Annotated in this window: 52 protein-coding genes, 1 pseudogene and 1 other annotated feature (1 of these 54 running past the window's edge); of the genes and pseudogenes, 16 read left to right on the top strand and 37 right to left on the bottom strand. The window is 38.7% G+C overall.

The genetic code is table 11. The features are described from left to right. A protein-coding gene (locus tag N3I35_11045) for an ABC transporter substrate-binding protein (GenBank protein ID MCX8130621.1) crosses the window boundary here: on the top strand, window positions 1–194 show its 3' portion. Its footprint begins 358 nt before the window's first position; 194 of the gene's 552 nt are visible here — the last part of the coding sequence; its start codon lies off the left edge, out of view; its stop codon occupies window positions 192–194. Here the strand turns inward: N3I35_11045 and xylB are convergent. The 7 genes from xylB to N3I35_11010 all read right to left on the bottom strand — a co-directional run bounded on the left by xylB (window position 144) and on the right by N3I35_11010 (window position 10012). Then, complete coding sequence (gene xylB / locus N3I35_11040) at window positions 144–1673, bottom strand: xylulokinase (protein MCX8130620.1); 1530 nt, start codon at window positions 1671–1673, stop codon at window positions 144–146. The genes N3I35_11045 and xylB overlap by 51 nt on opposite strands. A gap of 120 nt (window positions 1674–1793) precedes the next feature. Continuing rightward, window positions 1794–2762 (bottom strand): ABC transporter permease, encoded by a 969-nt coding sequence (locus tag N3I35_11035; protein ID MCX8130619.1) that lies wholly within the window; start codon window positions 2760–2762, stop codon window positions 1794–1796. 15 nt (window positions 2763–2777) lie between these two features. Continuing rightward, the gene (locus N3I35_11030; protein MCX8130618.1) at window positions 2778–3752 is read right to left on the bottom strand and encodes an ABC transporter permease; all 975 of its coding nucleotides are present in this window, start codon (window positions 3750–3752) and stop codon (window positions 2778–2780) included. Further along, on the bottom strand, window positions 3752–5302 hold the full coding sequence (locus N3I35_11025; GenBank protein ID MCX8130617.1) for a sugar ABC transporter ATP-binding protein: 1551 nt from the start codon (window positions 5300–5302) through the stop codon (window positions 3752–3754). Before N3I35_11025 ends, N3I35_11030 begins: the two co-directional genes overlap by 1 nt. A 97-nt stretch (window positions 5303–5399) precedes the next feature. Beyond that, window positions 5400–6413 carry a substrate-binding domain-containing protein gene (locus N3I35_11020; protein ID MCX8130616.1) on the bottom strand — a complete coding sequence of 338 codons (1014 nt, stop codon included), beginning with the start codon at window positions 6411–6413 and terminating at the stop codon, window positions 5400–5402. Window positions 6414–6597: 184 nt separating this feature from the next. Beyond that, complete coding sequence (locus tag N3I35_11015; GenBank protein ID MCX8130615.1) at window positions 6598–8220, bottom strand: response regulator; 1623 nt, start codon at window positions 8218–8220, stop codon at window positions 6598–6600. Further along, window positions 8198–10012 carry a sensor histidine kinase gene (locus tag N3I35_11010; protein MCX8130614.1) on the bottom strand — a complete coding sequence of 605 codons (1815 nt, stop codon included), beginning with the start codon at window positions 10010–10012 and terminating at the stop codon, window positions 8198–8200. Before N3I35_11010 ends, N3I35_11015 begins: the two co-directional genes overlap by 23 nt. A gap of 339 nt (window positions 10013–10351) precedes the next feature. Here N3I35_11010 and N3I35_11005 point away from each other — a divergent pair, with 339 nt between their 5' ends. From N3I35_11005 to N3I35_10980, 6 genes are all read left to right on the top strand, one after another. Next, window positions 10352–11113, top strand: coding sequence for a GntR family transcriptional regulator (locus N3I35_11005; protein MCX8130613.1), 762 nt, complete (start codon window positions 10352–10354; stop codon window positions 11111–11113). Between the two features lie 268 nt (window positions 11114–11381). Beyond that, on the top strand, window positions 11382–12320 hold the full coding sequence (locus N3I35_11000) for a phosphoglycerate dehydrogenase (GenBank protein ID MCX8130612.1): 939 nt from the start codon (window positions 11382–11384) through the stop codon (window positions 12318–12320). A gap of 11 nt (window positions 12321–12331) precedes the next feature. Then, entirely contained in the window at window positions 12332–13306 is a 975-nt protein-coding gene (locus N3I35_10995) for a hypothetical protein (GenBank protein MCX8130611.1), read from the top strand. Window positions 13307–13394: 88 nt separating this feature from the next. Beyond that, window positions 13395–14345: a shikimate dehydrogenase gene (locus tag N3I35_10990; GenBank protein ID MCX8130610.1), complete on the top strand. Its 951-nt coding sequence runs from the start codon at window positions 13395–13397 to the stop codon at window positions 14343–14345. A gap of 41 nt (window positions 14346–14386) precedes the next feature. Next, entirely contained in the window at window positions 14387–14950 is a 564-nt protein-coding gene (locus tag N3I35_10985) for a glucose-6-phosphate isomerase (protein ID MCX8130609.1), read from the top strand. A gap of 70 nt (window positions 14951–15020) precedes the next feature. Further along, window positions 15021–15662, top strand: a complete 642-nt coding sequence (locus N3I35_10980) for a bifunctional 2-keto-4-hydroxyglutarate aldolase/2-keto-3-deoxy-6-phosphogluconate aldolase (protein ID MCX8130608.1) — start codon at window positions 15021–15023, stop codon at window positions 15660–15662. Window positions 15663–15747: 85 nt separating this feature from the next. On the opposite strand, the gene N3I35_10975 is transcribed toward N3I35_10980, so the two are convergent. The 9 genes from N3I35_10975 to N3I35_10935 form a co-directional block, all read right to left on the bottom strand. Next, window positions 15748–17034 (bottom strand): AGE family epimerase/isomerase, encoded by a 1287-nt coding sequence (locus N3I35_10975; protein ID MCX8130607.1) that lies wholly within the window; start codon window positions 17032–17034, stop codon window positions 15748–15750. Between the two features lie 116 nt (window positions 17035–17150). Beyond that, a complete protein-coding gene (locus N3I35_10970; protein ID MCX8130606.1) occupies window positions 17151–19490 on the bottom strand; it encodes a hypothetical protein in 2340 nt (779 codons plus the stop codon). Between the two features lie 10 nt (window positions 19491–19500). Beyond that, complete coding sequence (locus tag N3I35_10965) at window positions 19501–20403, bottom strand: glycyl-radical enzyme activating protein (GenBank protein MCX8130605.1); 903 nt, start codon at window positions 20401–20403, stop codon at window positions 19501–19503. Window positions 20404–20413: 10 nt separating this feature from the next. Next, on the bottom strand, window positions 20414–20887 hold the full coding sequence (locus N3I35_10960; protein ID MCX8130604.1) for an ureidoglycolate lyase: 474 nt from the start codon (window positions 20885–20887) through the stop codon (window positions 20414–20416). Window positions 20888–20905: 18 nt separating this feature from the next. Next, on the bottom strand, window positions 20906–21964 hold the full coding sequence (locus tag N3I35_10955; protein ID MCX8130603.1) for a galactitol-1-phosphate 5-dehydrogenase: 1059 nt from the start codon (window positions 21962–21964) through the stop codon (window positions 20906–20908). 15 nt (window positions 21965–21979) lie between these two features. Further along, complete coding sequence (locus N3I35_10950; protein MCX8130602.1) at window positions 21980–23521, bottom strand: FGGY family carbohydrate kinase; 1542 nt, start codon at window positions 23519–23521, stop codon at window positions 21980–21982. 44 nt (window positions 23522–23565) lie between these two features. Beyond that, window positions 23566–24615, bottom strand: coding sequence for a zinc-dependent dehydrogenase (locus N3I35_10945; GenBank protein ID MCX8130601.1), 1050 nt, complete (start codon window positions 24613–24615; stop codon window positions 23566–23568). A 394-nt stretch (window positions 24616–25009) separates the two neighbouring features. Beyond that, entirely contained in the window at window positions 25010–26137 is a 1128-nt protein-coding gene (locus N3I35_10940) for a glycerol dehydrogenase (GenBank protein MCX8130600.1), read from the bottom strand. Window positions 26138–26203: 66 nt separating this feature from the next. After that, window positions 26204–27094 (bottom strand): MurR/RpiR family transcriptional regulator, encoded by an 891-nt coding sequence (locus N3I35_10935; GenBank protein MCX8130599.1) that lies wholly within the window; start codon window positions 27092–27094, stop codon window positions 26204–26206. Window positions 27095–27457: 363 nt separating this feature from the next. Here N3I35_10935 and N3I35_10930 point away from each other — a divergent pair, with 363 nt between their 5' ends. Beyond that, on the top strand, window positions 27458–32503 hold the full coding sequence (locus tag N3I35_10930) for an Ig-like domain-containing protein (GenBank protein MCX8130598.1): 5046 nt from the start codon (window positions 27458–27460) through the stop codon (window positions 32501–32503). Here N3I35_10930 and N3I35_10925 read toward each other — a convergent pair. Continuing rightward, entirely contained in the window at window positions 32440–32637 is a 198-nt protein-coding gene (locus N3I35_10925) for a hypothetical protein (protein MCX8130597.1), read from the bottom strand. The genes N3I35_10930 and N3I35_10925 overlap by 64 nt on opposite strands. A 219-nt stretch (window positions 32638–32856) precedes the next feature. On the opposite strand from N3I35_10925, the gene N3I35_10920 reads away from it, so the two are divergent. Further along, window positions 32857–34296, top strand: a complete 1440-nt coding sequence (locus tag N3I35_10920; GenBank protein ID MCX8130596.1) for an S-layer homology domain-containing protein — start codon at window positions 32857–32859, stop codon at window positions 34294–34296. Window positions 34297–34391: 95 nt separating this feature from the next. On the opposite strand, the gene N3I35_10915 is transcribed toward N3I35_10920, so the two are convergent. The 3 genes from N3I35_10915 to N3I35_10905 are packed head-to-tail and all read right to left on the bottom strand — an operon-like array spanning window position 34392 to window position 35884. Beyond that, window positions 34392–34805 (bottom strand): universal stress protein, encoded by a 414-nt coding sequence (locus N3I35_10915; GenBank protein MCX8130595.1) that lies wholly within the window; start codon window positions 34803–34805, stop codon window positions 34392–34394. Between the two features lie 3 nt (window positions 34806–34808). Continuing rightward, the gene (locus N3I35_10910; GenBank protein ID MCX8130594.1) at window positions 34809–35477 is read right to left on the bottom strand and encodes a TrkA family potassium uptake protein; all 669 of its coding nucleotides are present in this window, start codon (window positions 35475–35477) and stop codon (window positions 34809–34811) included. A 2-nt stretch (window positions 35478–35479) separates the two neighbouring features. Continuing rightward, window positions 35480–35884, bottom strand: coding sequence for an NAD-binding protein (locus N3I35_10905; GenBank protein ID MCX8130593.1), 405 nt, complete (start codon window positions 35882–35884; stop codon window positions 35480–35482). 133 nt (window positions 35885–36017) lie between these two features. Between N3I35_10905 and N3I35_10900 the strand changes: the two genes are divergently transcribed. Together N3I35_10900 and N3I35_10895 are read left to right on the top strand one after the other, a co-directional pair. Continuing rightward, window positions 36018–36494: a cation:proton antiporter regulatory subunit gene (locus N3I35_10900; GenBank protein MCX8130592.1), complete on the top strand. Its 477-nt coding sequence runs from the start codon at window positions 36018–36020 to the stop codon at window positions 36492–36494. Between the two features lie 36 nt (window positions 36495–36530). After that, window positions 36531–37781 carry a cation:proton antiporter gene (locus N3I35_10895; GenBank protein ID MCX8130591.1) on the top strand — a complete coding sequence of 417 codons (1251 nt, stop codon included), beginning with the start codon at window positions 36531–36533 and terminating at the stop codon, window positions 37779–37781. Between the two features lie 44 nt (window positions 37782–37825). Here the strand turns inward: N3I35_10895 and N3I35_10890 are convergent, their stop codons facing one another. The 5 genes from N3I35_10890 to N3I35_10870 all read right to left on the bottom strand — a co-directional run bounded on the left by N3I35_10890 (window position 37826) and on the right by N3I35_10870 (window position 42507). Then, complete coding sequence (locus N3I35_10890) at window positions 37826–39049, bottom strand: putative glycoside hydrolase (GenBank protein MCX8130590.1); 1224 nt, start codon at window positions 39047–39049, stop codon at window positions 37826–37828. A gap of 72 nt (window positions 39050–39121) precedes the next feature. After that, window positions 39122–39179, bottom strand: a sequence feature (sodium ion sensor (DUF1646 type); this cis-regulatory element may regulate processes involved in with the transportation of sodium ions). Window positions 39180–39304: 125 nt separating this feature from the next. Further along, the gene (locus tag N3I35_10885) at window positions 39305–39616 is read right to left on the bottom strand and encodes a hypothetical protein (protein ID MCX8130589.1); all 312 of its coding nucleotides are present in this window, start codon (window positions 39614–39616) and stop codon (window positions 39305–39307) included. Window positions 39617–39938: 322 nt separating this feature from the next. Further along, window positions 39939–40835, bottom strand: a complete 897-nt coding sequence (locus N3I35_10880; GenBank protein ID MCX8130588.1) for a tetratricopeptide repeat protein — start codon at window positions 40833–40835, stop codon at window positions 39939–39941. A gap of 31 nt (window positions 40836–40866) precedes the next feature. Then, on the bottom strand, window positions 40867–41856 hold the full coding sequence (locus N3I35_10875) for a ketopantoate reductase family protein (protein ID MCX8130587.1): 990 nt from the start codon (window positions 41854–41856) through the stop codon (window positions 40867–40869). A 15-nt stretch (window positions 41857–41871) separates the two neighbouring features. Then, the gene (locus N3I35_10870; GenBank protein ID MCX8130586.1) at window positions 41872–42507 is read right to left on the bottom strand and encodes a TetR/AcrR family transcriptional regulator; all 636 of its coding nucleotides are present in this window, start codon (window positions 42505–42507) and stop codon (window positions 41872–41874) included. A 260-nt stretch (window positions 42508–42767) separates the two neighbouring features. Between N3I35_10870 and N3I35_10865 the strand changes: the two genes are divergently transcribed. Continuing rightward, window positions 42768–43013: a hypothetical protein gene (locus tag N3I35_10865; protein MCX8130585.1), complete on the top strand. Its 246-nt coding sequence runs from the start codon at window positions 42768–42770 to the stop codon at window positions 43011–43013. A 459-nt stretch (window positions 43014–43472) separates the two neighbouring features. On the opposite strand, the gene N3I35_10860 is transcribed toward N3I35_10865, so the two are convergent. Next, a complete protein-coding gene (locus N3I35_10860) occupies window positions 43473–44462 on the bottom strand; it encodes a hypothetical protein (GenBank protein ID MCX8130584.1) in 990 nt (329 codons plus the stop codon). A gap of 351 nt (window positions 44463–44813) precedes the next feature. Here N3I35_10860 and N3I35_10855 point away from each other — a divergent pair, with 351 nt between their 5' ends. After that, a complete protein-coding gene (locus N3I35_10855; protein ID MCX8130583.1) occupies window positions 44814–45845 on the top strand; it encodes a hypothetical protein in 1032 nt (343 codons plus the stop codon). Between the two features lie 621 nt (window positions 45846–46466). Here N3I35_10855 and N3I35_10850 read toward each other — a convergent pair. Together N3I35_10850 and N3I35_10845 are read right to left on the bottom strand one after the other, a co-directional pair. Next, the gene (locus N3I35_10850; GenBank protein MCX8130582.1) at window positions 46467–46667 is read right to left on the bottom strand and encodes a hypothetical protein; all 201 of its coding nucleotides are present in this window, start codon (window positions 46665–46667) and stop codon (window positions 46467–46469) included. 135 nt (window positions 46668–46802) lie between these two features. After that, entirely contained in the window at window positions 46803–48125 is a 1323-nt protein-coding gene (locus N3I35_10845) for a D-alanyl-D-alanine carboxypeptidase family protein (protein ID MCX8130581.1), read from the bottom strand. A gap of 220 nt (window positions 48126–48345) precedes the next feature. Between N3I35_10845 and N3I35_10840 the strand changes: the two genes are divergently transcribed. Both N3I35_10840 and N3I35_10835 read left to right on the top strand, forming a co-directional pair. Next, a complete protein-coding gene (locus N3I35_10840) occupies window positions 48346–49263 on the top strand; it encodes a DUF4180 domain-containing protein (protein ID MCX8130580.1) in 918 nt (305 codons plus the stop codon). A gap of 21 nt (window positions 49264–49284) precedes the next feature. Continuing rightward, the gene (locus N3I35_10835) at window positions 49285–50154 is read left to right on the top strand and encodes an alpha/beta hydrolase (protein MCX8130579.1); all 870 of its coding nucleotides are present in this window, start codon (window positions 49285–49287) and stop codon (window positions 50152–50154) included. Between the two features lie 73 nt (window positions 50155–50227). On the opposite strand, the gene N3I35_10830 is transcribed toward N3I35_10835, so the two are convergent. From N3I35_10830 to rsgA, 9 genes and pseudogenes are all read right to left on the bottom strand, one after another. Beyond that, window positions 50228–50566: an ArsC family transcriptional regulator gene (locus tag N3I35_10830; GenBank protein MCX8130578.1), complete on the bottom strand. Its 339-nt coding sequence runs from the start codon at window positions 50564–50566 to the stop codon at window positions 50228–50230. A 4-nt stretch (window positions 50567–50570) separates the two neighbouring features. Next, window positions 50571–50840, bottom strand: a complete 270-nt coding sequence (locus N3I35_10825; GenBank protein ID MCX8130577.1) for a zf-TFIIB domain-containing protein — start codon at window positions 50838–50840, stop codon at window positions 50571–50573. A 132-nt stretch (window positions 50841–50972) separates the two neighbouring features. After that, window positions 50973–51803, bottom strand: coding sequence for an NAD(P)-binding domain-containing protein (locus tag N3I35_10820; protein ID MCX8130576.1), 831 nt, complete (start codon window positions 51801–51803; stop codon window positions 50973–50975). Beyond that, entirely contained in the window at window positions 51782–51934 is a 153-nt protein-coding gene (locus N3I35_10815) for a hypothetical protein (GenBank protein MCX8130575.1), read from the bottom strand. Before N3I35_10815 ends, N3I35_10820 begins: the two co-directional genes overlap by 22 nt. A 99-nt stretch (window positions 51935–52033) precedes the next feature. Next, window positions 52034–52269 (bottom strand): annotated as a pseudogene (locus N3I35_10810) (Nif3-like dinuclear metal center hexameric protein). 325 nt (window positions 52270–52594) lie between these two features. Then, window positions 52595–53449: an AraC family transcriptional regulator gene (locus tag N3I35_10805; protein MCX8130574.1), complete on the bottom strand. Its 855-nt coding sequence runs from the start codon at window positions 53447–53449 to the stop codon at window positions 52595–52597. A gap of 106 nt (window positions 53450–53555) precedes the next feature. After that, window positions 53556–54035 (bottom strand): GNAT family N-acetyltransferase, encoded by a 480-nt coding sequence (locus N3I35_10800; protein MCX8130573.1) that lies wholly within the window; start codon window positions 54033–54035, stop codon window positions 53556–53558. A 51-nt stretch (window positions 54036–54086) separates the two neighbouring features. Then, a complete protein-coding gene (locus N3I35_10795) occupies window positions 54087–54746 on the bottom strand; it encodes an HAD family hydrolase (protein MCX8130572.1) in 660 nt (219 codons plus the stop codon). A gap of 281 nt (window positions 54747–55027) precedes the next feature. Then, complete coding sequence (gene rsgA, locus N3I35_10790) at window positions 55028–56083, bottom strand: ribosome small subunit-dependent GTPase A (GenBank protein ID MCX8130571.1); 1056 nt, start codon at window positions 56081–56083, stop codon at window positions 55028–55030. Between the two features lie 688 nt (window positions 56084–56771). Here rsgA and N3I35_10785 point away from each other — a divergent pair. Then, window positions 56772–57119 carry a 4'-phosphopantetheinyl transferase superfamily protein gene (locus tag N3I35_10785; GenBank protein ID MCX8130570.1) on the top strand — a complete coding sequence of 116 codons (348 nt, stop codon included), beginning with the start codon at window positions 56772–56774 and terminating at the stop codon, window positions 57117–57119. Window positions 57120–57671: the final 552 nt, after the last annotated feature.

The following is a 57671-nucleotide window of genomic DNA, read 5'->3' as shown; positions in this document are numbered from 1 at the left end:
ACGGATACGCCGAGCATTGGGTTCTCGGGCAGCATTTGTTCAATGTCCTCCTGGCTAAAACTCCGGATAGTTCAGTTTTCGTGAGTGAGCTTAAGGCTGGAAGCAAAAGCTTGAAAGACAGTCCTGTATATCACGGCTCCCGCTTATTTCAGCGTTGCCATTCTGTTGTATACATCTTCGAGCTGACTGTATGAATACTTAAATATATCATATAGTGATTCATACCTTTCTCTGTAGTTATGCCTTGGCTTGTCCACACTTTCTATCTGCACAAGTTTTTCTGCAATATTAAAATCTTTGAATAACCCGACACCCACACCACCTATTATTGCAGCTCCCAGTGATGTTGCCTCATCCAGCAAAACTGGCTTTGCTATCCTTATTCCGAAAATATCTGCAAAAATCTGCCTCCAGACATGACTTTTAGCTCCTCCGCCAATCAGCTTAATTTCATCTATATTTACTTTTTCTGCAAATGCATCCAGGATTATTCTCAGATTAAACGTAATTCCCTCCAGTACAGCCCTGCATATATCCTCTTTTGTATGAGTCATAGATAATCCTACAAAAGCACCTCTTGCATTAGTATTCCAGTGGGGACTGCGTTCCCCTATTAGATACGGCAGATACAAAAGCCTGTCAGCACCAGGCTCGGATTTTTCCACCTTTTTATCTATTAATGCATAGGGGTTTTCACCAACCTCCTCTGCTATTAATGATTCCAGCTGGCATAATGTGTTCTTGAACCATTGAACAGACCCACCGGCACTTTGCATAGTTCCTGTAGGCGAATATAACCCGGGCACCGCATGCACCCAGTTAAATGTCCGCATTTTCTCATCATAGACGGGGCCTTTTGCAGCAATACCTATCCATGAAGATGATCCCAGATAGTTATATGCACTTCCTTCATTTACCACAGCTGCCCCCACCGCTGCACACATGCCGTCACCAGCACCTATAACAACAGGGATTCCGGGTTTCAGACCCGTATCTTCGGCTGCCTGCTTTGTTACTTCACCTACAACATCTGTAGAAAAATGCAGTTCAGGCAACTTTTCTTCAGCTATCCCCGATACGCCCATTATGTACTGCGACCATTTCATTTCTTTTATATCCAGCAAATTCATGCCTGAAGCATCGGAATAATCACTTACAAATCTGCCGGTTAGCTTTAGCACCATATAGTCTTTGGCATGTAAGAACTTGTGTGTTCTTTCATATATATCAGGTTCATTATCTTTTATCCATAATATTTTTTCCAATGAGTAGGAGGCACTGGCCCTGTGTCCGGTTATATGATACATCCTCTTCATTCCAATATTGTCTTTCAGAAACTGCTCCTCTTTTACTGCCCTTTGGTCTGCCCATATAATTGCTTTCCTCAGGGGCATCCTATTTTTGTCAACAGCCACACATCCCATCATTTGCCCGCTGAAGCTTATGCAGGCGATGCTTTCTGCCGCCAACCCGGACTTATGCATTAATTCCCTGGTAGCGCTACATACTGCTTTCCACCAATCCCCCGGGTTCTGCTCGGCCCAATTGCCGTTTGAATAACTTGTATCGTACGGGAAAAATGTGCTACCCGTCAGGCAGCCTTCAGCATCGTACAATGTGGCTTTATTCCCGGTAGTACCAAGATCATGCGCAAGTATGTACCTTAACGGCATAAAAACCCTCCAATCAGAACAATAGTTATTTTTCCTTATAATTAAGTTAAAGGAGACCATATTTTCATAATCATTCAGATGATGAAACATGTGTCTCCTTCAAGCAAGCAGCTTACAAAATCAAACTTTTTTTGTTTTTGAAACCTGAGACTGTATAACAACAACCACTAACAGTAATGCACCCATAAGAACATTTTGCCACCAGGTATTTATGTTTCCCTGCATGTTGAATACGTTTGTTATCATCCCGATTATCAATACTCCTAATAATGTTCCGCTAAACCTTCCAACACCACCGGTCAGTAAAGTACCACCTATTACCGTGGAAGCTATGGCAGTCATCTCCCAGCCTTCACCTGCTACAGGCTGTCCCGCCCCAAGCCTTGATGTAAGGATTACGCCAGCCAGGCCGGCCATTAAGCCACTTATAGTATATACAAGTATCTTAATTTTATTCGTACTGAGGCCCATCATTTTTGAAGCTTCCTCATTGCCTCCAACTGCATAGACATGTCGGCCGAATGATGTATATCTTGATATAAAAGCTGCCGCAATTACCACAACCAAAAATATTACAGCAGGTATGGGAATCCCAAACAAAAAGCCCCTCGCAAGCTGCGTAAAACCGGAAGACAGCTTTCCTACCCTTACTGATACCTCACCAGTTGAAATATAGGCAATACCCCTTGCACCCATCATCATAGCCAGAGTCGCAATAAAAGGTACAATTCTCATCTTCGTAATAACGAGTCCATTTATCATTCCCATCATTCCTGCTACAATAACCGGAACTAAGATAGCAAGAAACATGTTATGGTTACTCAGGTTTGCAGCCAGCACTCCTGCAAGTGCCACTATAGCTCCCACTGACAGGTCAATGCCTCCGGTAAGTATTACAAAAGTCATACCCACGGCAACCAGACCAACCATACTTACCTGTCTGAGTATGTTGCTGATATTAATAAATGTCAAAAACTGATCATATTGAAAAGAAGCAATAACAAATATTACTATAAAAGCAACCAATGCCCCCTGTGACTTAACAAAACCAGCCGTTAACTTAAGATTATTGGAAATTTTTTCGCCCATTTTGCCACCTTCCTCCTATGCAGTACGTTCTCTTTGAACATAAACCGCAACTATAATAATAATGGCTTTCAAAACAAGTGAATAGGAGTAAGGTATGTTATTCATATTAACACTGACAGTAATTATCTGCATTATTAACGCACCGATTACCGTACCTATTACATTTGCTCTGCCACCGCTTAAAGGTGTACCACCCACAGCAACTGCCGCAATAGCATCCAGTTCTATCAGCTTGCCTATTGCATTAGCATCAGCAGCCGAGAGTCTTGCTGTTTCCATAAGCCCAGCCACTCCCGCCATCATCGAACAAATGGAATAAATGACGGCAGTAGTCATAAATGTATTGATACCAGAGAGCCTGGAGGCCTTATAATTATCACCCATCGCCTGTACATAACGCCCAAAAGTCATTTTCTGCATAACAAAATATACGCTTCCTATAGCTATCGCCATTATTACTACCTGAACAGGGATTACTCCCCCTATACGGTGTAATCCGAAAAAAGTAAATTTCGGCTCAGTAAAATTCAACAGCATTGCGTCATTAATTACCTGCCCTATACCTCTTCCCGCGATCATTAACGTAAGAGTAATAATAATAGGCTGTATTTTAAAATGTGCTACCATAAACCCTGTAAACACTCCAAAGCAGGCTGCAACCAGCAATCCAAGCAAAATTGCCGGAAATACGCCTATTCCCAGAGATTTTGCAGTAACAATTGATGCTACTGCCATGACAGAACCTACAGATATATCTATCCCGCCGGAGGATATTACTATGGTCATCCCCAGCGCTACCAGCATTACTGTAGACACCTGTATCAATATGTTCCACATTGTGTTTATACTGGTAAAGTTGGGAGTTATAAATGAATTTACCAGTACCAGAAGTATGAGCACCGCCAGGGCTCCATACTTTCTGGATAATTCCTTTATATCCTGTTTTGAAACACTCTTCACTGGTTTAGAAGTTTCCACACTGTGCTGCACTATATGGCCCTCCCTTCACGACATGGATTGCTGTCGGCAAGTGTATCGCGTCCTTTTGCAATCGCTTCCATAATACTCTCTTCAGAAATTTCCTCTGCTACCAGTTCTTTTACCTTCCTGCCATCCCTGATTACAGCTATTCTGTCACAACCCCTTACAAGTTCTTCCAATTCCGAAGATATCATAAGTACACTGATTCCCTCTGCAGACATTTCCTGTATCAATCTTTCAATTTCAGACTTCGCGCCTACATCTATGCCCCTTGTAGGTTCATCAAGAATTACAAGTTTGGGATGCATGCAAAGCCATCTTGCCAATAAAACCTTCTGCTGGTTTCCTCCACTCAGATTTCTAATTTTCTGGTCTGCATGAGGCGTTTTTATTCCCAGTCTCTTAATATATTTTTCAACAATCTCATCCTGCTTCCTGCGGGATACCACACCAAACCTGCTGAGTCTTGGCAGAGTTGCAAGCGTCATATTTTCCCTTACCGACATATGTGGAATAATACCTTCTATCTTCCTGTCCTCAGAGCAGAATGCAAAATTCATGGAAATAGCATCTTTAGGCAGTCTGAACTTAACCTTTTTACCACAAACTTCAATCTCACCCTGATCATGCATGTCCGAACCAAAAATTATTTTTGCCAGTTCTGTCCTTCCTGACCCAAGGAGTCCAGCAAGCCCGACAACTTCACCCTCTTTAATCTCAAGATCTATCCCGCTTAATCTTACACCTTTATAAATATTTTTAGCCTTGCATACTACTTTGTCAGTAATCCTGCTGGCAGAGTAATCCTTTTTATATTTGACGATAGCCGAAGCATCCCGGCCTATCATTTTAGAAATCAAATCTATCTTTGTCAGTTCTTTTATGGAGTATTCTCCTACAAAATCCCCATCTTTTAAAATTGTAATATTATCACATATTTCAAATATTTCATCCAATCTGTGGCTTATAAATACTACAGAGATATTATGCTGCTTAAGTCTTCTTATAACATTAAAAAGTACCTTTACTTCCTTTTCATCAAGTGATGAAGTAGGTTCATCCATAACTACCAGTTTTGAGTTTATAGAAATTGCCCTTGCAATGGAAACCATCTGCTGAATAGCTGTGCTGTACTTATTTAGCGGTTGTTTTACATCTATTTTTACACCCATGTCCTCAAGGATTTTTTCTGCCTGCTTCTCTGCCGCCTTCCAATCAATAACCCCAAACTTTTTAGGTTCCCTTCCAAGGAATATGTTTTCACAGACACTCAGGTATGGTACAAGGTTAAGCTCCTGATATATCGTACTTATTCCACACTGCTGCGCCTGAAGAGATGTAGAGGGATTTATGGCTTTTCCGTCAAAATATATCTCACCGGAATCCTTTGTATATATACCCGTCAGTATTTTTATAAGAGTTGATTTTCCTGCGCCGTTTTCACCCATCAGGGCATGAACCTCTCCTGTCCTTACCCTGAAACCGACTCCCTTTAGCGCTCTTACACCCGGGAATGATTTACATATGCCCCTCATTTCCAGCAAAACTTCCTGTTTCATGTACTTACTACCTCCGTCCTTACAGTTTAAGAGAGAGGCATTTGTACCTCTCTCCTAAGTTAACCTGTTGTGCTGTTCGATAAACTTTATGGGTATATTAATATGCTTCTTCTATGAACTGAGCTGAATTGTCCTTATCAAAGAATCTGTCAGGGTTTACTATTTTTGTCTCTACTTTTTCACCCTTCTGCAGCTTTTCAATAACATCAAAAGCACTTGGTCCAAACCTTGGGTTACACTCAACCGACGCACCCAATTCTCCTGCTACTATAGCTTTAAGGGCATCTTTTTCACCGTCTATTGATACTACTATAACATCAACTCCCGGCTTCATGCCTGCTGCTTTCAATGCCTGTATAGCACCTATTGCCATTTCATCGTTATGTGCATAAACTGCAGTGATTTCCTTACCTTTTGCCTGGATTATGTTTTCCATAACTTTCTGTCCGTTTGCTCTTGCAAAATCACCTGTCTGGGAAGCAATGATTTTCATGTCAGCATACTTGCTGATAGCCTCTTTAAACCCGTCTGAACGGTCTTTTGCAACTGAAGAACCTGCAGTACCTGTAAGTTCAACTATGTTTGCTTTTCCGTTTGTTGTTTTAGCAAGCCACTCTCCGGCCTGTTTTCCTTCGAGTATGAAGTCTGAAGCTATAAGCGTCACATAGTCTTCTCCTGCAGTACCTGCAGCAGCTCTATCTATTAATATTACAGGTATGCCAGCAGCCTTTGCAGACTGAAGTGCTGGAGCCAAACCTTCAAATTCTCTAGGAGCAAGTAAGATATAGTCAACCTTTTGAGCAATCATATCTTCTACGTCACTTACCTGTTTTGCAGTCTGTCCTTGAGCATCGGTATATACTAGTTCAATGCCTCTCTTTTTAGCTTCTTCTTTAATACTGTTAGTTTCAGCTATACGCCATGGACCATTGTTTTCCATCTGAGAGAAACCAACTTTAATTTTCTTTGTTTCTGCGGTTTTTGCCGGCTCAGCAGCTTTTGTTTCTTCTTTTTTATTGTCTTCTGTTTTTGCTGCCTGACCGCATCCGACCAATGCAAACACCATTACTACCGCTACCAGTAAAGCTAATAGTTTTGAAATCTTTTTCATTAAAAAGACCTCCTTAAGATTTGTTAGTTTGTTTAACTTCACTTCTATAGTATCTTTTAAGGTCGAAATAGTTAATAAAGTTTTTTTCTAAAACATTTAAATTATTTTAAATACTAAAACAAATTTAAAGGATTTGCTTATATACTCAATCCAAATTGTGTTATATAAGCAAACCCTTTTATTATTATACGTTGCTAAATCTGTCACGATAGTCCGACGGAGAGCATCCGGTAATTTTTTTAAATGTCGTGCTGAAGTAAGTGGGGTTATTATAACCTATCATATAGGATATTTCATAGGTTTTGTAACCCGGCAGCAGTAGCAGCTCTTTAGCCTTTTCTATTCTTAAGCCTGTAAGGTAGTCAATGAAGGTCTCGCCTACCTCCTGTTTGAATATAACACTGAAATAGCAGGTACTCATATTAACAAAGTTAGCAACATCATCAAGAGAGAAGTTATCCCTGCTGTAGTTTTTCTTTATATACTCCTTCGCCCTCTCTATCACCAGATTGAATCTCCCGCTTTTTCTGGCAGATACATAGTCGGCTATACTAAACAACACAGTAGTCAACTCACTCATAAGACTTTCAACTGTTTGATGCGCCATTATCCTGTTATAGGCCTCTATCGGGTTTGTAAACACTTCTTCAACAGAACCACCTATATCCTTTAATACTTTGATGGCCTGCATATATATACTGCTGATAACTATCTGCATGTATAAATAGGAGTTACTTCCTTTTGCCTTGATATCGTCCATCAGTGCATGAAGTTTGTCCTCTATAAGCTTTTTGTCACCCGTTCTGATCAGTGAAATCAATTCCATATCATTATAGTCTATTGAGTAATACTCGTTCTTTTCATATGATCGTACATTATCAAAGAAGATAATTCTGTCTTTTCCAATAATAAACTTATAATTGATTGTATCAATAGCTTCTTTATATGAAACAGGCAGCATTTCCATAGAATTATAGCTACTGCCGGTACCGGCCGTACAAGTGTAAGTTTTATTTCTTGATCGTATTTCCTCGCGTATACGGTTGTAAATGTCGACAGTTTTTCTTTTCAGAATTTCAGTATGCCTTTCAGCCGCGATTATTACACATTCTCCCCTTCGGTTGGAAAATGACAGAAAACTTCGTTCATTTGCCAGTGCATCCCTAACGGTGTTGCAGAACTCGGCCTCCAGCTCAAACGCCTCGTTTTCTCCAAGGTTTTGGGTAATATTGTAATAATCATCTATCTGAACAGAAATAACCCCGAAACATTGTCCGGCAAAGTCAATATTAAGATCTTCAAATTTCTGCTTAATATAGTCTGTTTCCATCCTTTTATTGACTATTTCCTTGAGGAAATTCTCTCTTACCAGACCAGCATTCTCTTCTACCTGTTCTCTCAGTACACAGATTTCCTTTTCGTCCTGTTCCTTTTTTGCAAACTCGGTTTTGATTTTTATTAGAATTTCATTAAGATAATCAAGCTCAATAGGCTTTAAGATATAGTCATAGGCCCCAAGCTGCAGAGCTCTTTTAGCATAGATAAATTCGTCATGTCCGCTTATAATTATAATAAATACATCAGGAAAGTCCGGTTTTATCTTTTCAATAAATTCCAAACCATCGATGAAGGGCATCTTAATATCAGTGATTATGATATCAGGTTTTAGCAGATGTACTGCTTCAACAGCCTGTTCACCGTCCTCAGCTGTCCCTGCAACTTCAATACCATGGCTTTCCCAATCAATACCGTTCTTTATCCCATCTCTTATTATCTCTTCATCATCAACCAATAGTACCCTTAACAACGTCCTCCACCTCCGATAACTTAGGTATAGTTACTTCTACCCTGGTACCTACCCCGGGCTTGCTTTCAAAAACCAGCCCATACTCAGAACCAAAGAATATCTTGATTCTTTCATCAACATTTCTGACCCCATAGCTATCCATAGTTTCTCCACCGGAATTGCTGAGTGTATTTTTTAGCTTCCCGATTTTTTCTTCAGTCATACCTATTCCGTCATCCTCAACCTTAAGAACTATAGATTTTTCCTCTTCTCTCGAAGTAATGCTTATAAAGCCCTGTCCCCTCTTTTCTTTTATCCCGTGATAGATTGCATTTTCCACAAGAGGCTGTAAAATAAGCTTTAGCGTTTTATACCTGTACAAACTCTCATCTATTTTCACCTCATAGTCAAACTTGCTTTTGTATCTTATGTTTTGAATGGTAAGATAACTGTTTATATGCTCAATTTCTTCCTTTATAGTAATTATATCCTTTCCTCTGCTGATGCCTATCCTGAAAAGCTTTGTCAGCGATGTGACCATTTTGATTACTTCTTCATTACGGTTCGCTCTGACCATCCATATTATGGAATCCAATGTATTATACAAAAAGTGAGGATTTATCTGAGCCTGTAATGCTTTTAATTCTGCCTTCCTAAGTTCTTTCTGTTCTTTATAGACACGTTCCATAAGCGTACCTATCTTCTGTATCATAACGTTAAAGCTTCTGCCAAGCCTTCCTATTTCATCATCGTATTTTACATTCATTGATACAGACAAATCACCGTCTTCAACTTTTTTCATAAGCAGCATAAGCTTTCGTATCGGATTTGCAACAGTTGCAGCATTATACCAGGCTGAAAGGATAGCAAATACACATATCATCAAAGTCAATACAGCAATAATATAACCCAATTCCCTGCTGTCTTTTGTAAGCTCATTCATAGGAACTATGCCTATGGTCTTCCAGCCTGTAAGCAATGATGTATTATAGATTACTATGGATTTTTCTCCAAAGCTTTCGACAAAATAACCGGTCGCTCCTCTGTCACTCTTCAGATATTTTTTTTCCATTTCGTTCAGAGTCTGGCTTACAAGCTTGTCATTCCGCCCTTGAACTTCATTTTTCTTTTCATCTACAACAAACATATATCCGGTTTTTCCCAGCTTGGAATCCTTTGTTACTTCCGTAAATCTTTCTACTGCTATATCAATGAGAACAACTCCGGAAATCTGTCCCGATGCTTTGTCGACAATACGGAGTCCCACAGAAATAAAGGATTGTCCGGCAGTTTCAACCGCGTAAGAATCTGTATGGATACCAAACCAGACAGGTCCTGAGGAATTTATTATTTTCCTGAACCAGTCCTGTTTTCTAAGATCTTCATCTTTGATAGAACAATAATTCGATTTGTATTTACCCCCATTTTGCCCAATGACATAAAACCCATAGAAGCCGGCACTGTAACTCTCGATAAAACTAAGCCTTGAATCTGTTTTCAGATCGGTTGAAAATCTGTCCGAGATATCCTCATGCTGTGGTATCCTGAGAGGTTCCTGTATTGTGGGGTCATTTGCTATCATAACCGCAATCTTATGTGCTTCCAGCAATATCTTTTCTGTTTCGTCAGTTACACGCTTCACCGTCTGGCTGCTGAAATCTACTGCCCTTTCTTTAATAATACTCAGCGAAACAGAATATGAAATAACACCTATCATAATTATAGGTATTATAAAAAACATGACAAAGTAAAGCAGTAATCTTGACCGTATGGACATATTTGCAAGGCGGTGCACTATCCGCAACTTTGGCATTATCCCACCCTTATCTGTTTGTGATATTGGATTTGGAACCTATACTATATATAGTAAATGTTTTATGGTGATTTGTAAAATCTTTTTTTTGCATTATACTCTTTATGAAAATTATTTTTTTCTTTTGTTTCATTTTAGCATTTATACCGAAATAGGAGTAAATTTTCCGATATACTTTTTTCCGGTGTCTTTAGAGTCATTTTTCTGGAAATTAATCATTGTACATAGTTTTTTCTACATGATATTACTATAGACAAATATGCGTTTACTGATTTATAATCTAGATATACGATATGTCATTACATATTTACATTCACACAACATATGTAAGGAGTATTAATGATGCTGCATTTTCTAAGCAAGCCATTAAACAAAAACATACCTATTCCACTTTATTATCAGCTAAAAGAAATACTCCTTGAATATATAAATGAACATCACACAGATACAGAATGTCCCATTCCCACTGAAGTTGAACTGAGTCATCATTTTGATGTCAGCAGGCCCACAGTACGCCAAGCAATAAATGAGCTTGTCGTAGAAGGCTATTTATTTAGGATAAAGGGTAAAGGTACCTTTATATCAAAGCCAAAAATAAATCAAGATTTCCTCCTTGTATTGGACAGCTTTAATAATGAAATGCGCAAAAAGGGCTTTAAGCCCTCAACAAAGGTATTAAGCACAGAAATAGTACAAAGTGACGAACATATCAGCCATGCATTAAAAACACCACTGGGAAGTAAAATAATAAAGCTTTCAAGACTTCGTTTTGCAAATGAAGATCCTATCGTTTTTGTCGTCACCTACTTGCCTTATGAAAAGTGTCCCGATATAATGTCCAAGGATCTGGAAAACAATTCATTATATGAGATACTGGAAAATGAATATAGTCTTGTAATATCAAGTGTTACCAGGCATCTCGAATCTAAGCTGGCAGGTGAATATGACTCTGATCTGCTGGCAATAGAAAAAGGTGCTCCTATACAGTTCTTTGAAAGTATCGCCCACCTTGCAGATTCTACACCTATTGAATACTCACTTGCCAAATACAGGGGAGATAGAAATAAGTTTACTTTTGTCCTGGAAAGAAACCCCAGATAGGATACTAGATGTATTTTCCAGAAGCTAATAATAAATAATAAGTAAGAGAAATTTTTTTTGGCAGCTATATGTAATGACATATTTACATTGGTACATATTAGTTACATATTCTGATACAATAAAAAAACTTGCTTTAACGTATTGTGCTATTAGCTTTATCAAACCGACATAACGCATTAAGTTACTGACACAACATGTTTTGGTCAACTGTGGTTGCTTCTGTAAATACTCTTTAAGATTAAAACAAACTGACAAGGACGGTGTAATCATGTCAAAAAAAATTCTAATAACACCAAAATCTTTTACTACTTATAAGGAGAAAGCATACCCTCTGATAAAAGAAAAAGGTTATGAAATTATTGAAAACACTTTAGGACGTACTATGACAGAGCAGGATATCATAAACCTGGCCAGTCAGAATGTAGTAGGGATAATAGTCGGTGTGGACCCTCTTCCCTCCCAGGTACTTAGTGCTTGCAAGGACCTCAAAGCCATATCGAAGTATGGTGTAGGCATGGACAATATTGATTTGAACAGTGCAAAAGAATTAGGCATAAAAGTTAAAAACGCTATAGGTACCAACAATGTTTCTGTTGCCGAATTGGCAATAGCCCTAATGTTTGCTGCCATGAGAAATATTCCTCCTACCTCTGCGGGTGTAAAGGCTGGCGGATGGGGAAGGGTTATAGGCTATGAACTGACGAAAAAAAAACTAGGCCTGATAGGTGGGGGCCAGATAGGCAAAGAAGTAGCTAAAAGAGCACGTGGACTGGAAATGGACGTAACAATCTATGATCCGTATTTTAATGATACTGCATTTTTAGAAAAATACGGCATAAGCCGCTGTTCTGATATTAATGATATATTTAGAAATTCAGACGTAATTTCTCTTCATCTGCCTGCCACACCTGAAACGAAAGGCTTAATAAATAAACAATCTCTTGAAATTATGAAGCCATCAACCTTCGTAATTAATACATCCCGTGGAGAATTAGTGGATGAAGCTGCCTTGTATGAAGCTTTGGTAAACGGCAGAATCGCAGGAGCTGCACAGGATGTGTTTTCAAATGAACCTCCTTCCAAAGACGAAAAGCTTCTCGCACTTGATAATTTTATTCTCACACCTCACATTGGTGCTTTTACCCGTGAGGCTGTAGAGAAGATGGTAATGGTTTCTACACAAAACCTTCTTGACATGTTGGAGTAAGAGGTAAAAATATGAATAATCCAGATAATAAATCAATTATGACGGTAAAAGGGTATGTGTCCGGAAGTGAGCTGGGCTTTTGCCACAGCCATGAACACCTTTTCCTTGCAGATGGGCATTCAGCAAAAATTCATGCAGCTTTGAGACTTGATGATTATTCAAAAACACTGGATGAAGTAGTATTATTCAAAGAAACCGGCGGCAATACCATTGTTGACGCACAACCGGTAGGCTGCGGCAGGATAGCAGAACTTCTTGTAAACGTATCTGAAAACACCGGAGTAAACATTGTAGCTTCTACAGGTTTCCACAAGCTCATATTCTACCCTGAAAACCATTGGATAAACATAATGGATGAAGTTCAATTAGCTCAGGTTTTTATAAACGAATTCAGATATGGTATGTATATCAACTCAGACACCAGTAGTCCCGCTCAGCATATAGATGCAAAACCCGGTGTAATAAAAACAGCTTCAGATATAAACGGCGTCGATGATAAATATAAAAAACTGTTTCTAGCCGCAGCAGAGGCTTCCGTACAAACAGGCTTACCTGTTTTGAGCCATACAGAAATGGGGAAAGGGGCTCTAGGACAAATCCGGCTTTTCACCGATCATAGAATACCTGCAGATTCAATTATAGTATGCCACCTTGACAGAACTCTTAACGATCCGGGATATATACGTGAAGTGGCTGATACAGGTGTATATCTGGAATTTGATACTATAGGAAGGTTTAAGTATCATACGGATGAAGAAGAAGCAGAATTCATAGTAAAGATGGTAGAATACGGTTTTGAAGACAGGATACTTATAGGCTTGGATACAACAAGAGAGCGTATGAAAAGTTATGGAGGAACCCTTGGTCTGGACTATATTATGACTCATTTCATACCCCTGCTGAAAAGCTATGGTCTCACAGACAGCATAATCAACAAGTTCACAGTTCTCAACCCTGCAAAAGCATTTACTATGCGCACCAGATAATATTCTACATGCGACGTGTTTGATGAATTTACTTTTTGTTTTGGAAGAAAATAAAAATAAACATACTAACAAGCAAAGGAGTATTGCTATGATTTTACCACCAAAAGCAACACAACCAACCATGTACTTCATTGGAGTTACAACAGGAAAATCATCTATTATGAAGCTGTTCCCCCTCTGGGCAGATGCTCTTGGCCTGAAAGATGCAGTAATAAAAGGTATTGATATTGAAATTCATGCTGATCCTCAGGTTTACAGGGATGTTGTTGAGTTTATCAAAAATGATGAACTGTCCCTTGGAGCCCTTGTTACTACACATAAAATCGACCTCTACAATGCGGCAAAAGACATGTTTGAATACCTTGACCCGTATGCTCAGATGTTTGGGGAACTTTCCTCCATCTCAAAGAAGGAGGGAAGGCTTGAAGGATATGCGAAAGACCCTATTTCCAGCGGTTTGTCATTGGAAGCATTCGTACCGAAAAATTACTGGAAAGACCATGGCGGGGAGGTATTCATTCTCGGAGCCGGCGGAAGTGCCATAGCTATCAGTGCATACCTCTTGAACAAAAATAAAGGTGATAATATCCCATCAAAGCTGATAGTCGGAAACAGAAGCAAACCAAGGCTTGAAGAAATAGAAAGAATAGTAAGGGAAATAAAACCCGAACTGCCACAGGAATATCACCTGACACCTGAAGCTGATATCAGTGATGAAATTCTCAAAAAGTTAAAGCCATATTCCCTTGTAATCAATGCTACAGGCTTGGGTAAAGACAGACCCGGCTCACCGCTTACCGATAACTGTGATTACCCTCAAAACAGTCTTGTTTGGGAGCTGAACTATAGGGGTGAATTGGATTTCATGCATCAGGCCCTCAGGCAAAAGGAAGCAAAAAATCTGCATGTAGAAGATGGTTGGATATATTTTATCCATGGCTGGACACAGGTTATAGCAGAAGTATTCCATATAGATATCACAGGCAAGGTATTTGATGAATGTGAAAAAATAGCAAATGAGATGAGGAAAAACGGATAATTCTGGAGGATTGCGATATGAGTAATAATAACAACGCCAATATGAAAATCAATCCCTTTGCAATGTATTTTGATTTAAAAAGCGGGCTTTCAAATGAAAGGAAAACAACTGTCAGACATCTCTCGAACATGAAGGGAATGTTTGCAGATGAAGCTGCACTTGAGGAAATGATAAAAAAGAATGACGAAATGATATATGAATTTTATGAGCTTGGTTTACCTGAGACTCCCGGTGACCTGCTGTTCGGAACAAGTATCACCTACCCGGGAAAAGTAGGAAATGAGTATTTTATGACCAAGGGACATTTCCATACAATTCTCGATACAGCAGAAGTATACTACTGTCTGAGCGGAAAGGGCTATATGCTTATGGAAAACCCTGAAGGAGAATGGGACGCTCAGGAAATGACTCCCGGAAAAGCTGTTTACGTACCTGCAAGATATGCACACAGAAGTATCAATACAGGCAATGAACCATTGATAACTTTCTTTGTTTTCAGAGCTGATGCCGGTCACGATTATGGAACCATTGAAACTAAAGGTTACAGAAAATTGATAGTTGAAAAAGACGGTAAACCGGCGATTATTGACAACCCAAGATGGTAATACCTAATTCCCCCTGTCCCCTTTCTTTTATAGAGAGGGGACCATAATCTGAAAGACAGGTGACACATAAATGAGTAAAAAGTGGAATATTATAAAGAAGATTACTGATAGCGGACTAGTGGTAGTTGTAAGAGCTGAAAATGCGGATGAAGCAAAAAAAATCACGGAAGCATGCTTAAATGGCGGTGCTGCCGCTATTGAAATCACTTATACGGTACCAGGTGCAACAAGTGTTATTGAAGAATTGTCCAAAGCCTATTCAAAAGAGATCATAATAGGTGCCGGAACCGTACTTGATCCTGAAACAGCAAGGATCGCCATATTGTCAGGTGCCCAGTATGTTGTCAGTCCGTATCTGAGTGCAGAAACAATCAGGCTGTGCAACAGATACCAGGTTCCGTGCATGCCGGGTGTAATGACAATAGAGGGTGTTGTTCAGGCAATGGAGCTGGGTGCCGATATTCTTAAGGTGTTCCCCGGAGAAGCTTTCGGCCCTAAGATAATCAAAGCCATCAAGGGTCCTTTGCCACAGGCAAACCTGATGCCTACAGGCGGCGTAAGCATTGACAATGTAAGCGAATGGATCAAGGCAGGCGCTTCTGCGATCGGTGTAGGAGGAAACCTTATAGCCGGAGCAAAGACCGGTAATTTCGAAAGCATTACAAGGCTTGCAAAAGAGTTTGTGGAAAAAATCAAGGAAGCAAGGCAATAAGCCTTAACTCTAATATATTTATCTCCTATATTTAACACTCAAAAGGATACCTTCCTTAAAAAGGTATCCTCTTTTTATTACTTTATTATTCACCCGGTTCAAACCGGTTTATAAGGCGTTCAAGCCTTTGCATACACTCAAGCATGGCTCTTCCAGTGTGATAAATAGCCTTCCATGGGTTACCTATGTCTCCGGCAATTATGTTGCCGCATTTGTCCAATAACTGTCTCCATTCCCCTACTTCCCAGTTTATCATATACTTTTTGTCAAACTCCCATGTCTTTAAAAAAGCCTTAAGGTATTTTTCATCACCGAGCCTTTCAAAAGCATCAAGGTACCCGACCAGAACTTCACAATTCTGCCACCATTCCTTATCCTCCACTATCGCAGGACCATCATGGGGACCATCCCTGTATACCCCTCCCAGTTCATAATCAAAACCGAACTTCAAAGAATGATCAACCAGACTGCGGGTAATATGACTATAAGTCTCCTTCGGCATTTCCAATACATCAGCTGCGCGGTTCAACAGCCATACCAGCTCAACATTATGCCCATAAGAGGTAGTATCCATAGGCTTTTCAACTAGTTCTCCCGTAACACGCTCTGCGTTCCATGTCCTTCTGATATTAATAGCCGGTATCGGCTTAAAGTCTGTAGTGAACTGGTTCATAGCGCAACCTGCCACCAGATTGAGCATTTTGCCGGTTATGATATCCATAATCTCCTTAAGCTTTCTCTGGTGTATCTCCTTGCCAGAACAATCTGCCAGCTTCGTAAATGCTTCCATCAGGTGCATGTGTATATCCAGAGATTTCCTGTCACCGGCATTGAGCCCCGGCTCCGATATGCTCCAATCATTTTCAAGGTTTTCAAAATATCCGCCATTAAGCGTATCTGCACAATATTTCTGAAGAAGATCAAAGGTCTTTTCAGCGTATTCCAATCCCCTGATATCTCCTGTTGCAAGCGTATACTCAGTCAGTGCGTATATTGCAAAACTCTGCCCATACACCACCTTCCCATTGTCACATACCTTCCCGTTTCTCTTTGTACGCCAGTACCAGCCTCCATACTTGTTATCCCAGAATTTATCGATAAAGAATTTAATCCCTTGCACTGCTGCTTTACATAACCTGCTGTTTTCCGGATAACAGCCATAAAAGGCCGACAATCCCCATATCATCCTTGTTTGTGTCACTATATATTTATCAGTCTCATTGGTATGCTTCCCGTTTTCGTCAAAACAGGTAAAATACCCCCCAAATTTTTTATCTATGCTATTGTTCAGCCAAAATGGAATAATACCTTGTTCAACATGGTCTTTTATTTCCTTATGCGCATTTTCCATTGTTCTAATAATGTCATTCATAATAAATAGCTCCCCTTTAGAACATGAGTACCTTAGGTTAAGCAAACGGGCTTGCATCCATTATCCGATGAAGCCCTGTATCTTTTTAACAAATGTAATTTTCTCACACCATCACATTAACACTTTTCAGTTCTGTTAATAAGTTCATCCTGAGCTTTCTTTCCCATTTGGGTAAAATATGCACTGTAGCCGGTCACTCTGACACACAGGTTTTTATACTTTCCAGGGCTTTTTTGTGCATCCAGAAGCTCTTCCTTACTTACTATATTAATTTGTGCCTGTAACCCACCCTTGTCAAAATAGGTTTTCATTAAGGTTGCAAACATTTGCAGACCGTTTTCTCCCTTTACTGCAGACGGATGTATCCGGATGTTTAAAGGTCCCCCTGTTATTCTTTTAAAAGGTATCTTTGAAACAGAATTCAATAACGCAGTAAGTCCGCTTACATCCGTTCCTTCTGTAGGTGACTGGTTTTCGCTGATCTGCTGTCCTGCAGACCTTCCATCCGGCGTAGCCCCAACATATTTTCCCATGGTAGTAAAATCCCTGTCTGAAGACAGTGTAGGGAAAAATGAGTATAAATATTCCGGTGAGTTTACCCTTGCTACTTCATCACAGAATATATCCGTTACTTTAACTGCAAGCTCGTCCACCCAGGATATATCATTACCGAACTTAGGCATTTTTCTACTGAGTCTCGCCTGTAAATATCCGCTATCCTTGTAATTGCTCCCCAGTACGTCTACAAGCTCTTCCAGTGTCATTTCCCTTTTTTTGAAAACCAGTTCTTCTATAGCTGCCAGCGAATCTACAACCGAAGCCATGCCACTTCCTTGAACAGTTATCTTGTGATACCTGGTTCCTCCATCGTTCCAACTGATTGCATTATCAACAGTTCCATTTAAGAAACAATCCTCTATTCTGATTCTTCCTGCATTGCACTCCTGCTCCAGTTTGAAATCCTTCTCAAATGCCTGTCTGTAATCACTGATAAGAAATCTTACCTGCTGTCTGTAAGCTTCCAGCAAATCGTCAATAGAGTTTATTTCCGACACATGCTTCGTCTTAACTCCATAGTACGCACCAGTCATGAGGCCTATCATTCTGTCCTCAAGTGAGTACTGTGTTTCCGCCAGCGGCTTGTCATCTTTCGGCTGTAAAGGGTATTCGCCACTGTTCAGCGCAAGCTCCAAGGGTCTCACCAGATTAAACCACAATTGCCTGAGTCCACCCTCATCACCGGGAATGTTCGGATCATTGCACCCATAAAAACCATAATTATATACATCTTCTTCCCGCACCCCGTACGAGATCAATGCAGGTATCATTGTAATGTCATTATATACTACTATAGTGGCATTATCCCTTATAGCATCACATACCTTCAGCCAGAAATCTCTGTCTATATCCTTGTAATACCGTACAACTATAAAGGGATTACGGAGTTTCATCCTGTGGGCAGCCTCAACAAATAAATAGGACAGTTCATTCACTCCAGGCTTATTATCCCCTGATAATCCTCCCAGTATGAGATAATTCGGATCGTCATAAGCAACTTCTATGGTGTATTTTGTAGTTTCCGTTTCCTGTGACATATGGTCAGTAGGAGCCATTATTTCATTGTTTTTATTATAAAACTCTTCTATAAGTTCAAGCGCCAATTGCTCAGTGAGGCTTCCATCAGCTACATCCCTGGAGTAAAACGGATACAGGTACTGATCCATTCTGCTCAGATTGAAAACACCGCATCCGCAAACCTTCATAAGCGGCAGTACTATGAACCATATCAGCTGAAGCGCTTCATAAAAGCTTCTTGCAGGTTTTTCACTGATATGTCTGCAGCTTTCACTTATACGCAGAAGCTGTGATTTCCTTTCAGGGTCACTACAGCCTTCAGCTTCTTTCTCAGCCTGAACTGCATATCTGATGATATATTTTGAGAGAGCCTGATAGCATATAATAGCACCCTCTAAAAAGCTCTCCTTATTTTTATCACCTTTTCTTCTGATTTCACCCAATACGTTAGACGCCTGAGCTACGAATCCTGCTAAACCTTTGTTTATTATACCTTCCCAATCCAATGCCAGGTGCCCGAATGAGTAAAACCACGGCGGTCTTCTTTTCAACCACCCATAGGAATAAAACCATAATATTTTTTTCTGGATTTCTTCATGAGGGATGTCCCACCACTCCTGACTTAGCTTCTCTGCCAGCTCCTTTTGCTGTTTTGTCGGTATGGTTTCCTTAACCGAACCTATTATCATTTCACCTGGCAGGACAGGCACAGAAATGCGTTCCAGTATATATTCCAGCGTCTTACCATATCTAATTGCATAAGGAAGATGTTCAAAAAGCTTTTCACTTTCAATAAGATAATCAATTCTTTCATAAAAAGTAGCTCTATAGTCCTTTTCAAACCAATTCTCTATTGACTGAGCAATTCTTTCAGGCAGCATCATATCCCTCCTACCCTGATATTACTTCAATTCCGTACTTTCTAAAACACCTGGTCAGTTGTCTGATACTCTCATCCGAAGGAATTTCAAACACCCTGTGTTTATTCCTGTTTCCCAGAGTCAGGTGTTTGTTAACTCCCATATCATGATATGGCAAAAGCTCAACTCTGGTCAGATTCTTGAAATCTTTCAGAAATTCTGCAGTCTTCCCCATATTTTCATCTGTATCATTTATACCCGGAATTACTGGAATTCTAACAATTATGTCAACATGTGTCTGAGATAGTTTGAAAGCATTTTGAAGAATTCTTTGGTTGCCAACGCCGGTCACATTTTTATGGATGGTTGAATCCATAACTTTCAAGTCAAGAAGTACAAGATTTATATATGGAAGTACATGCTCTATGTCTTCCCACTCTACATTCAAAGCTGTATCAAGGGCATTGTGTATCCCTTCGGATTTTGTCTTTTCTGCCACTTCCATAAGAAATTCTTTCTGCAGAAGGGGTTCTCCACCGGAAAATGTTACCCCACCGCCTGAATTCCTGTAGTAATCCATGTCTTTTAGTAAAACGTCCATAACCTCACCAGGTTCCATATACTTCGCTGCACAGGCTAATGCGTCATACATGCAGTTTTCGATGCATAAACCGCAATAATTGCATTTTGACCTGTCAAATACCTTATTCCCTTCACCTGTAAAATAATGTGCATGAGAAGGGCATACTGTTTCACACTTTTTGCACCCTACACATTTTTCCTCAAAAAACAGAATTTCTTGTGCGGCTTTAAGAGACTCAGGATTGTGGCACCACAAGCAGCGCAAATTACAGCCTTTTAAAAAAACAGTACTTCTTATACCTGGACCGTCGTTTATAGAAAACCGTTGGATATTAAAAACAAAACCCTTCATTGTCCGCTCCCTAACCTATTTTGTAGACCTCTGACAGCATTTCGAAAACCAGATCATTTGCACCTGTGGCATGCTTAAATATAATAACGCAGTTTACATTGCCTTTTAACGGATAAGGTATAAAATGACGGACTCCGATATTCAGTACTATTCCCTTGCTTCCAGGTATACGGAATGCTTTTATCCTGCTTTCATCCATTTCACCCGCAGGAGCCACTACTGCTATTACATCTTCTCCACCGAGAGGTATTACAACTTCCGGCGTTTCCTTATGAACTTCAAGCCTGTCAATAATCAGTTCTCTCTTTTTGCATTCCAGAATATTTACACTTACTTCTTTAATATTATTAAAGGCAGCAAGCTTTTCAAACCAGTTGAAGTTTGCATCCCCTGCATCAGGTGCCTTTCCCTCAGTTGATATTACCTGTCCGAATTCTCTGAAATTTTCCGGAGTCAATTCAATAATTTCTATACTTTTTGACATGACAATACCCCCGCATCTTTAATCCATTACAAAAATAACCTTATTGAAAGGATACTTTCTTTCAGCCAGTTCATTAAATACCTGAGGTGCTTTATCCAGTGATACTGTATGTGTAATCAAAGGATTTATCTTAAGGCTTCCTGCCTTTATATACTCAAGCGTCGCATGCCATTCTACACCCGGAAAAGGAGCAGAATATGAGTTCCACGCGCCAACTATTGTGATTTCATTTCTGACTATGCACTCAAATGACTTGGGAGGGATTACCACATCCCTGTGAGCTGTACCAAGGTAAAGAACTCTTCCCTGCTTTTTGGCAATTCTCAGGCATTGCTCCTGTGTGAGACTTACCCCGGCTGTTTCGACAGCTACATTCACACCTTTCCCATCTGTAGCATCCTTTATAGCCTGGACTACATCACCTTCAAGTGCATTTATACACCTGTCCGCTCCTATTTTATCGGCAAGTTCCAGTTTGTCAGCAGCTATATCTACAGCTATTACATTTGTTGCACCCATTATTTTTGCAAATTGTATTGCAAAAAGCCCTATGGCTCCACAACCTAAAACAGCAACAGTGTCACCTACATTAACACCTACTTTTCTCATACCGTGAAGTGTTACAGCTGCAGGCTCGATTGCAGCACCTTCCATAAAGCTGACACTGTCGGGCATTCTTATAAGATTCCTCGCCGGAGCTTTCACATATTGGGCAAAAGCGCCGTCTGTTCTGGAACCAAGAAAGTTATAGCTGTCGCACTGTCCGTAATTCCCCTGCTGGCAAAATTCACATGTAAAGCATGGCAGCATGGGAGCTACCGCAACCCTGTCACCTTTTTTATAGTCCCTTACCTCAGCACCTACCTCAGCTATTTCTCCACAAAATTCATGGCCTGGAATAGTAGGAAAGCTGTAAGTTCCCGATTTCATTACCCTATCCAGATCAGAACCGCATATTCCTGCTGCCCTGACCTTAACCAGTACCTCGTCACCGCCTATACCCGCAGGAATCCTGACCTGCTCAATTCTTAAGTCTGACGGGGCATGCAGCACGGCTGCCTGCATTAATTTATACAAAACACTTCATCCTCTCTATGGTTTTTCTATTGCAGAAATTTCTGCGAGCCTGTTATATAAAGGCTTCAGCGTCCTAAACATTTCTATATAAAGCTCGGCAAAGTTTTTATAGTATTCATTCGCCTTCATATCCGGTTCAATTCTGTTTTTTGTGCTGACAAATCTTTTTGCGGCCTCTTCCATATTACTGATCAAACCTACTGCATGACCTGCAATTATAGCTGACCCCAGACCTCCGACTTCATCCCTGGAAAGCTGCACATATGGTATTCCGAGTACATTTGCTTTTATCTGATTGAATACTCTGCTTTTAGAGCCTCCGCCGATAGCTCTGACTTCCTTGAAATTGGCATTTGGAAAAAGATCTTTTTCGATTTTAAGATAATAATAATATTCATAGGCAACAGCTTCCATCATAGCCCTATAAAAATGCTTTCTTTCGTGTCCCCAGCTAAAGCCTGCCCATATTCCTCTTACATCACTGTCATAAGGATAGTTTCTTCCGCCAAGATGCGGTATAAACATCAGTGAATCCGAGCCCGCAGGAAGTTCTGAGGCTTCCCTGTCGAGAATCTTATATATTTCATCAAATTCGTCTTTTCCGGGCTTGACTATCCCATCTCTGAACCACCTGAGACACAAGCCGCCTCCACCGATGTATGCATGCGGAAACCATAATCCTTTTGAAGCTGCCTTTGGGAAAAGCAGGGTCTTGAATTTCAAGTCCGGCTTATACTCATTGACACAGCAAGCAAATACTGAAGCAGTACCAGCAACATCTACCAGCATTCCCGGCTCAACCAGTCCCGCACCCAGGAACCCTGCTGCCTGATCCCCCGTACCTGCCGCAATTGCCACTCCCGGCACTAGACCACAATCCCTTGCTGCCTTTTCGGTCAGTGTCCCTACCACTTTCCAAGGCTCGACTATGTCCGGAAGCTTATCCATAGGAATTCCAAAATCCTTGCACAGTTCACTTGACCACTCAATAGCACTTGCGTCATAAAGCCCTGTAAAATGAAGGTAAGTGTAGTCAATAAAGGCTTCCCTGCCTGAAAGCCCTGCAAACAATCCTGCAACAAAAGCCGCAGGCTGTATGAATTTACTTATCTTTGCAAAAATTTCAGGCTGTTCATTTTTCCACCATAGCATTTTTGCACAATGTGCGACTGTTGACGGAAGTCCTGAAAGATTTAAAACCTTATCTTCAAAGTTGTTTTTAATATATTCAACATATTTTTTGCACCTTGTGTCCAACCATGAATCATAATGTGTTACAGCATTCCACTTTTCATCTATTCCCAGTATTCCTGCCATCTGGCCGTCTAAACTGAGGGCGGCAACCTCTTTAGGATCTACACCTGATTTTCTGATAACCTCGCGTATGGTATCACACGAAGAGGTGTAAAAATCCCGGGGATTCTGTTCCACCCAGCCCGGCTTCGGATAATAAAGCTTCGATTCCAGATAAGCATCAGCAATCAGCCTGCCTTCTGTGTCAAACAGAGCAGACTTTGTGCCTGTAGTACCTATGTCAATTCCTATCAAATATTTCACTTTGAGCTTCCTCCTGCCTAAGGACTATTTTCAATTTCTACAGATTATTTGGCATTGGTTACTACAGCCTTCATCCCTTTTCCGGCTGCTGCATATTCAAAAGCCTTGACAGTGTCCTCTACACTAAAGGTAGCACTTACCAATGCTTTTGCATTTACTTTACCTGAAGCTACAATCTGCATTGACTTATAATAATCCGAGATGCTTGATCCTGTAGTTCCTAAAGCTATAAGTTCCTTGTAATGTATAAGATTGGTATTGAGTGTTACTTCTTCCTTACCTTTCGGAAGCCCGCCAAAGAAGTTTATTCTTCCATGTACTGAAGCCACTTCGAGCGCCTGCCTCTGCAAATCTGGAACTGAACAGGCGGTTATTATTACATTTGCACCTGCACCGTTTGTTTCTTTATTAACTTCTTCTATCAGATTGTTTGTACCGGAATTTATTATTACATCAGCTCCCAGGGCTTTTATTTCTTCAAGACGCTCTTGTGAAATATCTGCAACTATTATTTTTGTGGCTCCTGCAAGTTTGTTCATCATCACATGGAGAGCTCCTATGGGACCTGCACCTATTACCAGAACAGTATCACCAGGCACTGTCTTTAATGCCTTGTAAGAGTTATAACAGCAGGAAAGCGGTTCTGTTATGGCTGCTTCTTCAAAGCTCAATCCAGCTGGAATGCGTACTACATTTCCAGCCTTTATGGCAAAAGCGGGAATTTTCATGTATTCCTGGAATCCACCGTCAAGGCTTATGCCAAACGCCTCATAGTCAGGGCACATCTGATTAAAACCAGCTATACATGCCGGGCATGTGCCGCAACCTATGTTTGGAGGGGTTGCTACCTTCATTCCTATTGTATAACCCTTTACTTTTGAACCCACTTCTACAATTTCTCCTGCGATTTCATGTCCCAGAACTCTCTTCGTACCTTCAGGAATTTTAAAATGTCCGAATTTATATATTCTCAGGTCAGTTCCACATACGGCTGTTGCTCTTACTTTTATCAGTATTTCTTCTTCATCTATTTTAGGTATTTCCACTTCTTCAACCCTTATATCTCCAACTCCATAAAAATATGCTGCCTTCATAACGAATCCTCCTCCTAAAAATGCAGGCCTTCAGCCTGATATTGCTCAACGAATTGAACTTCTTAATGAAAATCCACCGGAAAAATCAACCGGCATAAAAAAATAATTTATTGGTATATGTGAAGTTTGCAAAGAAATAAACTTATCCTCCACCCCTCCTCCTTAAGGAGAAGGGATGTGAATATGAAGCTTTTTTTCACAGGAATGTATCAAATGCACTGTATCTTAAAGCGAAAAAAGAAAAAAAGGCAAGACCGGAGGAAAGTATTCCGATATACTTCCCTTAGGTTTTCAATATGATTTTTTTATTGTATAATGTTAGTTGTTAGTTTGTTTAATTATTTTTATATTATCTATCTTCTTAAGCTGGGTATTTGTCTCTAGCTTTTCTTTTTTATATACCCCACAGCTTTTTATAATGATTTACGAGAGCATCTGTCGCAAGAATAGTATTATATATTATTTCCGGTGTTACCTTAAAAGGTTCCGCATGGGCTATTCCACCTTCTATAGCAGCCCTTTTTGCAACTGCCATAAGTTTATCATAGGTAGGCTCTACATGCAGGTCTTTTAAAGTTGTAGGCAATCCTACACTCAGACAGAATTTTATTACTTCTTCAATTTCTTCCTTTGGCCTGTTTTCCAGAACAAGCTGGCATATAGTACCGAATGCAACTTTTTCTCCATGATAGAAATGGTGAGTTTCTTCAAGCACGGTAAGTCCTTCATTTATTGCATGTCCCGCAGCACACCCCGTATTTTCAAATCCTACCCCGCTAAGCAGAGTGTTTGCTTCAATTACATTTTCCAAAGCCTCTGTACATACTCCTCTTTCGGCTGCAAGCTTTGCTTCCAGTCCATCCTCAAGCAGTATTTCGTAACACAGCTTTGCTATTGCCATAGCCGCCTTGCACCTTCTATAACCTTTACCGATATAGTTTGCTGTATCTGATTCAGCGTTTGCCCTTGCTTCAAAGTACGTTGACAATGCATCACCCATACCGGAAACCAAAAAACGTACAGGAGCAGTTAAAATGATTTCAGTATCTACAAGAACTATATCAGGACTTGCATTGTGAAATATGCAGTGGGTCTGTTCACCTTCTTCAGTATATACTACTGAAAGCGCGCTGGTGGGTGCATCTGTAGAAGCAGCTGTAGGTGCGCTTATAAAAGGAATTTTCATACTTGCTGCCACTGCTTTGCCTGTATCTATAGTCTTTCCTCCACCTATTCCTACAATTACATCCGGCTTGCTTTGCTCAGCAAGTTTTATCACCCTGTCGATTTCCTTTAGTGTCACTTCTCCTGTAAACTTATCAAAAGTGAGGTTTGAAGAAGTATTTGAATAAACCTTTTTCAGCTTGTCACTTATATTGTCAAATAATCTCTGGTCTATCAGCACAAATACGTTTGATCCGTAAGCTGAAGTGTATTCTTCCAATCTGTTCATTTCACCGGGGCCCTGAATGTACTTACCCGGGCATCCAAACCCTCTAGTAGTTGATTGTACGTGCGGCATATCAAACCCTCCATTTTTTATTAATACCCGGGAAGTTTCTTAGCTTCCCGAAAATTTACATGCAACTTATGTCAATTTATGAGTCTTAATAGCCTCAGAAGTTTTATAAAGATTGCTCATAGCCTGTTTTTTCATTTTGCTGGCTATGCATACATACAATGCATCGATAAGAGTCAGTTCGGCTATCCTCGCATGCAGACTTTCACACAGTTCCTCGGAATCCTTGGTTGAAGTAAAAAGCTTTATATCTGCATATCTGGTTATGGGGGTATCATCATAATTTGTTATGCAAATAGTTGACGCCCCCGATTGCTTTGCTATATCCATTGCTTTTACCACATCTGCGGATTTTCCGGAATTGCTGATTGCTATAGCTACATCTCCTTTTTTCAAAAGTGACGCGGATATTATCTGCTCATGGGGGTCATTGTATGTAAAACACATTATTCCTAGCCGGTATAGTCTCATTTTCGCATTCAGAGTAGCAACAGTTGAGCTTCCCATGCCATAAATGTCCACTTTTCTTGCTCTTAAAACCATAACTGCCGCCTTATCCATACTATCAAAATCAAGAATTCTTAAAGAATCCTTCATAGCCTCCATATTGTTGTAGTAAATCTTATTGCAAATGGATTCTATGTTATCATCAAGGCTTATCTCACCATATAATACATCGCTTTCAACTGCAGGCCCCGAACTTCTGGCCAGGCTTATTTTCAATTCATGAAACCCGCCATATCCCATGGTCTTAATAAATTTTGTTATAGTTGACTCACTTACCCCGCATTTCCCTGCCAGTTCACTGATATTCAGATAGACTGCATCACTGTATCTGTTTAGTATGAAATCGGCTACTTTTTTTGCTGCATCTGTCAAGGACGGGTATTTGCTCCTTATTTTCAAAAGAAGCATTTGCAAATCATTGTTTTCTGTCTTGACTTCGTTATTGATGTTCATAACCATCCCCCTTTGACTGTCCTATACTTTATAAATATATTCTATACTATTGAGATTAGATAAGGAAGAAAAAAATCCTTTTATATTTTTTTATTTTCTATAAAAATTTTTTTCAACTTATTCTTTCTTTGCAGATTTATACATTTTCTTATTCATCATTGATTTGTAATCTATATCAGTTTCTAATTATTACCTTTTTATAATTGGAACAAATTCCATGGCCTTCAAGTCTATAATATTAATCAACTCGCTGACCAAATTAAGTTAACTTATACTAGTGGTCCGGAGTTTACTATTTGATAACATCCGATTTGAAAAAGCCGTTATTCAAGATACAAATCACTATAATGGAGGTGCTTACCAGTGCTAAAAAGAATTACATGCAGTATTTTAGTTGTTATTTTTCTTACAAGTGTGTTTGTTGCAGCCAGCCCACTATCTGTCAGTATAGCAAACGCAGAGAATTTCAGAAAAGGCTATAGCCTTGATCCGGTAAACTCGGATTCTACAGGTGTAAAGCCTGACAGTAAATACATATTGAAAGCTCAAGTCACAACAAAACCTGAAGAATTGCAGGAAAGCTTTTCTATAGACGGTGAACCTGAGCCGATCATAGAAGAAAAGAGTTCTAATACTTTTCTTATTACTCCCTCAAGAGCATTTGAGCAGAATAAGCTTTATACCTTCAGATTGAAAAATGGTAATACAGACATAACCTGGACCTTTCAGACCAGCGCAGTCTTCAAGATCTCAGGTGTATTCCCTTCCGACAAATCTGCAAATGTACCTGTAAACTCAGGAATAGAAATATATTTCAGCCATGAAGACTATGAAGATATTGACAAATATTTCGAGATATCACCTTCCACACCTGGAACCTTTGAAAGACATAAAAAAGCTGCTGTGTTTGTTCCTAAAAAACTGGAGGAAGGTACATTATACACTGTAACCGTTAAAAAAGGTCTAAAACTCAAAGGTACGGACTACAGCCTGAAAGAAGACTATGTCTTCATGTTTGAAACAAGCAAAACACCTGTTGACAATGAAGATAACCTATATTACAAGGGTTATTTTACGTACAACAAGCATCTTAACGAGTTTAAAACAGGCGAAAAGCCATATATACCTATAGATTACTATATAAATAAGGAAAGAGTAAAAGAAAATACCGTCAAAGTCAAAACTGCAGTCTATTCTTATGGCAACGTTGATAGCTTCATAGAAATTTTGATGAAGAAATCCACCATCCCCATGTGGGCATACTTGAACTATTATAGTAATTTCATGGATTCTGAAGGTTTAGCTAAAGCGCAGGACTTTGAGCAGGAATTAGGCGTAGAAAACAATGGACCGCAGTTTATAAAGCTTCCTGAGTCACTACCGGCAGGGTACTATCTTGTAGACAGCATCTGGGAGGGCATAAGATTTCAGACATTTATTGAAGTTACAGATATTGGTATGTACATAGCAAAAAGCAATAATAAAACTATCGTATGGCTTAATGATCTGGCAACTAAAAAGCCTGTTGAGGATGCATCCCTTTCTTTAATCGGCTACAACATAAAGCATACCACAGATTCAAATGGTGTAGCCTTCTTTCCCACTCCTGCCGCTGCCATCTCTGTATCTGAGGATAACAGCCTGGAGAGCAAGAAATATCTTAAAATAACAGCAAAAGATGGAAAAACAGCCGTGTTGGACTATAATTCATATATTTACAGGTATTATGGCGGATATGGCACAAATATGTACTGGAATTATCTCCAAATGGACAGAAGTCTTTTTAAGCCTGATGATACTGTTAGCTTCTGGGGTTTTATAAAGAACAGATATGAAAACGAAAAAATTGACTCCATAACTATTGAAATAAGTCAGGGCTACTGGTATTTTCACCATAACAAGGTAGGAATGAAGGGATTTCATTACCCTGGTAATCCACAAACCCTTATAAGTCAGAAAGTTGATGTAAAGAACGGCATTTTTGACAGCACTCTGGAGCTGCCGAATCTTGAGCCGGGAAGCTATAGGCTCATCGCAAAAAAAGGTGATGAGATTATTACAAGTACCTATCTTTCTGTTGAAAACTATGTAAAGCCACCTTATAAAATAGAAATTATCAAAAACAAGGAAGCTGTTTTTACAGGTGAACAGGTTGAGTTCAAAGTCAAGGCATCCTTCTTTGAAGGTACCAGTGTTCCGAATCTGAATGTGAATTATAATATTCATAACGGCTTCGGAGGCAGGTCGATATCGGAAACAAAGACTACTGACTCTAAAGGAAATTTGGTGCTGAAGTATAAACCTTCTGCTGAAGAAAATTTCCAGGGTGAAAATCATTCAGCTTTACATGTTAATGCTTCACTTCCTGAAATTGGAGAAATTTCTGAAAGTAATACAGTAAGGGTATTTATTAATGATATAATCGTAAACATTGCTACCGATATAAAAAAAGATACGAAAACTATAAGTGCTGCTGTCAGTAAGATAGTGCTCGACAGGCTAAACAACGGAACCGCAAAAGATAGCGGCGATTATCTGGGCAATCCGGTCGGAGGAAAAATGCTTGAGGGCACCTTATATAAAAACACCTGGGTAAAGATCGAAGATGGTCAGTATTATGACTTTATTAACAAAGTAACCCAGAAATCCTACAGGTATGAAACGCGTATGGAAGCTGTAAAAAACTTCACTATGACTACAGATAGTCAGGGAAAAGCTTCTTTCAGTATAAACCTGCCTGATTTTGAGGACGGCTGGTATAGTGCGTCAATCCGCTGCAACGACAACTCCGGAAGAAAAATGGAATTCAATCATATATACATCGGGAAATATTATGAATATAACAGATACTATAACAACTACTATGAAGATAACAGCTATCACCTGGAAGGGGGTAAGGACTCCTACAAACTGGATGAAACAGTAAGCCTAACTTTTAGCAAAGGCAAGTCACCTATACAGGTATCGGCTCCACAGGTGCAGAACAGTTTTATGTTTATTAAGTCACAAAACGGTATAAGAGACTATTCTCTCACAAATACTGCTATACATTCCTTCAAGCTGGCAGAGAAGGATATTCCAAATACCTACGTACTGGGAGTATATTTTAACGGAATTACTTATGTAGAATCGGAATTCTACAATTGTGTATTTGACTATAAGGAAAAAGAGCTTGAAATATCTGCACAAATGGATAAAAGCTCCTATAAGCCAGGTGAAGAAGTAAGAATAAAAATAAACGCAAAAAACAAATCCGGCGTTCCTCAAAAAGCTGTTATTAATGCAAGTATAGTAGATGAGGCCCTTTTAAAGCTGCAGGATCACGAAGCAAACACCCTGGACCGGATATATGCCTGTGTCCCTTCCGGTATAAATTATACCTACCAGTCACATTTAAACTCTGGTATGGAAGAAAGCAGCAGGGGTTATGAGAGTAAAGGAATTGACTCTGCAACTATGTCGGTAGAAAAGGAAGACGGGGGATTAAGAAATGTAAAAGCCAAATCCTACCTAAACAATGAATCTGCCAAACTTAGAGAGGATTTCAGAGATACAGCATTCTTCAGCACCATAATTCTCAACGAAAAAGGCACAGGTGAGCTGAAATTCAAGCTCCCGGACAACATCACTTCCTGGAGAGTTACACTTGCAGGCGTAACACCTAATCTTATGAGCGGCAGCAACAGAGTGGAGCTAAAGGTATCACTGCCATTTTTTATCAACTACACAATGAATTCAACTTATCTGGCAGGGGATACTCCGGTGATAGGTGTAAATGCCTATGGCAATGATTTAAAAGACAGTGATACAATATTTTTTGAAGTTTCAAGCTCTTCCAACCCTAAAGTCAAACTCAAAGCTCACGGAAAAGCATTTGAAAGAGTAAACATTCCTTTATGGAAGCTGACGGAAGGAAATAACGATATATTTATTACAGCCTTTACAGCTAACGGATTGAAGGATTCAATCAAGCAAAAGCTTACAGTGCTTAATTCCTATCACCAGATAGACAGAGCAGTGTACTACAAGCTTTCAAAAAATACAGCACTAAAAGGCGGAAATTCAGGTAACACAAAACTTGTTTTTACTGACGGGACCAAAGGAGCTTATCTCCCCGTTCTTACAAACATGCTCTATACAGGTGGCAACAGAATTGATCAGAAGCTTGCAGCAAAAATGTCAGCCGAGCTTATTAAGACCCACTTTAAAAATGAAGAAATTCTATATAGTGGGCAGAGCTTCAAGGCTTCAGACTACCAGACGCAGGACGGCGGCATAGCACTGCTCCCCTACGGCAGCAGTGACATTGATCTGAGTGCAAAACTCACTCCATTGGTAAGCAAAGAAATAAATATTCCCAGACTGAAGGAATACTTCTATAATACTTTATACAGCGATTCACCGGGTCTAAAGGGTAATGCGCTTTATGGGCTTTCAGCATTGGGAGAGCCGGTACTGCTCGATCTTGATAAGGCTGCCAAGGTTGAAAATGCAAACATCAAGGATATATTATACATTGCACTTGCTTACTGTGAGCTGGGTGAAACCAGTAAGGCCGACAGGCTGTTCACTGACAGTATATCAAAATATATCGAGGAATACAGACCTTATTACAGGCTGAATACAGGGATTGACAGGGACGACACTCTCGAGTGCACCTCTCTCGCCTCCCAGCTCGCATCCAAGCTAAACAAGCCTGAGAAAAAGGGGTTATATGAATACTGTTTGGCAAACAGCACAAAAGATATACTCATTAATCTGGAAAAGCTTACATATATAGCTCAGGAAATCGGTAAAGCAACAGAAGATACTGCCAAATTCACTTATACTTTATATGGTAAAAAACATACCAGGGCACTAAAAAATGGAGAGGTATTTACTCTGAATATTCCTTCAAGGAAGATATCCGAACTGAAAATTTCAAGCGTCAGCGGAAGCATTTCAGTGATATCAGTGTTTAAAGAGCAAACAACTCTGCCCGCTAAGCTTGACCCCAATATTTCTGTTTCGAGAAAATACTTCTCATACGCCAACCCCACTAAGCAGACAACAACCTTTAAAGAAAATGATATTGTTAAAGTAGTGCTTGATTGGAATATAGGTGCAAAAGCAATTGAAGGAGGATATGAAATAACGGATTACCTGCCGTCAGGATTGAAGCCTGTTGCAATTCCCTCCAGTTTGGGAGCCATATACGACAAGCATTGTTCTTATGGAAACATAGATGGGCAAAAGGTAAGCTTCTATGTCTACAGCGAATGGCCCAAAGATTCACACAAGCTGCCACTCTATTATTATGCGAGAGTAGTAAGTCCCGGGACTTACAAGGCAGATGGAACTGTAATTCAGGGAATATCCTCAAGAGACTCTATCAATGTAGGAAAAACAGAAATAATAACTATCAGGTAATTATTTATTCCAAGGCAAACTGCTTGCGGTTTGCCTTGGAATTTTACATTTCCGCCTGTTCTTAATGCTTTCTTATTACCCAGCTTACTTGTGCTTGCCTGGAATACTCCAAACATGTTTACGCTCCACTCCATAATCCCATGCCCCATAGCAAGTTATTTTCCAGTAGACTTGTTTACATAAAATATTTATAATAATGTATCATATTTGCTTTATATGCCTTGAATTAAGCTGTCGTGCTAGTTCATTGGAATTGATTGCATATTGACTTATTGCATATCAACGGAACTTTGATAATGCAAATGTTTGTTTTGCGAAGCGAGTATAATTTAGAAATCAAGAGGGAGTGGAGTATGAAGCATATAAGGTATGTTAGATCAACACTTGCGAAATTTCTAGCCATAGCAGTCTTTTCCGGAGTTTTAGCTCTTAGTGCACAAGCTGTCCAGGCTGCTGCTATAAAAGACATGAATTCTGTCTCGGATTATGCAAAGGAAGCAGTATCGGACCTCGTCGCCAAAGGTATTATCAAAGGCGGTGGCAACGGCAATTTTAGCCCAAAAGATACGGTTACCCGCGGACATATAGTAATAATGCTGGTCAGGGCTCTCAATTATGATACTTCAAATGTTCCTTCAGTACCTACTTTTAAGGATGTTCCGGCCGGCCATTGGGCATATAAGTACGTAGAGGCAGCCTATAGGGAAGGAATAATAACAAAAGGTTCAAAAGGCACCTTCGGAATAAATCAGAAATGTACGCGGGAGCAGATGGCAATCATGTTTGTCCGGTCTCTCGGTCTTGAAGATGAGCAGATCAACAAACAGCAGGAGTTAATCAATGTCGGCAACCTTAAAGATAAAAAAAAGATTTCTCCCTGGGCTACCGATCATATTGAGTTTGTGATGGAAAGCGGCCTTATGGGAGGAGTAGGAAATTCAAGCTTTGCCCCCCAAAGTCCTGCAAACCGTCAACAGGCAGCAGTAGTTATTTACAGGTACTTAAACAGCAGAAATAAAACAACCGAAATGGTAAAGGCTATCACCGGCCCGGTTCAATATCCGGAGCTTTATGAAGCTCTAAAAAGCGGTATGCAGGGCTATAAAGGGGAACTGTCTTCAAATGCGGTTCTTAAGATGTATAATAGACCACTCAATGAGGATGTTAACTTTAATTTTTCAGCCAATGGGGCAGTCAACAATCTGAATACACGTATAAACTCGAAAATGGAGTTCTATGGCACAGGTCTTCCTTCCTCCAGTATGGAATATGAAACTATCACGGTAGGAAAGGAGCTCTACATGAAACTGCCGGGGGAAAGCAAATGGCTGCTTTTACCTACAAGTGGGTTGTCATCTCAGGATGCCCCGGTTATTAATTCCGAAGCAAACAAAATCAAAGCAGAACAATTTGTAAGAAGTTACAGAAAGCTTGCAATATCAAGCTCCGGACAAACAGAAGTTAATGGCATAGCTGCAACAAAATATGAAATAACTCTTACTAGCGAAGCATTTAAAACACTGTTTTCATTACTTACTGCAGAAGGTTATTTTGATCAGCCCACAGACATGGAACAAATTCTTAAAAGCCCGTTTTCAGGCAAGGTAGTTGTTTATCTTGACCAGCAAAACAGGATCATAAAGGATATTTACCACTTTTCAGCAAATATGAAATTTACCGATGCAAATGACGATGTTGATATAGATAGTTCCATAGAAACCAGTTATATCAATATCGGTTCGGAAATCGAGATCAATGCTCCTCCGCTCAGTGAGGTAATCAATACAAGATAATGTATTCAAACAAAAAAATACAATTAATAAAATGGGCAGTATGATGTAAAACCATCATATTGCCCATTTACTTTACTTAAAGAAACATGTGCAATCTAACCTTTATTGTTAAAAAGCCAAACACTGCACTTTGATCTCTGATATATATTTGATGTAGTATTGGAAAAAATCCTCAGTTTCTGATTATCCTGCGCGATTGCAATTACATCACACTTAAGTTCCTGGGCTGTAGAAAGTATACTGTCTTCAGCCGTCCTTGCGTATATTATTGAAGTATTTACCTGAACATCATGTTTTTCTGCGATTTCTCTGACTCGGTTTATCGCTGTTTGAGCTACTTCTGCCTTCTCAGGGATCTGTGCTCCCAAAGGCAGGTTTCTGGGTACTTCTATGACGTAAACCACATTAATGACCGCATTCATTACCTTTTGTATAGAGCATATGAAATCAATGATAGTTTCACTTACCAGAGTACCATCAGTAGGTATAAGAATATTTTTATATGCCATCAGCTACACCTCCGAGCTGCCGAGTAGAACAGTCTTCAGATTCTCCTGCTCTTTCTGTGTGGAAATGGCTATGACCATATCTTTAGCTTCAAGTACTGTATCACCTTTAGCAAAAACAACATTTCTTCCTCTTAATATCATTGCTATAATGCACTCATATGGAAGAGAAATCTCACATATCTTTTTCCCTACTACTGGAGAATCTTGCTGCAGCTCAGCCTCTACAAGAGCCATTTCATTATGATCGAATGTCAGGAGTGTAGTTAACTGCTGTTTTGCAACGTATCTCTCAATGGCCTCCGATATGGATGTTGTCCCACTGATTGTTGTACCTACTCCCAATTCTCTGAAAACTCTTTCATTTTTAGGGTTATTTATTCTTGCTATGGCTTTGGAAACCTTAAAGTACCTTTTTCCCAGCTGGCATATTACCAGGTTGTCTTCATCATCACCCGTAACTGCTACTATAACATCTGCCCTAGCACAACCCGCTTTCTCGAGTCCGTCTATAGATGAACCGGAGGCATACATAACGTTTCCACCCAACTCCTGATCCAGTAATTGTACCCGGTTGTAATCCCAGTCAACCAGTGTTACTTCATATCCTTTTGATAGGAGGTTTTTTGTCAGATAGTATCCAACCTGTCCTGCACCGACAACTATTACATACATAACTATATCCCCCCTAAAATTTTCAGATAATTATTCGAGCTGACTTCAGTAGGACAATAGCAAGTCAATCCGAGTTCATCTTCATAGAACTTTTTACTCTTCGGGTCAACAATCCTTACTATAACCTTAGGAACATTAAACAGAAACTTGGCAATCTGACCTGCCATTATATTTGTGTTGTCTCCCTTTGCAACCGAAATAACAGCATCAGCATCCTTTACACCCGCATTAATCATTACATCCTCGTCAATACCTGTCCCTACAATCATATTCACGGCCAAGTTATTTTGCAGCTTGTCAAAAGCCAGTGGATTCCTGTCTATAACAGCCACATCATTGCCTTCATGTGCAAGCTGGCAGGCAAGCTTGCTTCCAACCCGTCCACACCCGATAATTACGATTTTCAACAATAACACCTCTCTTTAGAATACTATTTGTATTTATAAATAATAATATTTCTGATAGAATAAAGGAAAGTTACAAAAATATTATAACATTTATTCATACCATAAAACCAACATTTCATCAGGAGGTTATGCTATGTCATTTTTCAGTGAATCAGATTTGCCGGGTATAGGAAAAAAAATCAGCTGTACGACATATTCAAAAGAGAAGCTTGTGCTTGTAATCCACCATGATGGGAAACGCGAATTATACATCATGGACAAAGAGGGAGATCCACAGGCAAGTGTTACCCTACTTGATGAAGAAGCCAGAAGGCTTGGAGGATTTTTATCAGGTGTAATGTTCAAACCTAAAGCAGTCGAAAACCTGGAGCTTGCCCTTGAAGGTATACGTATAGACTGGTACAAGATAGAAAAGGATTCACCGGTTATCGGTAAAGCTATAGGTGGTTTGGGAATAAGGAAAAAAACCCAGGTATCCATCATAGCAATTTTGAGGGATGACAATTATATACCAAATCCAAGCTCCGACTATATATTCCAGGAGGGTGATACCTGCGTTGTTATCGGTAAACCCGAAAGATTTAAGGATTTTCTTGCTATAATCCGGTAGTCATATTTACTTAACTGTTTATATTAAGGAGGCAAAATGCATACCAGCATACTATTTGATTTGGGCATAGTCCTGTTTTTAGGATTCTTTGCAGCGTTACTGATGAAGAAAATAAACCAGTCTGTAATAATAGGATATATAATAACCGGGGTATTGATCGGCCCTAATGTTTTCGGCATCATACACGATACAAAAGCATTGAGCAATTTATCAGAGCTTGGAATCGTATTTCTTATGTTCTTTCTTGGTATAGAATTTTCAATAAATAAATTCAGGCGAATAAAAAATTCCGTTTTCTTTATTGGTACGTATGAAATCGTATTTAACCTTATTTTAGGCCTTATACTGGGTTCTATCCTGCAGTTTGCTTTCAAGGAGAAGCTTTTTTTTGCAGGAATCATCGCTTTAAGCAGCAGCGGAGTCGTAGCCAAGCTTCTATTTGACATGAAAAGGACTGCCTCCAAAGAGTCCGAAGTCCTGATGGGAGTAATGGTTTTTGAGGATTTCTTTGCTATTGTACTTTTGGGCATACTATCGAGCTTTGCAGCTTTTAACCATGTTGAAATCGGTACGATATCCTTACTTGTTGTAAAGTCAATCGTATTCTATAGTGTTTTTATTCTTGCAGGTATTTTCATCATAAACAAATTTATAGATGTTTTGACGCGGATAGATTCGCAGGAGCTTTTTACTGCATTTATGATAGGTATCATACTGCTTGTCGGGTCACTGGCTACGTACTTGGGTCTGGCTTCTGCAGCAGGTGCCTTCCTGTTCGGTATGGTAATTGTCAGCTATGATGTTGAAGAAAGACTTCACAGAACGGTCGCTGCATTTAAGGATATTTTTCTCACAGTATTTTTTATTTCATTCGGTATGCTGCTGGATCCCAGACAGGTTCCCGATATATTATGGTTAATAGCTATTGCTGTCCCGGTAACAGTTTTGGGAGAAATCCTGATAACTTCCTCTTCAGCATACTTCAGCGGCTTTTCTTCTAAAAGTGCTGTAGCCATAGGAACGAGCATGATAGCCCGAGGCGAGTATTCATTGATATTTGCCACCATAGGTTATACAAGCGGAGCTATTGATGAATCTCTATATCAGTTTACCGGAGTGTATGTTTTCATTATGACACTGATTGCACCCATAGCCATGAAAAACTCCAAGTATGTACTAAGGTTCATTTCCTTCATTCTACCTAAGTTCTTTAAAAATGGTTTTAAGTATATATCTGATAAAATGAAACCTATTCTTCTGCCTGAAGAGGCAGGTATAAGCAAATAAAGCCTAAAACACAATTCAACTTGTGTTTAGGCTTTATTCATACCTTATTCTTTTTTAAAAGCATCTTCTCTATATTTATTCATAGGATCCCATAGGAACCATTCTTCATATCCCGCATCATATACGCCCTGTATCTGCTGCTTAATCTGTGCATCCTCATAGTATTGCCAGTTGCCCTTACCTATCCATGTCGCTGTGAAGTCCTGCAAGTATGTCCTCAGTATTGGTTTGTGTCCTTCTACCTTGTCCAGTCTTGCTTTTGCCTTTAAAAGTGTATTTTTTATTACCCCATACGGATCCAAATCAGGTTTTGAGAATTTCACTTTATTCACTATCTGACCTGTTGCATAATGCGAAGGATAAGCCATAGGACATACATAATCCAGATTCTTTCCGACCTCTTCCCAAATCTGCCCAATGCCTTCAGTATCCCCCGGGCTTTCACATATTATGGCAAACACGTCACCTGCCAGTATTGCGTCCGGCATTTGCTGTCTTGCATAAGCTAAAAATTCATTAACTGCTTCACTTTTTTTCTTTCCTCCTATATCACCAAAAAACATCTCACTCTTTTTACCGTCAGGAAATCTGATATAGTCAAACTGTACTTCATCAAACCCCTTTGCAAGTGCTTCTTTCGCCAAATCTATATTATACTGCCATGCTTCCTTGTTATATGCGTTCACCCAATTCATTTTATTGTGAACATATAGTCCTCCATCCTTATTCTTTATTGCAAGCTCGGGTTTGCTCTTTGCAAGAATAGGATCTTTAAAACAAACAATCCTGGCTATAGCATAGATATTATTATCATGGAGTTCCTTTATGACCTTATCAATATCATATCTCTTTTCAATAGCCCCGATTTCTTTAGCTAATGGATTTTGTGAATCGAAACACACTGTACCGTAATCGTTTTTCAAATCGATGACATAACTGTTTATTTCCGTTGTATTGGCTAAATCGACATAATGCTTGAGCCTGGTCCCAGCTGACGTTGCAGTCAGGTAAAGACCTTTGGCCTTAACTCTTTTTTTCCCTGAGTTCTTAAACGGTTCATTTTCATTTTTAGCAGAATCGTTTTGAGTGTTTTTTGGTTCTTGAGTCTTTGTACCTTTTGCGGGATTCTGGACATTGACCGGAACAGCAGTGATTTGGTTTTGATTTGCGCCTGTAGGTTTTGTGCTTGTATTGCATGCAACAGATGATAATGCGACCAGACTAACTAATACCGATAATGATATGCATCTGACAAGACTTTTTTTCATTAGTATGTAACCCCCGATTTTTATTTTTGAATTGTAGCCTGCTTCAATAGAAAAGGCAGGTAAGTTTATATAAACTTCCCGCCCCAGAAGTCTGCTAAAATCTTGAAGCAGGCAATTTGCCCGCCCAACCGAAAAAACAGTATTACTTTTTTTCTATGTTAACAAAATACTACTCGCGAATCAATAATAAATTGCTTCCTGTTAAGGTAAGGGAAGGAACACACTATGTCATCATCAGCAATTGATAACTTTTATTTACACTGTATTTCTGTTCAGTATAGTGTTTATTAGCCCTAAATCAACAATCTCCGTATTATTCCAGATGTTCTTAACAACTACTTCAAACCTGTTTGTGTTGTCTCTTGTATTTATAAGAATTACATTGCCTACTCTCTTGACATAAATATTCTCTATTGCTTCTTTAAAGTAAATCTCATCTTTTTCGTATATGTACAGTTTATAGTCCCCATATCTTATTTTGCCTTTATCGATCCATCTTACATCCAATTCTCCGTTTTTCTTTATCAAGTGAAGCACATAACATTCTTTTCCCAATACGTTACTCATAATATCCCCCTGTATAGAAAATTCATAGATTAAGGACAAAATCCCCACGAGCAATACCCCCGATATCAGGTATGATAATAAAAGGCTAAAATTCATCGTATAGCTATATACAAAAAGACCTTTAACATTACCTGTACAGATAACGTTAAAGGTCTTGCATTCCACCAGGAGTATAAAGCCAGGCCATATTCTCAAGCCGGTTGTTGACTTTATAACTTACAGCTACTCCCCTTTACTAAGTAGTATCTTAACACACTTCGTGTACAATGTCAACACATTTTTAAACTCTACACTCTGCATTATCAATATCTACATTTGATGATCAATGCCATTTCTCCCTGTACTTTACCATTTCCTTTACCGGATCAAGCTCTTTATCCTCTTTCATATATTCTATCAGTCCCGGACTGAGTTCAGTTGCTTTAACAAGATCACAGAAAGACTCATCAAGCATATTCATGTGGATATAAAAACAAGCCCTGTTGTAATATAGAAAGGACGAGTCCCTATTGTTATCAATCCCTTGTGTTATCACATTTACTGCATTTGTAAAATCTCCTGCACTTCTATATATAACAGCAAGATTAAGATAGCTATAAGGATAACTGGGATTTATAGCGATTGATAGCTTGTAGTTCTCTATTGCTTTATCCCTATGCCCTAATTTTTCATATACAACCCCTATATTGAATAATGCTTTGTAATGATAGGGATCAATTTTTATACACTCTTTAAAAGTGTGTAAAGCGAGATCATTCTGGTTCATCTCTTCATAAATAGCACCTAGATTGTTGTAAGCCCAGAAATATCCGGGATCGTTTTCAATTGCCTTTTTATAATTGTATATAGCTTTGCTTTTATCTCCTGTCTCATCAAAAATATTTGCAAGAAAGAAGTAAGCTTTACTGTACCGGGGACTTATTTCTATAGCCCTACTATAACAGCTGATAGCTTTATCAAACTGCCTGCTGTTATCGAATAAAACTCCCAGGCCATAATAAGCTGCGGATTCCTCAGGATTAATTCTCAATATCTCATTATACTTTTCTTCTGCTTTAACATATTCTCCTGTTTGATCGTATAAAAGTGCCATATTCATCAGAAGCCCGACATCCTTTTTTCCTTTTAAGAAACCATATGCCTTAGCGTAATACTTCATAGCTCTAACAGGCTGTTTTTTTTGAAATAATCCTGCTATCAGCTTGTAAAGAAAATACATGTGTTCTGCCCTTTCCCTTGCCCTCATTTATTTAGCATGATGTACCAGTTTGAAGAATTCTTTGATAATACTCATCCACATATCTCTTAAACTGCTCCCAGTAAGGCATATTTATCCCCAAGCGTTCACCGTCACCCAGTACTCTATAGAACCCGTCAATCATTTCATCCATGCCTTTAGCCATATGTCCCTCTACCATCATCCTGGTGGTTTCACTTTTGTAAAACATACTTAGAACTGGCAAAATCAAAAACATCGGAAAATAATACATTCTTGACATAAATATCTTTTTAGGGTCAAATCCTCTTACCTTACATACATTCAACCCCTCCCGGTGCGCCATTATCGACTCTCTGATTAACTGCCTGCTGGCAGCAAACGAGCTATAGCTTCCGGCTTTCAGAAAAGCACCAATGCCTGACGCCTGCATTATGTAATGGGTTGCAAGCCAATCTACCGGGCAATCTGATATCTCCGGCTTCATACCTGCACTTTTCATCACTTTATATACTCTGCTCAGCCTGGGTGTCCTCTTTCCGTCTTTTTCACCGAGCATCGTACTGGAATACGATTCTCTGAATATTATACAATTGATTTTGTTTCCTTCTCTTCCTCCACCCACCATAGCAGGGAAACCCAATAAATAATTCTCTGGTTTTACATACTTTTCTATCATATCAAACTCGGACCAATTATTCTGAAAAAAGAGAATATTCGCTTCGCCCGCATTTTCTGCAAGATCTGGTAATATTCCGCTCAATTGATTATATTTAACTGCAGCGATAATGAGCTCATAACCGTCATCAGGTGACAAAGCGTCTGTTACTTTTGGGAAGTATGCTTTTCTCACTCTTTCTTTCTTTTTATCAGCAGTGTCCAAATATTCCAATATAAATCCGTTTTCTTCAATATGTTTTTTCATTTCCTTACGTACAAAGATAGTAACATCATGCCCTGCTTCATCAAGTTTCCATGCATATGTAGTACCGATGACTCCGGCACCATAAACCAACAGTTTCATACTGTCCCTCCCTAATCAATTGCTTTCATTTAAAATTTGCGAAAAAAATTCAAAGCTGCCCTTTTCTGCATGTAGCGTTGTTTCAAGTATATATGATAAAGCGTTCAATCTTTGAATATACTCTTCCTTAGTCCACAAAAAAATGGAAGTATCAAACAAAAAGCTTATACCAACCATAAGAAACTGTGTCACTTCCAAAGGATACTGAGTATGAAATATTCCTTCTGCCACACCCTGTTTGATAATTTCCGCAATAATCGGCGAATACTTGTTAGCTGAATATACAATGCTTTTTTGATGCATGAGTGCATTTTCTTTCTTGTGCAGAAGCTCTAATAACTCTTCATTTTCGCATGCGTTTTTTAAATTCGATGCCAGGATGTTTTTGATTTTCTCTAAGGCATTGGATCCACTGTCCTTGATAATTTCCTGTAATCCTTGGATTTCCTTATCTATAGCTCGTTTTACAATCTCATCCAGTATTTCATCCTTGGATTTGAAATAGTAATAAAAAGTACCCTTTGCCACTCCTGCTTTCTCTATTATTTCATTGACACCTGTCTGCTCATAGCCTTTTGAATTAAAGAGTTCCTCTGCAATATCCATAATTTCCGTCTTTCTCTCCTCAGGCTTTTTAACAATTCTGACCATGCACATCACCTTCTACTTTTATTGACTGACCGTCTGTCTATATTATATCTCCTAGACAGACCGTCAGTCAATAGAATCAACCGGCACAACACATTGACTTAATAGAAAATTTATCACGCAGTCACGGGAAATACTGAATTATATCTAAAACCCCGAATATAAATTATTAAAAGACAGTACTTTGCCTGAATCTAAATAAACAAACAAGTAACTAAATATTTTATATTCAGAAAAAAGTTTTATGAATGGGGGTTTTGGCCATGAAAAAACTCAATTACTGCTTGGAGTGCAAAAAAATATTTATCTCCGGCACATTATGCACATACTGTACTTCTAATAATATCAAGGAATTATCAAAAAGATCACCAGTAAACGTTATCGGAACAAAAATAAAAGGAAAGTTTCTTAGATTAAGACAAGGGCAGGCAGAAATAGTATTGGTAGACGACAATAAAAAACGATCAGTCAAATCATATGAAATATCAAAAATTAAGAAGATTTTATAGATACACCGGTGTACTGAACAAAATTAATAATTGAGCTGTCGCATTAGCGGTTGAAAACAGTTAATGCACGGCTCATTTTTATGCTATATTATTCAAATTCATCAGGACATTAACTGACAAACAGATTGGATGTCTCAATAGCGTTCTTTAATAAAATATACAGCTTATCGAACAATCTTTCAAAAATCTGCCCACACTCTTAATAGTTCTTTTTTACAATGTATTAATATACATTCCCTTCAGCTTAGTTTTCTACACCGTTCAATTGACAAAGGAGGACTCTTCTATGACTCTCCCTATCTGCTTTGAACATCGATATATGTTTGGGGTGACCGCATTTCCGTCGAAAAACACTTTAAGTAATAAATTAGCTGCAATCTGTAATTTTCACGCATGCAAAGGTTCTAGTAGCTGTCACAAAAATAAGTCTACGAGTAAGGAATATACTGTTTTCATAAATTAATCTAACATATACCCTCCACACCAACTAATCTTTTCACCTTTTTTCAACAATTTTGAATAACCATTAATTAAATTAAAATATGATTTTCCATAACTCAAAGTAAAAGCACAAGGTACATCAACTTTTACAAGTTCCATATTTCCTATTCCGTATTTCCTATCTATCCAAGCTGTTATTTTGTGAGTACCGAGTTGGGAAAAAATTTGGAATTGAGAAACATTTGGGTAATACCTCTTAAATCCAGATGAACTGTTTTTTGTACTGCTAAAACCTTCTTTATTATTACCACCTATATAATAAATTTTTCCTTTCCAAGCAGAATTTTGCGTTTGAAGCCCATAATATTTGATTATAGTAACATCATCAAGCGCTTGGGTTTCAACTAATACATCAATTCTTCCTTTAGTAATTGTGTAATGTACTGTCTCTTTAAGGATTTCCCTATTTTTTCCTTTTAAAGAAAGTGTATTATACCCTGCAATAAGATTTACAACATCTATGTTTACTTTATTGCATGATATTGTTTTATTAAAATCAGTTTGTTTTTTATCCGTGAATACCTTAAGAGATAGCGTTCTTGCTGTAGAATTTCCTGTACTATTACCATTTGATCCATGCCATCCACCTGTGAATGAAGGCTTTTTATTATTTTTTATGCTGTTAGACTTTACTATATAAGGGCCTACCCAATCTGTAGTCGATTTTAAAAGTAAATTTGAGGGTCTGTCTAGGTCGGGGTTTACACTATGTCCCTTATTTGACGCCAAATGCAAAGACTCAATTCCCATTATAGAATTGATACCTACCTTTTTAAAATCAATCCAAATATCTGAAGAATAATCATATTTGTATGCTATTCTGACTTTATCATTAGTAGAACTAACAGCTAAACATAGTTTTTCTTGTGAGTAACCTGTTCGTGAAAAAATAAATATAAAAACTATTAATATTGATGCTAACAATGCATATAGCTCTTTTTTATACATATTTTTACCCTTCAACTCTTAATACTTTTATATTAAAAGCATGATTAAAATTACTATCAAAATACAGCCAATAAAAACAAATGCTCTTGTATCATTGCTTATAATACTACCATAGTTTATATAAAATGGCAAATTAAAGAGTATTACCAAAAAACTCATAAAACATTTACTAAAATATACTATGTGTTGATATTTAGAATTGCCATAGACAACAAATTGAGACATGTATACTCCATCTAAATCCAATAAATTGCGCAATGAAATATTTCCACATATTTGACATTTTGTTCCATAATTATTATTATTTGTATAAATACGCGTGTTTAATAAAAGGTAAAAGGTGGATGAAAAATGAACTTTAAAAAGGTAATATCAGTTTTATTAATTATGGTGATGCTCTTTGTATTTATGTCTTTATCTTTTGCAACAGCTAGTGAATCTGGTACTACTGTCATTAATTTTAGTACAACACCTGATGGTAATAAATTTATTTATTCTAACAATCCAGAGTACATTTATGGTACAAGTGGATATACAATAAGTCAATCATTGGACACAAGCAGTAATTATGATGCTGAATTTTATCATATTAATTCTTCTGGTACCACACTTAGATTTGGTGTACTTATTGTAAATAATAATACTGGTAGTGCTAGTGTAAGAGTATTTAATAATAATAGTGCATGGAATTACTCTGGTAATGTACCAAATGCAACAGCTTCAATGGTATACAACTATGTGAATGCTTCTAGCGGATATACTGACTATTCGATTGCTGGAAAAGGAAGTAAATTTATATGTTTTACTAGCGCAGCTTCTGGTTACCATGCTGCTGGCAAAGTTCTATTTAAAGCTCTAAATAGCAATATGTATTGTAAAGTAGTTTATATTGTTGCTGGATCTAATGAAACTACAAATCAGACAAATGCACAGAACGCTCCAGAAACCACTAAATTAGCAAATCCAACGTCTACTAACTGCTATCCATATGATGCTCGAGTATCTACAGTGTCTGGAACTAGTGGAACTAAGTTTTATTTAAGTTATGTTAGCGGAAGTGCTCCGAGTAATCCAAATGAATATTTGGCTCCAATATCTTATCCTAATCCCAGTAGATCACTTCTTCAAGGAAATTATGGTGTAACATATAATCTTACACTCACTGGTGCAAGTGGAAAAATGTTAACGATTAAACCAGACTGGAATAGTTGCACTAAAGACCAATGTTATGTGTTCCATAATGGTATAAGTTGGAATACAGTTACTATACCATATAACAGCACGGGATATACGTTTACATTGCCAAGTACAGGTGGAAATGTAAATATTAAATTCATATTACCCGGGGGTAATGTAGGAAATGTACTATTTAAAATATCATAATAGCATTCACAACTGTAAATAGAAAATAGTATCTAGTCACTTGTTGGATTAATCAAAATGTTTCTTTAATAGTAACAAGGTTGCAAGCAATTTCAGAAATGTTAGGAGCTGCCGCATTAGCGGTCGAAAACCGTTAGTGCACAGCTCATTTTTATGCTGTTTTATTCAAATTTTTGAGAGCATTAATAGCCTAATAGACTGGATGTATAAAAAATAGCATATTTTAGTAAGCTATCTTTGTAAGAATTTTTGTTTGTAGGTTTTTGAATTTTACAATTCATATCCTTTCATTTGAAAAAGATGTATATCTATTCTTTCTAACTGGATTTTCCTATGAAGCTTATTTATTTTGTGAGCCAGAGCCACACAGAATACTTTCTGCAAGTACATTCTGTTTCTCTCTGCACATAAACCTTCGAAATCCCCCATCCTGTTTTAGCACCCTAAAAGAATCTTCTGCTTGTATGCCCCGATTTATTCTAAATTCACATGCTTCTTTACTTAGAATCCTTTCAAGAGCTTCTTTTCTCCTCCTGTAAACAATCTTGATGTTTCGAGATTTTCTACTCTATTTTCAATTGAAGTTTTGCAATCGTTACCTTATGCTACTGCCCCATTATGTTAATTTTTTAGATATCTGCCATTGGGAAGCATTTCATCAGAAGGCATACTTCCTGTTTTAAGCTTGTGTTCTTTTCTTTTACATCTATTCTGCCATTCCCCTTTACAGTAAATCTTCATATATCCTTTCACTGCCGCAGTCCTGGCACCATAGAATTTTTTGATAAAACCGCAATCCTCAAGGTTGGGACAAGCGTCCATACTGCACACCCCCATTTAGTCCGTTGAGAATTTTATCATAATATGAAATTAATGTCAAAAATTTCTCTTTGAAATAATACATTTTTACAAATTAATCTTTCCTTTTTCTACCAGATAATTTATTCAGTACCTCCTTCAATACTTTCCCAAATATTCCTCAAGGGTAATTCTCTGCATACTTATTGCTTTTGCCGTCTCTATGCCCACATAACGGACATGCCAGGGCTCGTACTGGTATCCTGTTACTTCTTCCTTCCCCTCGGGATAGCGAATGATAAACCCAAAATCAGGCGCATTTTGCTTAAGCCATCTTCCTTCAGCTGTATCCCCAAAAGACTGGGAAATTGAGTAATATACAGACGGTGCTGTAATATCCATGGCAAGTCCTGTCTGGTGTTCACTCTCGCCCGGTTTCGCACTGAAGCGGTTCGCAGATTCCGGGCTCCCATACTTTTTTATATTGTTGGAGAAAATCTCTTCCTGACGCTGGTATGACCGATAACCTGAAAGTGCATACAGATCTATTCCATGCTGTTTTGCTTGCAAAAAAAGATGTTCAAGTGCAATTGCAGCTTCTTGTCTCATAAGTTTTTTGGGGCTGTATTCACCGGATGTAAAATCAACATCCGGCACAACCATGTCTTGGGGTTCATAGGATGAAGTCAGTGAATAGCTTTTATTTACCAGTACCATTAAGCTGTCAGGCCTGGAAGCAATAAACTTCGCACCAGAAATAGGGATAAGCAGAACTTGCCCAGTGTTTACAGCATTGCTTTTCAATCCATTTACAGCTTTTAGCAGTTCAAATGAAACCTTATATCTTCCAGCTATATTGTATAAAGTATCTCCATATCTGACAGTATAGGCTTTTTTCCTCTGTACTGAAACCCGAAGCCACTGCCCTGCTGAAATCACATCACTTTTCAATCCGTTTGATGTTTTTATTTGCTCAACTGTTGTGCCTAGTCTGTGAGAAATCAAATACAGAGTGTCTCCGGGCTGCACAACATATACCTCGTTGTTTCTTCCAGGTATAATAAACTGCTGTCCTGCATAAACAGTATCTCCTAGAAATCCATTAACTGATTTTAGCCGCTCTATGGAGACACCTGCCTTCTCTGCTATTTTAAATAATGAATCTCCGGACTGCACACTATAGACAGAAGGCGGGCTATAATTCGCCCATGCTTTTTCGGCAGCAGGATTTATCCCGGCAGCATAGGCATGATTTACCGTAAGTGAAGCAATCAATATGGAACCAAGCATTATTCTGACTGTCTTAGCTTTTACCTCTGGAAGTCTGTCTACTATATATTGCCATACCGCATCCTCCAGCCTCTTAATATTTTCTTTCGGATTTTTATCAAACTCAAGGGCAAACTCTGTCCACTGTAAATCCAAATACAGCTCGATAACTATTCCATCTCTATTTTCCAGTATTTTATGATAAGCAAACATATCAGCACCAACACCCTTCACCTATTTATTACACTACTTTAACCTACACATTTTTTGCAAGCTGTATTCACATAATTCAGATAAAATGCTATATATTTTAGCAAACAGCATATCGTCCCTTATCCTTCCTTTATTAGGAAAATTCTATTGACTACACAACTAACATATGTTACTATTAACATATGTTAGTTGTGTAAATTAAGAAAACGGGGTGTTTATAGTGTCAATCAAACATGCAATTTTAGGCCTTCTGAGCTGGAAATCTTCTACAGGCTATAACTTAAAAAAAATATTCGAGGAATCACCGGCAATGTACTGGTCAGGTAATAATAACCAGATATATAAAGCTTTAATCCAGCTCCTTGAAGAAGGATTTGTTACTAACGAAATAAAACATCAGGAGAGCTCTCCCTCAAAAAAAGTTTATACCATAACTGAAGAAGGGCTTGCTGAACTAAGAAAATGGGTAGCTTCACAACCTGAAGCACCCGAGATGAAAAAAAGCTTTCTCGTCCAGCTTGCTTGGGCAGACCAGTTGAATGCAGAGGAATTGGATAATTTGTTATCAAGTTATGAAAATGAATTAAGGATACAGCAACTGATGCAGGAGGAGAAAAAACACAGAAGGCTTTATGCACCGGATAGGACTCCAAGGGAGAAGTATTTGTGGAACATGATTTCGGAAAACCTTATATCTTCATATAAAAGTGAATTAGACTGGGTTAAGAAAATACGCGAAGAGCTCTTGAAAAAAGAAACTGTAGAGGAGAAGAGTGTTATGGAATATAAAATTATTGGAACCCGAGCTAAAAAGTATGTTGAACTCGTATCATATGTTTCTTTTGTGAGTACTGAACAAGACGCTTTAGAAATAATTTCTTTATGTGGGGAGAACGATACAGACCTACTCCTGCTCCACGGTAATGCTCTATCAGAGGATTTTTTCAAGCTCAAGACAGGTACAGCCGGAAAAATTGTGCAAAAGTTTATCAATTATCGTGTAAAGACTGCTGTTATCCTTTCTGAGCAGCCTGACAGTAAAGGCAAGTTCAGGGAAATGGTTTCTGAACTGAACAGAAGTAATCACTTCAGGTTTTTTGAGAGCAAAGAAACTGCTGAAGTCTGGCTTACAAGTTAATATCAGAAGAAGGTGTCAAGTATGAATAGGAATGTAAAAATGTATAAACCTGTATTCAAATCGAGGGATGGAAGAGAAGCCATCTTAAAAGTATATGATTCGCTTCTTGCCCGATGGCCCGTCCCCTATGAGGCTTTAAATATTTCTACACGTTATGGTGATACTCATATAATAGCATGCGGTGATTCCTCACTGCCTCCACTGGTTTTATTGCACGGAACCAGCAGCAACTCAACCATGTGGATAGGTGATATTATCGAATACTCTAAGAGCTTCAGGGTATATGCCGTAGATATTCCAGGAGAGCCCGGCAAAAGCGGGGAAAGGCAGTATCCCTTAAAAGGACCTTTTTATCACGAATGGCTCGAAGATGTATTCAGTGAATTACAGTTTAAGAAAGCTTCATTGTTAGGTATATCGCTCGGAGGTTGGGTGGCAGTAAACTATTCGGTGAGGCATCCGGAAAAGATAGAAAGACTTGTTTTATTATGCCCTTCCGGTATTGGCCCACAAAAAATTTCTTTCATTTTTAAATCGATCCCGCTCATGCTTTTGGGTGAAAAGGGATTTGATAAAGCAAGCAGGCTTGTAAATGGCAATAACCCAATTCCCGAAGAGGCTCTGCAATACATGAAGTTGATTGGACGCAACTTCAATTTGCGCACTATTGTTCCTGTTTTTTCCGATGGTGAACTGAAACGATTGACGATGCCGATTTTACTGTTGGCCGGTGAAAAAGACGTTCTGATACATTCAGAGAAAACTGCAGCAAGACTAAAAAAGCTGTTACCAAAATCAACAATAGAGTTACTTCCCAAGGAAGGCCATATTCTCATAAATTACTCCGGCAGGATATTAGAGTTTCTTAGCCAGGAAAAAGCAGACTCTTAGTTGAATACCCCTAAAAAGCATCCGCAATAAGCAGATGCTTTTTATTCATTTCCAAATATATGAGCAAATAGCTTTAATCCCAGACTTTCCAGATATCGGGGTGAAATCCGGCTGTGGCAAGTTTTCCATTGCGTACTATGGGGGTTTTATATAATCTCGGATTCTTAAAAAGGGTCTCTGCTGCCACACTTCCCATCCCCAGGTTTTGCATGTTCAGCGTCTTATATTCTTTGGCACCGGTATCGATCAAATCTTTCAGACCTACGGCTGCTTTTACACTTTCAAATTCACCTTTGCTAAGACCGTATTTGTGTATATCGACATATTGGTATTTTATTTTCCTTTCTTTAAAATACCTTTCAGCCTTTTGTGTATCAAAACACTTTTTTGCACCAAAAATTTGTATATTCATAGCGTTAATCAAAATCAAAAATATCTTCTAAAAATGATTTTTTCTTATGTTTCTTATACCTGTAATCGTATCCCCCATATTGGTCGTGCGGCTTATATTCTTCCCTGTATTCATTCCTTTGCCCGTATGTACTGAAATCAGTCTGAGACCTTTCTATTATCTTATCAAGCTCACCACGATCAAGCCATATCCCACGGCATTGCGGGCAGTAATCAATCTCAATACCCTGGCGGTCGGACATCTGGAGTTTTACGTGACAAATAGGACAATCCATAACGAAACCTCCTGCAATATATGATGTTTTCTTTATATTATAAAGTATGCTGCTACATAATGCAAAATAAACCCATATACAAAAAAATATACTAAAGCCATCTTTCTGAAGGCTGTATTCCTAGACAAAAATCTATATACTTCCAAATTCCCTACAAACCTTTTGACTGACTATTTTACGCTTAATCATAGTCTGTTCAAACATTTCATCAAACACTTGCGGCATAACGCCTTTTATTACTTTGACTCCCTCCTCCGTTATTCCACCTTTAGTTGCCACTCTCGAAATAACATCTCCAAAGTTCATGTTTTTTTCCAGCATTAACTTCGCTGTTCCATAAGCTGTTTTCAGCACCATTTCTTCGATATCCTCTTTTTTCATGCTATTGGCATGCCTTAAGCCCGCTTCGACAAACTCTTGAAAAACTGCAGCAAGCAATCCTGGTCCGCAGCTGGTGAGTTCAGATGCAAACTCAAAATCCTTTTCACTAATCCTCCGTATATTGCCTATACTTCCGACTAATGATTCTATCAAGTCTGCATCTTTATAAGTGACCTTGCTGTTATGACAAACCAGAGATATCCCTTCATTCACTTCCGAGATAATTGTTGGCATCACTTTCGTAATTTTGCAATTAATTATTCTTTCCATACTTTCAAGCTCTATGGAACCTGCAATGGAGATTATGTGGTGATCAGGGAGAATATGTGACTTGATCTCATCAAGAATACCTTTATATTCCATGGGCTTTGCACAAATAAATATGCAATGGGCTTTCTTCACTACTTCAATAACTTCCTGGGCAATTTCAACGTTAGGCCAAGTATCTTTTATTTCACCCAACCTGCTCTTATCTTTTCTTGTGACAATTATCCCGTCCTGGTTTATCTGTCCGGAATTGATAAAACCTTTTATCAGCATGCTGCCCATACTCCCAAAACCTATAAATCCAATCTTATACATCCGGATATCTCCCCCTTTTGAAGCATTTCTGAAACATATAAATTATCACAAGGAATAAGATTCTTTATAATCCCATCATACTGCCCTGCTTCCTCTTCAAAGTGGTTTTTAATCTTATCCATTCTTTCCATTTTCTATACCTATACTTTCTTTTCCAAATAAACAAACTGTAAATCATCGGTGACTCTTTCAATCTTATATCTTTTGTAACCCAACTTTATCACATACTCTTCCAGATTTTCTTGCAGCCTGACAATCTCTATTTCAGGAAATTGGTTTTTTGCCATTTCAGCCAAAGTATGAACTCCTGGAATTTCCGTATTTGTATGACTGCCTACAATAAGGTTTGTTCCGATATACTTTGCGTATTGAACCGTATAGAGAATTTTTCTCCTGTGATATAGGTGTCACAACCCAAATCATGCGCAAGCTTAATGTCATTTGTCATCATCCCACCGCCGGTAACACAGCATTCATATATCCACCTCCAAAATATATAAAAATCCGCAGAATCACAAATCATGTGACTCCGCGGATTACTAAATGATGCACTCCACACAGGTTAATCCTCTAAGCTAAGAACCTTCCCTGTCATAGTTATTCCACGTGTAAGGCTAAAACGGTATAACACAAAGCCTCTATGCAGCTCAAGCAACACTGCTTTTATACATACTCACCTTTTGAAATATTTTTACATAACTCTTCAACATTGTCAATAGTTTATGAAGGATTTCTCGCATGGAATATGCTCTAAATAAACCTTCCGCTATATAATACGGAGGGAAGCCTTCCTATTTTTTAGTAATTGGTATCCATACCTCACATCTATAGTTATCTGAACTTGCATCTCCCGGATAATAGACTTCAAGGTCAGGTGCATCAGCATGTTCATATCCCGTTGACGGAAACCACTCTGAATATATCCTTTGTATCACATTCTGTATGGCGTCCGGCATTGGTCCGACTGATTCAAATACTGCCCATTTTGAAGCAGGTATCTCATATTCCCTGGTATCTTGTACGCATTCCCCAGGCTTTTCAACTGCAATAATATACGTAAACTTTTCACCATCATAATCATTCCAGCAGACTCCTAGTATACCGAGTGTCCCAGAAATCTTTTCAAGTTTTTCCGTGAATCCGTTTTCACAGGACTCTTTCCAAAATAAAGGAATATTCTTAAAGTTTTCTCCATCCTTCGTTGAAACTTCAATACTTTTGCCGACAACCTGAAATGCTTCTTTTTCTATAACTTTATAGTCCATATCTTTATCTCCTTTCAATGATAGGTGGAAGGAAATCCGTGGAATTGCTTTCAGGTTTGCACCCGGCTCGCGCGCAGCCGAAGGGCTTATACCGTGCAATCTACGAAACGCTTTGGAAAAGGACTCCGGTGTATCATATCCGTATTTAAAGGCAATATCAATTACTTTAGCTTTTGAAGTTGAAAGCTCCTGAGCCGCCAACGTCAGTTTTCTTTTACGGACATATTCGGCAACAGCGTTGCCTGTAAGCATATGAAACATCCTTTGAAAGTGAAAAGTAGAAGATAGTGCAACTTTCGCAGCAACAGACACGTCAAAAGGCTCCTCCATATGCTCCTCCATATAGTCCACCGCATCTTTCATACGTTTTAGCCAATCCAAAGTATTTTCCTCCTTCCTGTTATATCAATAGTAGCATGGCTGCATAATTTATTCCTGTCATCTTGTGCTTTTATATGTCCAGTTAATTTTCCTTTCCACAATACATTTATCCATAGATATCCATTTCCATAAGGTTCTCCTTTGAGGAAAAGCCAAAATTTTTATAGATTCCTTTCCCGTCTTCCAAGGCATGCAGCATAGCCTTCTGAATTCCTTCCTCTTTTAGGAACTGAATTATTCGTTTCATAATGTCTGAGGCAATTCCCTTTTTTCTATACCCAGGTTTGGTGTACATATTTGAGAAATATGCAATTTTAAAGCTGCTGCCCTTTCCTGCGTTCACCGGCAGTTTATCCCATATGCTGACAGCACCTGCTGCTACAGTTTCATTCTCTATTTCTGCAAGCCAAAAATGCAAATCATTATTAAGGTGCATTGTTATGTATCCATGAAGCTTGCTATGTAGGACGCTCACATCTTCACCATCTTTCACATGCCCGGCTTCCTTCAAAAATTCCAGCCTCATTTTAATAAGAATGTCTAAATCAGTATGGTCACATTTTCTTATATTCACGTTACTGCTCACTCGTTTATTCCTCCTGAAAGGCTGTTGCCTTAATCTATGGTGCCACTTTATTCAACCAATCAAACTTTTCCGCAACTCATCTATTGTTTCAACTATTAATGAAGCCCCTGCATTATTAAGCTCTTCATAGTTCCCATAGCCGTATAACACTCCAATGGAATCTATACCTGTTTCCCTTGCGCCGATAACATCATGCATGCGGTCCCCAACCATTACTGCATTACCAAGATCCACTATTCCGGCCTTATCCAGAGCATAGCGTATAACTTCACTCTTTTTTATCCGTGTTCCATCCAGCTCACTTCCCGCCGCTACAAAAAAATACTGAGAAATATTAAAATGCTCAAGAATCCTTACAGCAAATACTTCAGCTTTTGATGTGGCAAGAATTATTTTCCTCCCGTCTGCTACAAGGCTTTTTAGCAATGATTCAATACCATTGTATAGTTTGTTTTCAAAAATACCAATGTCTCTGAAGTACTCCCTGTACTTTTCAACAGCCTCAAGAGCCTTTAATTCATCAAAACCGAGTATCTCCATGAAGGACTCTGTCAATGGCGGCCCAAGGAATTTATATAGTTTATTCTCATCATAGTCATTTATTCCATAGGCTTTCAGGGTATACTTCAGAGAATTTATTATCCCTTCACCCGAGTCCGTTATTGTCCCGTCCAGATCAAAAAGAATTGTTTTTTTAGATGTAAAATCCATAATATATTATACCTCCATACATCTGTTTGTTGTCATTGCGCCCGCTTTACAATGCTTTGTCACTAAACCTCGCCAATGTACGCTTCTGTTTTATTTTCAAATGAGACTTTGTCCTGAGACTTATATCTATCGAAGAGCTTTTTCAGTCTGAACCGCCTCCATAAGGAAAAGTGGTACATAGAAGAACTTTCCATGTACCACCCATTATATATTATCCACTTTCAGCTTTCCACCCGGAATAATAATTTCTTTTGCTGGAAGATGAGTTGCTTAACACCCATCTACTTCCTTCCCTTATAAAATTCCTTTTGAAATTTTGCAATCTGCTTGCCCCATTGCTTTTCCTGAAGCCGCACCTTGCCTTCCTTTTTGGCTTCAAGATGTGCCAGCTCCTTTTGCAGTTTCAGCCAACTTTCCCACTTTTTCAGTTCCAACTCTCCAGTATCAAGTGCTTTTCTTACAGCACATCCCGGCTCACTCTGATGTTTGCAGTCATAGAAACGGCACTTTTTTGTGAGCTCCTCTACATCTCCAAACATTACCTCCATACCGGTATCAGCCTCCCATAGCAATAACGCACGCATTCCCGGTGTATCCAATATCAATCCTCCCTCCGGCAAAAGCAGAAGTTCCCTATGAGTGGTAGTATGTCTTCCCTTGCTGTCATCCTCCCGGATTCCCTGGGTTTTTAGAAGCTCTTTCCCTGCCAGGGTATTAACCAATGTCGATTTGCCAACACCTGAAGAACCAAGCAGAGCTACAGTTTTTCCCTGAATAAAGAATTTTCTTATCTTTTCGATTCCTTCTCCGGTTACACAGCTGATGGCATGAACTTCCACCCCTGGAGCAGTTGCATATACAGCCGCCATTTTATCAGCTACATCATCACAGCAATCTGCCTTTGTCAGCACAACAACCGGTACTGCACCACTTTCCCAAGCTGCTATCAGGTATCTTTCCAGCCTTCTCATGTTGAAATCCCTGTTCAACGACTGAATTAGAAACACCGTATCTACATTTGATGCAACAATCTGCTCTTTTATTTCAATTCCCGCTGCAGCCCTTGAAAACTTTGTTTTCCTTGTTAAGACAATACGAATACTTGTTGACTGAGTTTCTGCAGAGTATTCCAATGCAACCCAATCACCGACCGCAATTTGTGAATCATTATCAAGCTTTCTGACCGGCCTGCTTACGAGAAATTCCCCTGATCCGGCAGCCACACGAAGCTTCTGTCCATAGTCTGCCACTATTCTTCCAGGAAACAGACCTTCAGTACATCTTTGATTCCACTCCCCTTCAAAATATTCATCCCATCCATAATCTTTTATATTCATCTCTTTAATCCATCCTTTATAAATTAGTTTTCTTCCTGTCCTAGCCTCTTTTTGTTTTCAGCTTCATTGTCACGTAGCCCGGCTCTAAGGTTTGTCAACCACCCGTCCCGCATCTCACCAAATTATTAATAAATACTTTTATCTTAATCATAAGCATCACTCTTCCTGATTCTTGATTTGGAGATTACACAACCCGAAAAAGCATATAAAAATACCGCAGAGGACGACCACCTGCGGGTTAATAAACAAATATACAATAAAATCAAACTTTCATAGGCAATAAAAAAACACGCTACCAATGCGTGCCGAATATCTGACTTATACACGATTCAGGTTGCTCGAAAGAAGCTGCAAAGGCAACATAGACATAACCTTATTACAGAGGAAATGATGTCCTTTCAAGAAACTTCATTCCACAATTGCTAAAGGCCATCTTGCGTACCTGTGCCAATATTAAATTAGCTAAATACCACCTCAGCACTTTTTACAGACATCAAAACATCTCCTTTCGAATTTGACGATTACAAAAAACTGTATCACTCAAATTATATGAGCTATCCCAGACATTGTCAATAGTCATTTAGGAGGCAGCTCTGCATATTTTTAAAAATACTGTAGACTGGACTATAAATGTGATATAGTAGCTGTGTGAAGAGAATAACAACTTTAGTGGATATAGGAATGGTAAATGCTTGAAACTTATTTTTTGAAAATAGACAAAGATTTGGTTTTCGATTCAAATGATTATGGAAAGCCTGTTTTACTAGCACCGAGCGAAATCCATTTTAACATTTCACATTCAGGAAGTTGGGTGGTTTGTGCAATAGATGAAAACCCAGTTGGGATAGACGTAGAAGTAATGAAGCCAATTGATTTTAAGATTGCAGAAAGGTTTTTTTCAAGAGATGAGTATGAGACTCTAATGAATCAGCCTGATGAAATGCGTTTAAAGTATTTTTATATGATTTGGACTTTGAAGCAAAGTTGTTTTAAGGAAAAAGAGAAAGTATTTGGTATTGCTTTGGACTTAATATAAAATTTGATTGATTAAGCTTAAAACTATTGTAATTTAAGGACAAAATACCGTGTTGATAATGGTTTAAGGCTGACTATGAAAGTTTATAACATTTTATGAATTGAATTTTCAAAAGTTGATATAAGGAATATAGTGAATGAAAAGCATTGAAAAAGGACTAAAAAGAATACTTGCAGAAAATTTAGAAAGTAATACTCATTCCGAACATTTAGATATGGGCAATAATAAAGAATTTCGGAGTTAATTTAATAACTTTTATTAAATTAACTTAATTGCCGGTATTGAAATGGGATTTGACGATGAGGATTTTGATATAAACAGGTTTCCTAATGTAAAAATTATATTAAATATATAAAATTTCGTTTAAGACTTTAATGAGATAATAGACTTTAAAAATATTGAAAACAAAAATGACCTGCTCCCCTAAAAGGATACCATTCACAAAGTTAGTCCGGATGATATAATTAATATTATCCGGGAGGAAAGAACGATGAAAAAAAGGTTTACAGAGGAGCAGATCATAGCAATTCTTAAGCAGCAAGAGAAGGGGGC

It is taken from the genome of Clostridia bacterium, assembly GCA_026414765.1.
Classification (GTDB): Bacteria; Bacillota; Clostridia; order Acetivibrionales; family DSM-27016; genus SKW86.
This window is presented reverse-complemented; position numbering and strand designations above follow the sequence as displayed.

Excerpts from the sequence above, each read along its gene's own strand:
- xylB (MCX8130620.1), bottom strand. The coding sequence starts at position 1,673 with ATGCCGTTAAGGTACATACTTGCGCATGATCTTGGTACTACCGGGAAT.
- N3I35_11035 (MCX8130619.1), bottom strand. The coding sequence starts at position 2,762 with ATGGGCGAAAAAATTTCCAATAATCTTAAGTTAACGGCTGGTTTTGTT.
- N3I35_11025 (MCX8130617.1), bottom strand. The coding sequence starts at position 5,302 with ATGAAACAGGAAGTTTTGCTGGAAATGAGGGGCATATGTAAATCATTC.
- N3I35_11020 (MCX8130616.1), bottom strand. The coding sequence starts at position 6,413 with ATGAAAAAGATTTCAAAACTATTAGCTTTACTGGTAGCGGTAGTAATG.
- N3I35_11010 (MCX8130614.1), bottom strand. The coding sequence starts at position 10,012 with ATGCCAAAGTTGCGGATAGTGCACCGCCTTGCAAATATGTCCATACGG.
- N3I35_11005 (MCX8130613.1), top strand. The coding sequence starts at position 10,352 with ATGATGCTGCATTTTCTAAGCAAGCCATTAAACAAAAACATACCTATT.
- N3I35_11000 (MCX8130612.1), top strand. The coding sequence starts at position 11,382 with ATGTCAAAAAAAATTCTAATAACACCAAAATCTTTTACTACTTATAAG.
- N3I35_10995 (MCX8130611.1), top strand. The coding sequence starts at position 12,332 with ATGAATAATCCAGATAATAAATCAATTATGACGGTAAAAGGGTATGTG.
- N3I35_10990 (MCX8130610.1), top strand. The coding sequence starts at position 13,395 with ATGATTTTACCACCAAAAGCAACACAACCAACCATGTACTTCATTGGA.
- N3I35_10985 (MCX8130609.1), top strand. The coding sequence starts at position 14,387 with ATGAAAATCAATCCCTTTGCAATGTATTTTGATTTAAAAAGCGGGCTT.
- N3I35_10980 (MCX8130608.1), top strand. The coding sequence starts at position 15,021 with ATGAGTAAAAAGTGGAATATTATAAAGAAGATTACTGATAGCGGACTA.
- N3I35_10975 (MCX8130607.1), bottom strand. The coding sequence starts at position 17,034 with ATGAATGACATTATTAGAACAATGGAAAATGCGCATAAGGAAATAAAA.
- N3I35_10970 (MCX8130606.1), bottom strand. The coding sequence starts at position 19,490 with ATGCTGCCTGAAAGAATTGCTCAGTCAATAGAGAATTGGTTTGAAAAG.
- N3I35_10965 (MCX8130605.1), bottom strand. The coding sequence starts at position 20,403 with ATGAAGGGTTTTGTTTTTAATATCCAACGGTTTTCTATAAACGACGGT.
- N3I35_10960 (MCX8130604.1), bottom strand. The coding sequence starts at position 20,887 with ATGTCAAAAAGTATAGAAATTATTGAATTGACTCCGGAAAATTTCAGA.
- N3I35_10945 (MCX8130601.1), bottom strand. The coding sequence starts at position 24,615 with ATGAAGGCAGCATATTTTTATGGAGTTGGAGATATAAGGGTTGAAGAA.
- N3I35_10940 (MCX8130600.1), bottom strand. The coding sequence starts at position 26,137 with ATGCCGCACGTACAATCAACTACTAGAGGGTTTGGATGCCCGGGTAAG.
- N3I35_10935 (MCX8130599.1), bottom strand. The coding sequence starts at position 27,094 with ATGAACATCAATAACGAAGTCAAGACAGAAAACAATGATTTGCAAATG.
- N3I35_10925 (MCX8130597.1), bottom strand. The coding sequence starts at position 32,637 with ATGGAGTGGAGCGTAAACATGTTTGGAGTATTCCAGGCAAGCACAAGT.
- N3I35_10920 (MCX8130596.1), top strand. The coding sequence starts at position 32,857 with ATGAAGCATATAAGGTATGTTAGATCAACACTTGCGAAATTTCTAGCC.
- N3I35_10915 (MCX8130595.1), bottom strand. The coding sequence starts at position 34,805 with ATGGCATATAAAAATATTCTTATACCTACTGATGGTACTCTGGTAAGT.
- N3I35_10910 (MCX8130594.1), bottom strand. The coding sequence starts at position 35,477 with ATGTATGTAATAGTTGTCGGTGCAGGACAGGTTGGATACTATCTGACA.
- N3I35_10900 (MCX8130592.1), top strand. The coding sequence starts at position 36,018 with ATGTCATTTTTCAGTGAATCAGATTTGCCGGGTATAGGAAAAAAAATC.
- N3I35_10895 (MCX8130591.1), top strand. The coding sequence starts at position 36,531 with ATGCATACCAGCATACTATTTGATTTGGGCATAGTCCTGTTTTTAGGA.
- N3I35_10890 (MCX8130590.1), bottom strand. The coding sequence starts at position 39,049 with ATGAAAAAAAGTCTTGTCAGATGCATATCATTATCGGTATTAGTTAGT.
- N3I35_10885 (MCX8130589.1), bottom strand. The coding sequence starts at position 39,616 with ATGAGTAACGTATTGGGAAAAGAATGTTATGTGCTTCACTTGATAAAG.
- N3I35_10880 (MCX8130588.1), bottom strand. The coding sequence starts at position 40,835 with ATGTATTTTCTTTACAAGCTGATAGCAGGATTATTTCAAAAAAAACAG.
- N3I35_10875 (MCX8130587.1), bottom strand. The coding sequence starts at position 41,856 with ATGAAACTGTTGGTTTATGGTGCCGGAGTCATCGGTACTACATATGCA.
- N3I35_10870 (MCX8130586.1), bottom strand. The coding sequence starts at position 42,507 with ATGGTCAGAATTGTTAAAAAGCCTGAGGAGAGAAAGACGGAAATTATG.
- N3I35_10865 (MCX8130585.1), top strand. The coding sequence starts at position 42,768 with ATGAAAAAACTCAATTACTGCTTGGAGTGCAAAAAAATATTTATCTCC.
- N3I35_10860 (MCX8130584.1), bottom strand. The coding sequence starts at position 44,462 with ATGTATAAAAAAGAGCTATATGCATTGTTAGCATCAATATTAATAGTT.
- N3I35_10855 (MCX8130583.1), top strand. The coding sequence starts at position 44,814 with ATGAACTTTAAAAAGGTAATATCAGTTTTATTAATTATGGTGATGCTC.
- N3I35_10850 (MCX8130582.1), bottom strand. The coding sequence starts at position 46,667 with ATGGACGCTTGTCCCAACCTTGAGGATTGCGGTTTTATCAAAAAATTC.
- N3I35_10845 (MCX8130581.1), bottom strand. The coding sequence starts at position 48,125 with ATGTTTGCTTATCATAAAATACTGGAAAATAGAGATGGAATAGTTATC.
- N3I35_10835 (MCX8130579.1), top strand. The coding sequence starts at position 49,285 with ATGAATAGGAATGTAAAAATGTATAAACCTGTATTCAAATCGAGGGAT.
- N3I35_10830 (MCX8130578.1), bottom strand. The coding sequence starts at position 50,566 with ATGAATATACAAATTTTTGGTGCAAAAAAGTGTTTTGATACACAAAAG.
- N3I35_10825 (MCX8130577.1), bottom strand. The coding sequence starts at position 50,840 with ATGGATTGTCCTATTTGTCACGTAAAACTCCAGATGTCCGACCGCCAG.
- N3I35_10820 (MCX8130576.1), bottom strand. The coding sequence starts at position 51,803 with ATGTATAAGATTGGATTTATAGGTTTTGGGAGTATGGGCAGCATGCTG.
- N3I35_10815 (MCX8130575.1), bottom strand. The coding sequence starts at position 51,934 with ATGGAAAGAATGGATAAGATTAAAAACCACTTTGAAGAGGAAGCAGGG.
- N3I35_10795 (MCX8130572.1), bottom strand. The coding sequence starts at position 54,746 with ATGGATTTTACATCTAAAAAAACAATTCTTTTTGATCTGGACGGGACA.
- rsgA (MCX8130571.1), bottom strand. The coding sequence starts at position 56,083 with ATGAATATAAAAGATTATGGATGGGATGAATATTTTGAAGGGGAGTGG.
- N3I35_10785 (MCX8130570.1), top strand. The coding sequence starts at position 56,772 with ATGCTTGAAACTTATTTTTTGAAAATAGACAAAGATTTGGTTTTCGAT.